Genomic DNA, 57152 nt, shown 5'->3' with positions numbered 1-57152 from the left:
GCCGGTCGCAGTGACCAAGGGGCCACAGCCACTAAGGGCCCGCTAGCTCTATAGCCTCTATAGCGAACCCTGAGGGCAGCTCTGTACAGCGAAGGGCGGCTCTATACGGAACTCCGTATAGAGCCGCCCTTCTGCCGCTCGCCTTAAAGGCTGGGGAAGCCGGGCCGGCCCCGTGAACCATGGGACGCAGATCGCGAACCCTGAAGCGGGCGTCTACCGGGCGTCTGTAGGGACAGCGACTACGGCTTAGTCTTCGCCTTAGCCCGCACCCCGGCCGAAACCGTGTTGGCTGGCCGCGTCATCGTCATCCCATTGCTAGGCGCGGTAGCCGGCGCACCCGAAGGCTTCGACTGCAGCTTTACCGGGACCTTCGTCGTCGGCTTGCGCACCGGCTTGGTGTTCTTCGCCGTGGCCAGCGCCGCGAGCTTCGCGGCCCGCGCGGCCGACTTCTCCCGCGCGTAGTGCTCGTCGCGCTCTTCCTCGGTCATGCCGCCCCACACGCCATAGGGCTCGTGTACGCGCAGCGCGTGCTCGCGGCATGGCTTGCATACCGGGCAGTGCAGGCAGACCTCCTTCGCGGCCTCCTCCCGCGAGGTTCGCGCCTGACCGCGCTCGCCCTCCGGGTGGAAGAACAAGTCGCTGTCGGTCCCGCGGCATGAGCCGCGCAACTGCCAGTCCCAGAAGTCCGCGTTCGGGCCCGGGAGACGGGACACGTCGGCCATGGTGAACCCTTCCTTCCGCCGACCAGCAAAATCGCGAATCCGCAGGTCAGTCGTCTGTTGTCGGACGACCGACGGTGAGTCGCTAGATGGAGTGGTCTTCGGCTGCATCGTGTTGGCCGCAGCCGCGGCGGGTGCATGATCCCGTTGAGAGTGAGTCGGGAAATGCATCGGCGCCGCGGCGGCGGCCCTACCTCGTGGTGAACCAGGTGTCAGTTGTCCAATACCTGATCCGGCGAGCGGTCATACCGATCATGCCCCGAACCGTGCTCGATTGTCACTGAGTTGCCGCAATCGACTACGGAACGTGATCAACAGCACGGCGGTGGACCGCCGGCTGGAACGAGAGGCGCGGCAGGTTGATCGGGCTCCCCGAAGATGACGGCTGGGACCACGACGGGTGGGTGCGGGCCTTGGACGCCGGCCTGCCCCCCGAGAGTGGTGGCGGAGGAGGCCGGGGCGGACGCGGCGGACGGGGCTCAAGGGACTCGAGGGATTCAAAAGACCCCGGCGACAACCGGGACGAGGCCGGCGAGGACTACGCCGACCGCCCCGAAGATCGCCCCTGGACCCCGATCCCACGCCAGGCGAAGGCCGCTGAGCGGGGGCTGATCCCGCCCCAGCGCCGTCTGAAAAAAACATCGCGGAGCGCGTAACGCTTTCGGGTGAAGCTCGTTTTGCATCTCGGAGTGACGATGGCCCGCGTTCCCGCCCGCCGCCCGACCGCCTCTGTCCGAGGCGCCACGCGCAGCGGTCCGCATATGGGTGGGTGGCGAAGCGGCGCGAACCATCGACTACGGGGACCTGTCCGCCATAAGCTCAATAGGTGTCACAACCTCACGAATGTGGAGGCTTGACCAATGACGTCCATCCTAGTCTGCGACGACTCCCCGCTGGCCCGGGAGACGCTGCGACGCGCCGTGGCGACCGTGCCCGGTGTCGACAAGGTCACCACCGCCAACAGTGGCGAGGAAGTGCTGCGCCGGTGGACGGCCGACCGCTCCGACCTGGTCCTGATGGACGTGCGGATGCCGGGCCTCGGCGGCGTGGAGACCGTGCGGCGGCTGCTGTCCAACGACCCCAACGCCCGGGTGATCATGCTCACCATGGCCGAGGACCTGGACGGCGTGGCGCTCGCGGTGGCCACCGGTGCCCGCGGCTACCTGCACAAGGACGCCTCCCGGGCCGAGCTGCGCGCCACCGTCAGCCAGGCGCTGGCCGACCCGACCTGGCGGCTGGCCCCGCGCCGGCTGCGCCCGGCCGAGATCGGCGCCGTCCCGACCCTGACCGCCCGCGAGATCCAGGTGCTGGAGGGCATGAGCCACGGCCGCTCCAACGCCGAGATCGGCCGGGACCTGTTCCTCTCGGAAGACACGGTGAAGACCCATGCGCGCAGGCTGTTCAAGAAGCTCGGCGCCTCCGACCGGGCGCACGCCGTCGCGCTCGGGTTCCGCTGGGGCCTGGTCCGCTGAGGGCGGACCGGCCGGGCCGCACGTCCGCGGTCCCGGCGGGGCCTACGGCGCGCTGTGCGGGTGTGATTCCGAGCACGCTGGAGGCGATCATCCGTTGATCGGTTTGGTCGGGCCGGATTCCTGGGGGAAGATTGCTTATCGGTCCCCCTTGACATTCGGATGGTGACATGTCTGACGCCGGCCTGCCCGCCAAGTTCGCGACTCTCGGCCTGACCTACGATGACGTCCTGCTGGTGCCGGCCTACTCCGAAGTGGTGCCCACCGAGCTGAACACCGGGACCCGGCTGTCGCGCAACATCACCCTGAACGTGCCGCTGATCTCGGCGGCCATGGACACCGTCACCGAGGCCCGCATGGCGATCGCCATGGCCCGCCAGGGCGGGGTCGGCGTCCTGCACCGCAACCTGTCGATCGAGGCCCAGGCCGCGCAGGTGGACCTGGTCAAGCGCTCGGAGTCGGGCATGGTCACCCAGCCGGTGACCGTCGCGCCGGACGCCACCTTGGCCCAGGTGGACGGGCTGTGTGCCAAGTACCGCATCTCCGGCCTGCCGGTGACCGCAGCCGACGGCACCCTGCTGGGCATCATCACGAACCGCGACCTGCGCTTCGAGGTGGACAAGTCGCGCCGGGTGGACGACGTCATGACCCCGATGCCGCTGGTGACCGGCCCTGCCGGGATAAGCGGCGAGGACGCGATGAAGCTCCTGGCGCAGCACAAGATCGAGAAGCTGCCCCTGGTCAACCCGGACGGCAAGCTGTCCGGCCTGATCACCGTCAAGGACTTCGACAAGAGCGAGAAGTACCCGCTGGCCACCAAGGACGAGAACGGCCGGCTGCGGGTCGGCGCGGCGATCGGCTTCCTCGGCGACTCCTTCGAGCGGGCCCAGGCCCTGATCCGGGCCGGCGTGGACTTCCTGGTCATCGACAGCGCGCACGGCCACTCCAAGGTCGAGCTGGACATGATCGCCAAGGTCAAGGCCGAGGCCCCGCACATGGACGTGATCGCCGGCAACGTGGTCACCTCGGCCGGCGGCCGGGCGCTGATCGACGCCGGCGCCGACGCGATCAAGGTCGGCGTGGGCCCGGGCTCCATCTGTACTACGCGCGTAGTGGCCGGGGTCGGCATGCCGCAGGTGACGGCGGTCTACGAGGTCGCCCAGACAGCCCGCGAGCACGGCGTCCCGGTGATCGCCGACGGCGGCCTGCAGTACTCCGGCGACATCGGCAAGGCGATCGCCGCCGGCGCCGACTCGGTGATGCTCGGCTCGCTGCTGGCCGGCTGCGAGGAGTCGCCCGGCGAGCTGCTGTTCATCAACGGCAAGCAGTTCAAGTCCTACCGCGGCATGGGCTCGCTGGGCGCCATGCAGTCCCGCGGCGAGAACAAGTCCTACTCCAAGGACCGCTACTTCCAGGGCGACGTCGAGTCAGACGAGAAGCTGATCGCCGAGGGCATCGAAGGCCAGGTTCCCTACCGCGGCCCGCTGGCCTCCGTCGTGCAGCAGCTGATCGGCGGCCTGCGCCAGTCGATGCTCTATTGCGGCGCGCACACTGTCCCGCAGCTGCAGGACGCGCAGCTGGTCCGGATCACCGCCGCCGGCCTGCGCGAGAGCCACCCGCACGACATCCAGATGACGGTCGAGGCGCCGAACTACTCCAAGCGCTGACCATATAAAGCGCTGACCATCGCTGACCATATAGAGCACCGATAGAGCACCCGACGGCCCGACGCTGTAGCGTCGGGCCGTAAGTACGTCTGCAGAGAGTCGAGGTAGTCCAGGTGACCGAGGTCGAGATCGGCCGGGCCAAGCGTGGCCGCCGTGCCTACGGGTTCGACGACGTGGCGGTCGTCCCGTCGCGCCGCACCCGGGACCCCGAAGAAGTCTCCATCGCCTGGCAGATCGACGCCTACCGGTTCGACACGCCGTTCATGGCCGCGCCGATGGACAGCGTGGTCTCCCCGGCCACCGCGATCCGGATCGGCAAGCTCGGCGGCCTCGGCGTTCTCAACCTGGAGGGTCTGTGGACCCGCTACGAGAACCCTGAGCTGCTTCTGCAGGAGATCGCGGACCTCCCCGCAGACGACTTCACCAAGCGTCTGCAGGAGATCTACAGCGCCCCGGTACAGCCCGAGCTGATCGCCGCGCGCGTCAAGGAGATCCGTGCCGCCGGCGTCACCGTGGCCGGTGCACTGTCTCCGCAACTCACTGCGGAGTTCCAGTCAGTGGCCGTCGCAGCGGGCCTCGACATGTTGGTTATCCGCGGCACCACAGTGTCCGCCGAGCACGTGTCGGCCGGCGCCGAGCCGCTGAACCTGAAGCAGTTCATCTACGAGCTCGACATCCCGGTCGTGGTCGGTGGCTGCGCGACGTACCAGGCGGCCCTGCACCTTATGCGTGCCGGCGCCGCGGGCATCCTGGTCGGCTTCGGCGGCGGCTCGACGCAGACCACCCGCGACGTCCTCGGCATCGAGGTGCCGATGGCCTCCGCGGTCTCCGACGTCGCCGCCGCGCGCCGTGACTACCTGGACGAGTCCGGCGGCCGCTATGTGCACGTCATCGCGGACGGCGCCATGGGCGTCTCCGGCGACATCACCAAGGCGATCGCCTGTGGCGCCGACGCGGTGATGATCGGCTCCCCGCTGGCCCGCGCCGCCGAGGCGCCGGGCCGGGGCTTCCACTGGGGCGCGGAGGCGCACCACGCCTCGGTCCCGCGCGGGCACCGCACCGCGGTCGGCACTGTCGGGACGCTGGAGGAGATCCTCAACGGGCCGTCCTCCTCGCCTGACGGCACCATGAACCTCTCCGGCGCCCTGCGTCGAGCGATGGGGACTTGCGGCTACACCGAGCTCAAGGGCTTCCAGCGCGTCGAGGTCACCATCGCGACCTGAGCGTTCCGCCCTGTGGGGGAGTGCGGAGGGGAACGCCGGGGAGCGCCAAGAATCGCTGTAATCGCTGTAGAGGAGCTTGATCGCAGCGCTTGTGATCGGCTTCACGGGTGATGTGCCTCCCGTGCCCGCGTGCAGTGGCCCCACTTAGGGCAGGCTTGTGGTGTGCGTAGTGTGCAGCTGGGACCGAAGCAACGGGAGGCGGCGCTGTCCGCCATGGCCGAGCGCGAGCTCGACGTCGTGGTCGTGGGCGGTGGCGTCGTGGGAACCGGGACGGCGTTGGACGCCGCGACCCGGGGTCTGAGCGTGGGTTTGTTGGAGGCGCGGGACTGGGCGTCGGGTACGTCCTCCCGCTCCTCCAAACTCATCCACGGCGGCCTTCGCTATCTGGAGATGCTTGATTTCGGCCTGGTCCGCGAGGCGTTGAAGGAACGCGGCTTGCTGCTGGAGCGGCTGGCCCCGCACCTGGTGCGTCCGGTGCCGTTCCTGTATCCGCTGACCGGCCGTGCCTGGGAGCGCGTATACGCGGGTTCCGGGGTGGCTCTGTACGACGGGATGGCTACGTCGTCCGGCCACGGCAGAGGTCTGCCCCTGCATCGCCAGCTGACGCGGCGCGGTGCGCTACGTATTGCGCCCGCGCTGAAGCGCTCCTCGCTAGTGGGTGCCATCCAGTACTACGACGCGCAGGTAGACGACGCGCGCTACGTGACATTCCTTGCGCGTACCGCGGCGAGCTACGGCGCGCACGTTGCGTCCAGGGCACGTGTCACGGGCTTCCTCCGCGAGGGGGAGCGGGTCACCGGCGTTATTGTCACCGACCTGGAGACCGGCAGCACCCAGGAGATCCGCGCCAAGCAGGTAGTGAACGCCACCGGCGTGTGGACCGACGACACACAGGCTTTGGTGGGGGAGCGCGGACGCTTCCATGTGCGCGCCTCTAAGGGGATCCACCTTGTGGTCCCCAAGGACCGCATCCAGTCCTCCAGCGGAATCATCCTCCGCACGGAGAAGTCCGTCCTCTTCATCATCCCGTGGGGCCGCCACTGGATCATCGGCACGACCGACACCGACTGGACCCTCGACAAGGCGCACCCGGCGGCCTCCAAGACCGACATCCAGTACCTGCTGGATCACGTCAACTCCGTCCTTAACGTGCCCCTGTCGCGGGCTGACGTAGAGGGCGTGTACGCGGGACTCCGGCCGCTGCTCGCCGGCGAGTCGGACGAGACGTCGCAGCTGTCGCGGGAGCACATCGTCGCGCACGTCGTACCCGGCCTCGTGGTCGTCGCCGGCGGCAAGTACACGACGTACCGGGTGATGGCGAAGGACGCCGTCGACGCGGCCGTCCACGGGCTCGGCGGAGGCGTACCGGAGTCCCCGACGGAGAACGTCCCGCTGCTCGGTGCCGATGGGTACCAGGCGCTGTGGAACAACCGCACTCGGATCGCTACACGTAGCGGACTACACGTTGCGCGCGTGGAACACCTCCTGCGCCGCTACGGGACCCTGGTCGACGAAGTCTTGGACCTCACCTCGGCGCAGCCGGAACTCGCCGAGCCGCTGCCCGGCGCGGAGGACTACCTCAAGGCGGAAGTCGTCTATGCGGCTCAGGCTGAGGGCGCGCTGCACTTGGACGACGTCCTGGCCCGGCGCCTCCGGGTCTCCATCGAGACCTTCGACCGCGGAGTCGGCGCCGCCGAACCCACGGCGCGCCTTATTGCTCCGGTCCTGGGCTGGACCGAGGAGCAGATCAAGCGCGAGGTGGAGCATTACGTGGCGCGAGTGGCCGCCGAACGGGAATCCCAGGAGCAGCCGGACGACGCCACCGCGGACGCGGCCCGGCTCGGCGCGCCGGACATCGTCCCGGTGATGTAGTCCCTGATGGAGTCCCACATGGAGCCCGGGTGGTTGAGCCACCCGGGAATCCGTTCAAGCTCGCGTGCTTTGATACCGACATGAGCCTCTACGACATCCCGATCAACACCCTCGACGGTAAGCCGGCCTCGCTCAAGGACTACCAGGGCAAGGCCATCCTCCTCGTCAACGTCGCCTCCCGCTGTGGCCTCACGCCTCAGTACGAGGGCCTGGAGCGCCTTCACGAGCGCTACGCCGACCGCGGTTTCACGGTACTCGGCGTCCCCTGCAACCAGTTCATGGGTCAGGAGCCGGGCAGCGCTGAGGAGATCCAGGAGTTCTGCTCAGCGACTTACGGAGTGACCTTCCCCCTGATGGAGAAGATCGAGGTGAACGGGGACGACCGCCACCCCCTTTACACCGAGCTCACCAGGACGACCGACGCCGAGGGCAACAACGGCGACATCCAGTGGAACTTTGAAAAGTTCTTGATCGGCGCCGACGGAACCGTCCTCAAGCGCTTCCGTCCGCGCACCGAACCGGAGGCCTCCGAGGTGGTCGAAGCCATCGAAGCGGCCCTCCCGGCCTAGTGACAGGTAGTGACAGGCGCGGCTGATCACGCCAGGATGGCGCTATGCCGCATTGGACTCCGGAGGAAATGCCGGATCTGACGGGGCGAGTTGCCATGGTCACGGGGGCCAGCAGCGGGATCGGGTTCCGAACAGCGTTGGAACTCGCGCGTCACGGAGCCCGGACCCTGCTCGCCGTTCGTGATCCGGACAAAGGAGAGTTCGCGCGGGAGCGGATCACCGGGGTGATCCCCTCCGCGCGCGGACTCGTCGAGATCGTCACAGTCGACCTGGCGAGCCTGGACTCGATCGAGGACGCCGCCGCCGACCTGGCCGACCGCACGGCGGCCGTGGACATCCTGATCAACAACGCCGGGGTGATGGTGCCGGACGGCCTGACCACCGACGACGGCTTCGAGCTCCAGTTCGGCACCAACCACCTCGGGCACTTCGCACTCACCGGCCGGGTGTTACCCCTTCTGCTGGCCGCAGAGTCCGCCCGGGTGGTCACCGTCTCCAGCCTCACGCACCGCCGCGCCCGGCCGGTCTGGGACTTCGAACCGGCCGAGGCCAACACCAAGGAGTCCTATAGCGAAGCCGACTGGCACCGGCACCGTGTCTCCTCCTATGGGCGCTCCAAGCTCGCCAACCTCTTGTTCGCCCGAGAGCTGGACCGTAAGGCGAAGCGTGCGCGGGTCGCATTAGCGAGTGTCGCTGCGCACCCCGGCTATACGGCCACCGGCTTGTTCACCAAGACCTCCTTCAGCCGGCACAACCGGGTCGTCTCCGGACTGTCCCAGTTCGTCACCAGAGCGACCGGCCAGAGCTCTGCCGCAGGTGCGTGGCCGTCTCTATATGCGGCGACTCATGTAGACCTCTTCGGGGGCGAGTACATCGGACCGCGCGGCCCAGGCGAGATGCGCGGCGCGCCCGCGCGAGCCGTCATGAGCTTGGTAGCGCAGGACGAGTCCGTGGCCGCCGCCTTGTGGGACCAGTCCGTCGCGGCTACCGGTGTGGGGTACGAAGAGCTGTCCCGCTGAGGGCTCCAGAAGATCCGCGAAAAAGTGGGGAACCGGCGTGCGAGTCGCTGCGTCCAACTGCCAGTGACAGTGTCGGCTAGGAGATGGAGCACAATGAAGCCCCTGGTGAAGACCGTGGCGACCACCGCCGTCGTGTTGACGGCGCTGGCCGGGTGCGCCTCCCGCAGCTCGGGAGGCTCCAGCGCATCGAATGCCGGCGCGGGCGGCAACACCGCCTCGTCGTCTACCCCTTCGTCCCCCGCGAGCCCGAGCAGTTCTGCCCCGAGCTCCGGCGGCGCCTCCAACCCCTCCAACCCTTCGGACCCCGGAACGGTGAAGTACGTCTCACCGCAAGGCGTCGTCCTGGAGAAGGACGGTGTCACCCTGGCCACGGAGGTGAACTGGGGCGGGTGCAACGACCAGCCGCAGCTCGTGGTGATGAGTCAGGACGCCTCCAAGGTCGTGGTCGAGCTGAAGACCGTTTCGCACTACCGGGTCGGGATGATGTGCCCGGACAACATGCGCAACGGTGAGGCGACCGTGAAGCTCGCCGCCCCCCTGGCCTCGCGCCAGGTGATCGACGGCGTCAAGAACGTGGCTCTCAGCGTCAGCTGAGGGTCCGGCCCCCCGAGCGTCGGGCCCCTTCCGTAGTGCCTGGGACAACGGAAGGGGCCCGACGCTCGTCTTCACACGTTGTTATCCATGGCTGACACCGGTGGGTTTTTCTGGGAAGCTCATCGCCATGACCGCCGACACCATCGACCCGGGCAACGGCATATCCGAGGACGCGCAGGACGTTTCGGGCGGGGCCGGACCCCAGCAGGCCACCCGCCTCGACAGCATCCACTCCCGGCTCTCCGCCGATCTGGTCGAGCGGCTTGTCGGCAAGGTGGCCATCCACGGGGCGGTGGGCGGCCGGACGCAGTCCTACAGCCCGCTCACCGGCGAACTCATCGCCGACTTCCCCGCCAGCGCCCCGCAGGACGTCCGCGCCGCCTTCGCCAAGGCCCGCGTCGCCCAGCAGGCGTGGGGTCAGACCCACCTGGCGCACCGGACCAAGGTCGCCCGCCGACTGCACGATCTGCTCCTGGAACGCTCCGATCAGCTCCTGGACATGGTCCAGATAGAGACCGGCAAGGCGCGCAAGCACGCTCTGGACGAGGTCCTGTCGGCCGCCGCCGCGACCCGCCACTATGCGTACGCCTCCCGCAGCTATATACGGAGCAAGCGCCGCCGCGGCGTACTGCCGGTCCTGACGAAGGTCACGGAGAACCGCATCCCCAAGGGCGTCGTCGGCATCATCACGCCGTGGAACTACCCGCTGGCGCTCGCGGTCTCCGACGTCATACCGGCGCTTATCGCGGGCAACGCAGTGGTGCACAAGCCGGATACCCAGACTGCGCTCACTGGGCTGCGGTTGCGCGAACTCGCCGTCCAGGCCGGGCTGCCGGAGGACCTGTGGCAGGTGGTCGTCGGCGACGGTCCGGTGGTCGGGCCCGCGGTCGTGGAGAACGCGGACTATGTAGCGTTCACCGGTTCCACTACTACGGGGCGTACTGTCGCGCAGGCTGCGGCGTCCCGGCTGATCGGCTGCTCGCTCGAACTCGGCGGCAAGAACGCCATGCTCGTGCTCGACGATGCGGATATAGAGAAGTCGGTGTCCGGTGCGCTGCGCGGCTGCTTCTCCTCTGCGGGGCAGCTCTGTATCTCTATAGAGCGTATATACGTTCACTACACCAAGTACGACGAGTTCCTGTCGCGCTTCCTTACGGAAGTCCGTGCGATGCGCCTGGGCTCCGGGCTCGACTACACCGCGGACATGGGTTCGCTGACCAACACCAAGCAGCTGGAAAACGTGACGCTGCATGTGGAGGACGCCAAGGCTAAGGGCGCAAAGGTCCTGTCCGGTGGCCGGCGCCGCGCGGAGATAGGGCCGCTCTTCTATGAGCCGACCGTGCTGGGGGACGTTAAGGACACCATGCGTGTCTATGGGGAGGAGACGTTCGGACCTGTGGTGTCCGTGTACTCCTTTAAGAACGAGGGCGAGGCAATAGCGGACGCCAACAACACGCCCTACGGTCTGAACGCCTCTATGTGGACCCGTGACCACAAGCGTGCCCGGGAGATCGCGCGCAAGCTGCATGCCGGCACCGTGAACGTCAACGAGGCGTACGCGGCGGCCTGGGGTTCGGTCGACTCGCCGATGGGCGGCATGGGGCAGTCCGGGGTCGGGCGGCGGCACGGTGCTGAGGGGATCCTGCGGTTCACCGAGGCGCAGACGGCGGCTCGTCAGCGACTGCTGCCGATCGCTCCCTGGTTCGGGATGTCCGAGGAGCGTTGGGGCTCGCTGATGCTGCGTTCGCTGAAGCTGCTCAAGACCTTGAGGATGAAGTAGCCGTTCCGCAAAACGGGTGACGCCGCGACCGTTTGGTTCCGATTGTCGGTGCCGGAGGTTACGGTGGAGGTCCGACGTCACCCAAGGTCACCGACCGCCTCCTCTGTGACGTCGACACAGCTTCACAGCTTCACCGCTTCACAGCTTCGTCGCAACGTCACCGCATCGCACCAGAGGGGATGGTGATCCGCATGACGGAACCCGCCTCGTCCGCGTTCGTCCCCGCGCCCGGCGGCCCGGCGCCTGCCGGGTCGGCCCAGTTCGGCGCCAGCCTGGACGTGATGGCGCAGGCCGCCGCGCACGTCGGCACGGTCAACGAGGAGATCGCCACGCTGCTGGCCACGTTGCTGGCCCAGCTGGAGCCGATCGCCTCGACTTGGAAGGGCGCCGCCTCCGGCGCGTTCCAGAACCTGCACCAGCGCTGGAACGCCGACGCCCGCAAACTCAACGCCGCGCTCGGCGGCATCGCCGAGTCCCTGTCCGGCACCCACCGCCGATACTCGGCGGCTGAGGAGTCGAACACCACGGCCGTCAACCGCGTCGCCGGTCTGATCGGCTGAGGGGAGGAGAGCGATGAGCTACGGAGGCGAACTGCTCGTCCACGCTGAAACGCTGTCCTCGGCGTCGCAGAACGTGGCAGCGGCGCACAACGAGCTGAACAGCAAGCTGCACGACCTGCGGACACTGCTGCAGCCGCTGACCCAGACGTGGAGCGGGCAGGCGGCGGCGGACTACCAGGACCGGCAGCGGCAGTGGGATCAGGCGCAGGCCGATCTGAACGAGGTGCTGCAGCAGATCGGGCGGGTGCTGGAAGTCGCTCAGCAGCAGTATGGGGATGCTGAGCGGGCGAATATCGACGTGTGGACATAGGCGATGGGGCCGGCGCGGCCGGGCCTGGGTGATTGGTGGTTGGTGGTTGCTGGTTGGCCGCCGGTAGTGGCCGACCGCCGTCCTGAACCATCCGGCCCGGATCATGAGACCGGCTGGACCGGGCCGTGGACGTCGTGGCACCATGACCTCATGCTCGCGAACCGCCGATTTTTTTATGGCTATGGACCTGGGTCCCTAGTCATCGTCGGCTGCTGAGCAGAACCAAGCCAACGAGCGCCTCGGACCCCTTCCGGTTCGGGGCGTTCGCCGTTGGTGCGGGGCGCTGGACCGTAGGGAGCCCGGGCCGAGCCCGAGGAGCCTCGCCATCATGACCGCCAGCGCCACCGCCGACTCCACGTCCGCCGAAACCGCACCCGGCTCTGCCTCGCCAGGGGAGCCTGTCGTGCCCGTATCTGTACCCGCGACATCTGTCGCGACCGCCGTATCCGCCGCGACTGCCGTATCTGTCGCATCTGCCGATACCGAGCAGGCGGGTCAGCCCACTCCGACCGGCGTCCTGACCGGCCGCGCCCGTATCGACGACCTGGACGCCCGTATCCTCGCGCTCATCACCGAGCGGGTCGGGACCGCGGTTGACATCCAGTCGGCCCGCATCGCCGAGGGCGGCCGCCGCCTGGACCTCAAGCGCGAGACCGAGATCATCACCCGCTACCGGGAGGCTCTGGGCCGCCCCGGCGTGACCATCGCGATGGCTGTCCTGGAGCTGTGCCGCGGCCGGGTCTGAGTCTTTACCGGCCCTTACCGGGCCGCCGCTGATCACCTGCCGACCGGCGCGTTCCCGAAACCCGGCGAACCTCGAGCCCGAGCCGTAACCGCCGGGTCACTCGGTCGTTGAACCGCTCGAATCACCGGTGCGGATCGCAGCGCCCGGCCGGCGCCCCACGCTCATGCGCCCGGCCGGTGCCGGCGATGTGGGACACCTCGCCGGTGCCAGTGGTGGACCGCAGGGGACAGCGGGCCGGCCACCAGGGAAAAGCGGCGGCTGCCCCGGGGACGCCCGGAGCAGCCGCCGCGGCACCGTCGGCTCAGACGGTGTACTTCTCGACGATCTTGCCCAGCTTCGGCAGCGCCTTCTCGATGTTGTCGACGCCCTTGGGCCGCACCTGCTCGTAAGCCTTGCGCAGCGTGGCCCGGTCGGACTGGGCGGCCCGCTCGTCCGTCACCCCCAGCAGCGCGTTCGACACCTCCGGCCCCCTCCCGGCCAGATAGTCGCCGAACGAACCGCCACCGGCGGAGACGAAGTCCTCGTGGAACGGCTCCAGCCGGGCCACGAAGTCGTCCACCAGGGTGTCCACGGCATCGTGGATGATGCCGGACTTGAACGCGGTGACGACCTTGTAGGCGCCCTTCACCATCAGCCCCGAGTCCTTGACCTGCTCGTCAACGAGCTGCACGCAGTCCTTCACGACCTGCGGGCGATTGGTCGGATTGAGGAGGCTCTCCTGCAGAGTCTGTCCCATTGTTTATGTCCTCGAACGCGGTAGAGGGACGACCGCAACGGACCGGACGCACGCCCGGGGCCCGACGTGCGGCCGAGTAGTGAGCGCTTAGGTTACCGTAACGCGACCGGCCGCCAAGCCCGGTTCCACGACCTCACACTCAGACGTCTGACACCCGCAAAACACATGTGCGGCCCCACCAGAACCCGCACCGGAAAACCCGACAACCACCCCACCACCCACCCAACGCCGCCCCTATCGTGAAACCGTGACCGACCACCACGCCTCACCCGCCCTGACACCGGCCCAAGCCACCGAAATCCTCCACGAGAACTTCGCCCCCTGGATCCAAACCCTCAACCTCGAAGTCGAGGAAACAACCCCCACCACCACAACCCTCCGCCTCCCCTGGAACCCCACCCTCGCCCGCGAAGGCGGCACCCTGTGCGGCCAAGCCCTCATGGCAGCAGCGGACACAGCGACCGTCCTAGCCATCAGCGCAGCCCGCGGCGCCTACTGCCCGATGACCACAGTGCAGCAGAACACGACATTCCAACGGCCGATCAAGGCGACGGACGTCTTGATCACCGCACGAGTCACCAAGCTGGGGCGAACACTGGCGTTCACCGACATCACGATGACGCCCGCACCGCCAGTGAACCGCGGCGAAGCGGAAGCCCGAGGCGCCGCGCAAGCGGAACCGGAGGCGCAACCAACGGAAGCAACCCTGCCCCCACCAGCCGCCCACGCCACAACCGTCTACGCGATCCTCGCCTAACCCGCCAGCCCCACCATGCTCACCGCACCCACCAAAACGGTGGCGCAACCCCCACCGCGAACCTGATATCGTTTCCTACGTCCCGAGCCCCCGTAGCTCAGGGGATAGAGCACCGCCCTCCGGAGGCGGGTGCGTAGGTTCGAATCCTACCGGGGGCACGCTGCAAACCCCCCGAAATGGGGGGTTTGCTGTTTCGCTGACCTGTACGTTCATCTGGTCATAGACCTGGAGGGCGGCGGTGGCTGTCTCGACGACGGCCGCGATAGTCTCGGCGCGCAATGTGACCTGGATGTCGATGGTCCGGTTGGGTCGGTCGTAGCGGATGTCCAGGCAGAACCGGTTGAAGATTTCCTGCTGTGACTCATCCGGGAGATCGGTAACGTCCATGTCGCCGATCGGCACGGCGTCCAACAGTTGCGGCTCCTCTCGACCTTCGCCCAAGTGTTCGATATCGGCGAGTTCTTCAGTGAGGGCCTTGCGCTCGGCCTTGATCTCGCTGACGCGGCGCTGCACGATTCGCAGGAACTCCGCGTCGACCTCTTCGGCGAGTTCGATGCTGCGGACAAGCTTCTCCTGACGCTTTTCCGCATCGACGATCTTCGCTCGGAGGGCGCGGGTGCGGTCGTGGGCCTCGGCGGCGGCCCGAGTGGCAGTGCTGACACGAGCATCGGAGACGAATTTGGTGCGGGCTGCGCCGAACACCCGGGTGCGGAAGAAGTCGTTGATGGTTGGGGTGAGCTTGTCCTCGCGGATGGACAGCGAGCGGGGGTGGCTCTCAGGCGTCGGCCCGCTTTTGGGGATGCAGGAGTAGTAGACGACGCCGTCTTTGAACTGGCCGCACATACGGCGTCCACACTCCATGCAGAAGATGTATGAGCGAAGTGGATAGATCCGGACCGGGCGTCCCAGCGCGGTATGCGCGCCGGCTCCGGTCCGGGACGTGCGCTTGTGCTTCGCGATGGCCTGGGCTTGCAAGAACTTCTCGACGCTGATGATGGCCTCGTGGGTGGGTTCCGGAGACCATACCCACTCCTCGATCGGGTTGAGCTTGCCCTTGTTGCTTTTCGTGGCGCGGCGGTTCCACACCATGTGGCCGGTGTATTTCGGGTTGAAGATGACCTCGCGGATGCTCGAGTAGGTCCAGGCGCCGACGGCGCGCGAAGGGTCCGGCGGGACCGGTGGCGGGTTGAGCACCAGGTCGCGGTTGAGCCGGTCGGCGATGACGGCGAAGGCGAGCCGGTCCACCACACGCATGTCGAAGATTCGCCGCACGACCGGGGCACGCACCGGGTCTGGGACTAGACGGTGCTTAGTGCGGCCCTCTTGGCGGCGGGCAGGTACGGGGTGCGGGATCTTGTCGGCGAGATAACCGTAGGGCGGCTGGCCGATGTTGAACCCTTGCTCGGTGTGCTGCTCGAAGCCGCCCCAGGACTTCTCCAGCATGTCCATGACGTACCACTCAGCTACGCCCTGCTTCACGCGGCGCGTCAGGGTCTGCGTCGCGCTCTTGCCCTTGCGTCCGCCGGTGAGCACGATCGGCTCGTCGGAGGCCAGCAGGCTGATTCCGGCCCGCTCCAGCCGGTGTTCGATCATGGTGCCGTAGTAGGTGCGGCGGGCGACGCGGTCGATCGACTCACAGATCACCGCATCGAACTCCGCTGTGCCGGACTCGGCCGCCTCCAGCAGGTCGGCGATGCCGCCGTCGCGGGGAACGGGGATGGAGAAGCGGGTATGTCCGGAGCCGCGGCCGCGTGCGGCGAGGTCTTTGCGGCCGGACTCGACGTCGTAGTAGTGGGCGACGATGACGGCGTGTTCGGGAAGGACGTTCTCGCAGGACCGGAGCTGCCGGGGGATGGAGATCGTCGGGTCTTGCTGGTCTTCGGTGGACGTACGCGCCAGGAATGCCACTCGCAGCGGCGCGGTCCGGGAAGACCGCGCCGCTGCTCCAGTGGCCCACACCAGCGCGCCAGACTCGGAGGCTGCGGCGTTCACTCCGTAGGGAGTGGCGCCTCCGAAAGCCGCTGGCGTGCTACCCATTGCAGTGCCTCCATGACCGCTTCTGCCTGGCGGCGGTGTAACTCGTCGCCGAGCTCCCCGGTCACGTATTCGATGTTGAACCTGATCTTCAGGTGATCAGCCTGGACCGGTAAACGATCACGATAGCTCGACTTTTGTGGAGATGGTTCGGGTTTGGAAGAGTTTGAGTTGTCGGACATCAGCTGGCCGCGTTGGTCCAGGTCGCGGGCTCGGGGAAGTCCAGGGCACGCCAGATCTCGACGAGCGCCAGGATGTCGAGCTCAACCTGATCCGGGGTCTCGGGCTCGTTCCTCTCGTCGTTCATGCCGCGATCCTTGTAACCCTCTGAGCCACGACTTCGGAGTTCGCCGGCTTGGTCAGGATGTGGACTTCCTCATGACGCGGGAGGTGCGCCGGAACATCGGCGGCGTTCACGAGATCGTCGTCGCGGACTTCGGACAACAGGGCCACATATCGGCCAAGCAGCTCGAACCCGGCATCGATCGCGGACTGCCAGGCCCGGCTCGGCAGGTCGCAGAACTTGCCGCCGCATTGTTTGGGCCGGCTGGTCATTGCCAGGTGGCCGCCGGGCTTGAGCAGCAGGTAGCAGCCTTCGAGGATCTCCCGGAAGCGGATGAAAGACTCGTCCGGGTTGCGGTGGGTGAGACTGCTGCCGTGGCCGCAGCGGACGTGCCTATGCAGCGAATCTTCGTAAGGCGGCGAGGTGAGCACGAGTGCCGCCTTACCTACCGTGTCAGACCCGACAAGGCGGACGATGTCGCGGGCGTCGCCCTGGACGACCACGGCATAGCCGGGCGCGCCCCGGTCGGTGGCGTGCTCGACATTGCGCCTGGCCAGGTCGGCCCAGCGCGGTTCGTACTCCACGCCGAGCGCCATCCGGTCGGCGTGGACCGCCTCGACCAGCGTTGTCCCGATGCCTGCCATCGGGTCGACGACAAGGTCACCGGGCTGGGTGTAGTGGGTGATGGCGTGTTCGGCGATCGCTGGCAGCATCTTGCCGGGGTGGGCCATGTACTCCGGTAGGTAGCGGCCTTTGCGCTGGGCTTTCGAGTCGGCCTGAGCGCACGGCCAGACCGAGACTGACAGCATCTCGCGACGGGGCTCAGGGGCGAATTCTGGGAATGGGGTCGGGGAGACGGCCACGCGGCGCTCCTTCGTCAGCGGTAGCACCCTCGGCTGGGTGCCTGTCTGTTGACAAAGGCAGCTGGCTCACGCTGGGCCGGGGTCTAGCGATGATCTTTGACCCTGCCGAACTCGCTGCAGGGTTTGCATCTACTTCCGTGATCGGTGAGATTGCAGAATCACTGTCGCGAGTACCCCGATCTTGACCCCAGCTCTGGCGGTGGCTGTCGATCGACCTGAGCGTGCAGGCCATCGATGGGTTTGACATCGATCAGATGATTACAGAGTTCGATCAGGCGGTAACAACCCTTACGTGGTCTGCAACGCGCACCTGATGGTGCGAGCCGCCGTTGGCGGCGACCTGCTGCCCTCTGGCGATCATGAGCCTGACGTGTTGTGCGAGGGCGTTCTGGAACCCACGGTCGGTGCCAAGCAAGTTGTGGGTGACTCGGTCGAGTGTCTCTCCGTCAACCCCGGACCACCTTGGACGGCTGTCGACCTCGACTGAAGTGTCGGTCTGCTGGTCTGTAGCGCCTAGCGGTTCGTGGATCAGCGCTTCACCCCCGCCCCACTCCGTCGGCGTAACCTGAATATGACCGCACCTGCGTAGCCGACAGGAAGCCGTGAAGACTGTGATCACCTGGGCAGAGCTGAGCACTGGGGAGCGCCTGAAGTTCCTGCGGGGCGAGGTGACACAGACCGAGCTGGCAGAGATGACTGGCTTGAGCGTGTGGACCATCCGCAATATCGAGCAGGACCGGCCAGGGCGGTCAGCGACCATTGCCACACTCATGAGCCTGGCACGAGCGCTCGGCACGGACGTTGCCGTGCTCACCGGGCAGCGCGCCCCGAACACCCGCGAGCGTGTTGACGACCGGCGGGCGTTGAGCGCCATCGACGACTGCCTGACCTCGCCCGACAACTTCCCGGACATTCCCGGATTCGGTCAGCTATTGCCGTCCGGCGAACCACTTGCTGTTGCTGACCTGCGAGCAAAAGTGGCGTTGGCTTGGTCGGACTACTGGGATGGCAACTACGCCGAGCTGGGGGCGGTCCTCCCTGCCCTCATCGCCGAGGCCAAGATCGCAACGGGCACTTACGGCGGTGAGCGGCAAGAACAATCATTCGCGATCCTCACTGAGCTGTATCAGATCGCCGCTGACGCTGCGGTGCAGCTCGGCAGCCAACGCATCGCCTTCGCGGCACTCAACCGGGCGTTTCCTGCGGCTAGGCAGGCGGGAGATGCGCTCCTCCTTTCCACCCTTGCCGCCACGCTCTCATGGGTCTACCTGCGGAAGGGCCGGGTGGACACCGCGGAGGAGGTGGCCCGGGCCGCGGCCGAGAGCATCGAGCCGAGTTTCGGACGCTCCAAGCGGCCGCAGTTGGCGGTCTGGGGCAACCTGGTGATCAGCGCGGCTGTCGCGGCGTCACGGTCCGGGAAGACGGCCAAGGCTGAGACCGCTCGCGAGTACCTGTCCATGGCTCACGCCGCAGCACACCGGATCGGGCAGGACACGAACTTCTACCAGACGACGTTCGGACCGACGCAGGCCCAAATTCAAGCGGTTGGCGTGGCTGTGGCCACGAGGGATGTTGGACGAGCGCTGGAGCTCGCCAAGCACCTGGAACTACCGGCATCGCTCCCGAAGGCTGCTCGCGCTCGCTACCTGCTCGACGTCGCTCATGCTCAGCTACTTGCTCGACAGGAGAGAGCAGCCACAAACACGCTGGTGAGTATCGACAGCTTTGCGCCGGATTGGATGCGGCACCAGTCGCTGGCGGTACATATCGTCGAGGACTTGTACGTTCACGAACGGCGGTCTAGCACCGTACGTCAGCTGGCGTCCAAAGTCGGTATCAAAGCCCAGTAGGACGCTCCGTCATACTCATCATGTCAGCCTGCTGCTACCGCTAGTACTGCCTGTACCTTCCTGACCTGCGCGTTTCTTCTTACGGTCGTCAGTGGAATCACTACCGACCGTAAGGAGATATGTGGTCATGAGTGACAGTCCGCAGTCGCGGCGTCGTACGTCGCTGTGGCGCTCCTTCATGCCCGACCTCGATCCTGAGCCCGCTGACACCATGGAGGCCCGGCGAGCTCAGGCCGACCAGACGCTGCTACGTCACGCGCCGCAGAGCCCGAACGGGCTGTGCGAATGCTGCCGGGAGCCCTGGCCATGTGAGGCGGCCGGCTTGGCTGCTCTCGTCTTGGAACTCCTGGGGTGAGGCGGTCATGAGTCGAACCGCAGTGGTGATCTACCTCTGGGCGCCGGACGAAGATACGGCAGCGGCAGCCTTTGCCGAACTATCCGCGCGCTGTGAGCGGTATGCCTACCGCTTCTGCTGGGACATCGTGGAGATCATCCGCGACGTGGGTGGAAGCAACGAGTACTTCGACCATCGGGCGCAGGTGAACGCCTGCGGTCGAACAGGGCTTGATCAGGTTCTTACGCTGCTCAAGGAGAAACGGGCCACGATTGTGCTGGTTCCGGATCTGCGGATGGTCGGCAGTACGGCTCTGATCTACACCGTGATCCGTGAGCATCTGGAGGAGCATGGCGGCTTCCTTCAGGTGGTGAGTGGCGCCGCACAAGGCACTGGGCTTTCTTCCATTGGACGGATCCCCAGCGTGACGAGCGAGAATGCGAACGACGCACCTGAGCTCGCCCCGGCTGATGAGGCTGAGCGGACCTTGCCCACGGCCGCCAAGGCCCGCATCCTCGCCCTGGTCGAAACTGCGGATCTCAGTGACGGTTTCGGAGCGTTGCTCCACATGGCCGCGGTCTTGGGCTCCGACTCCAAGACGCTGGTCCCGAAGACGGAGGAAGAGCGTTTTGCCTGGGCCGGGCACATGGACGGACTGCACGCTGCACTGATGTGCCTCGCCCGGCATGAGCAGCAGCAGGCCCCCGAAGTAGCTGCCCAGATCGTGGACTCGCTTATGGGTCAGGCCGAGGCCATCTTGCAGGAGTCCGCCGCTGGAAGGGAGGGCTGAACGCCATGAGCTACTGGGAAATGAGCTTCGATGGCTTGCCTGAACGGCTTTCGGATGTGCGGCAGTACGTCCTCAAGACCTTGGGCGACGTGCCGGGCGTGGATGACGTCGTGCTGGTCAGTTCAGAATTGGCGGCCAACGCCATCCGGCACAGCGTGAGCGGGGCCCCGGGTGGGAGCTTCACGCTGCACTTGGCGGAGTCCAGAGAGGCCTGGCACCTCCGTATTGATGACATGGGCGGCCCGAGCACTCCGAAGCCTGGACACCCAGATGACAACGACGAAGCCGGCCGGGGACTGCCCATGGTGACAGCGCTGGCCCGTGCCTGGGGCGTCGTTGGTGATCGGAACGGTCGAGCCGTGTGGGCTGAGGTGGCATTTCCGGCGGTGGATGCCGCAGCCAAGTCCCGTAAGGGCAACGTTGCGCGCGTCCGCGAGGAGCCTCTATACCGGGACGTGAGTCGTCGGGACGGAATAGGCATGACCGCCGCATCGGGTGGGTCGATGTGTGGGCCGAGATCCACTTCGACGGGGTCCGCCGTAGTCACTGAGTCCAAAAGCCTGAGCGCCGAGGTATGGAAACGCTGATGGCCTTGCACGTTGACGACGAGGCGGACATGTCCCTCGTGCGGATCGTCGGTGGGCTGCGGTCCGCACGCCTGGACGCGGGGCTTTCCCAGAATGCCCTGTCCTCCGGCTTGCCGGTTCGGGGCCGAGCGATCTCCGAGTGGGAGACCGGCCTCTCGGAACCGACCCTGGAACACCTGATGCAGTTGTGTCGTGAACTCGGCAGGTACCTGGTGGTCGTCGGTCCGGACGGCGCGGTGCGGAACGGACTGATAAGGCAGCACGCCCGAGATGCGTGGGGGATCTTCGAGCGGCGGCGGCTGGCAGTTCCGTTGCGGAACCGCCGCTTGGCTTTGGGACTGACGCAGAGGCAGCTCGGCCGGCTTGTCGGCGTCAGCAGGGACTCGATCCAACGGTGGGAACTCGTCCACGTCCCCCCGCGTCCGATTGCGCATATCGTCTGGGCCCAAAAGCTCGGCTGCCGCCTCGAGCTACGTCCCGTCGCGGTGGAGGGCTCTCCGGTCGAGGCAGACGGTCGGGGCCACGCTGAAGGACCCAACGCCGTGGTGCTCTCAAAGAGTTATGGGGGCAGTCCATCCTGAAGAGCCCTGGGCGGGCAGCGGATGTGTCCCAAAGCGCTGGGGAACACAGGGGCGTCAATGCCCGTTCGATGCGGACGGTCGGCGGGTGGTGACCTTAGAACGACCTTGAAGTGCAGGTCACGGCTCCGTGGTAGCCGAAGGCGAGCGGATGCGGACCATCGCTGCCCTGCCGTTCAGGCGCGCTATAAGGCTGGGACGCTGCGGCGAATCTGTTCTGCAGCCAGGTCCTAAAGAAGGAGAGCTCTCGCCAACCAGCCCTCGATTTCGGCGGCACCGGCGTGATCCGGTGGTGTGCCCCCGGTCAGACTTTGTTGACGGCGGTGTGGATCCCGTAGCGCCAGGCTTCCTTGTAACGGAACATCATGCGGGCGCTCATCGCGTTGACGACCTTGTATTCGAGCCCGGTGACTCGGCCGACCCAGAACGGGAACTTCCCGATCACGTAGAACGCAGAGGCCATCGGCATCATGTTCGCTGTGATGTCGACCGAGCTCTCGATGGCGAAGCCGGAGTCGGCGAGTACCTCGTCCAGCACGCCGTGGTAGAGCTCCAGCCACGCCGGCATAGCCGCCTCATCACAGACTCGGCGCATCGCGGCATTCGCCTCGGCGGAGACCTGCTCGTCGGGGGTGCGAGAGTATTCGAACATCACCAGCTTGCCACCGGGCTTCAGTACCCGGCCGAACTCCGCCAGGGCGGCCTTCGGGTTGGCAGAGTGGACGAAGGTCTCCATCGTGTAGAGACCATCGAACGAGTCATCGTCGAACGGCAGGTGGTGGTAGTCGCCGACCTGAAAATGGGTGGTCCGGGCCAGACCGGCCTTGGCCGAAAGGCGGTTCGCTTCAGCGATGTTGAAGTCGAGGATGTCGACGCCCGTGACGTCCAAGCCATGGCGGGCTGCCAGTGCGCGGGCGACATTGCCGATGCCGCAGCCAGCGTCCAGAACCTTCGCTCCGCGCGGAAGTGCGAGCTCGGAGGCAAGACGGTCTTCCATCTGTCGCATCGAGGTGCGAAGCGCCCAGCGGCTCTGTCCGGGTTCGTAGTACCCGAAGTGCTTGGTGCCACCGAGGATGAAGCGGTAGCCGATGCGTGATTCGCCGCGGTCGTAGTAGCGCCAGATCTTCTTGAGGTTGGCGTCTTCGGGAGCCTGGGACAACGGCCTACTCCATTCGGGGTCGATTTCACTGTAACAAGAACCCGACCACCGATCCGACGACAGCGGCGACGTACTGCACGACCAGCGCGGTTCCGTACGGCAGGCCGTCGGAGGCGGCAATTGCGGCATAGACCGACAGCATCGAAGACAACTGATCGTCGCTCTCGACCAGATCTGGCAGAGTCGCGGACTGATTCTCGGCCAGGAGAAGGCCGCGGTTGGCAGCCAGCGCGTCCAAAACGCGGATCCGGTAGCGACGGACGATGGCATAGAGCGAAAGCTGGGTGGCGACCCCCACCCACAGGCTCAAGACGAGTAGCCACAGGTAGAGATAGGGGAGGAACGCTCCGAACAGCGGGTGGTCCAGTGCTCCCGGCAGTGTGACCGCAAAAGCGGCCAAGGCCAGGAACACCGCCGGAAACGCGTACCCCTCCGACAGGGTCCGGATTCCGGAGGTGTGCGCTGGGTCGTTCCAGCGCAACCGTAGTTCCCGCGAGCTGCGCAGCCTGATGATCAGAACAGGTGGGACCACCAGCCAGTAGGACACGTTCACCAGCAACATCAGCGCCCAGGTGCTGTTCAGGAGCACCATTATTCCTGTGAGAGTGCCTAGCCACTTGGAATCGGAGGCGATGAATCCGATCCAGGGGATGGCGGCGGCCAGGATTGACGGTGGTGCCTGCCAGCGGTGTCGGACTGCCTCGGAGATCACCGCGACCAGGCTGTCTCGATTGGAACATGGATCCAGCAGCTCATCGAGGGTGTTGGCCTTCAACAGCGCGAACTTCCAAGACAGCACTGCCGCGGCGAACATCCCGCCGTTGATCGTTCCGATGAGAAGCAGTAGCCAGGCGTGGTCGGCATGGAACGAGTCGGTACCGCTTGTACCTAGCAGAAGAATCGAAATGATCGCCGGACCGTAGGACGGGCCGAGCCAACGTATCCAGGTCTGCCAGTGCCGGATCGCGACCTCGCTGACAGGGTGCCGGCCCCGTGGCAGCCAGACCGTGTAGACCTCTCGAAACCCCAGCTCCCAGGCCGTGGTGAACCCGCGCCAGGATGGTGTTGGCGGCGACGACGATGGTGTGCGTGTTCCTGGGATCTGGCTGGTCACGACTTCCCCCGGGCAGCTGAAACATCAAACCGGGCGGCTCGGCCTTCGGCCATGACGCTCGGTGTCGATCACAATCGCGCCGCGTAGAACGTATTGAAGTTTTGGTAGGTAAGTCAATGTTCTGCGTCGCTTCACGCCTATTCGGGAAGTTCCCATGTTTTGGGAAGTCGACCTGTGGGTGGGCTGTGTTGTTCCGGGGTACGCGGCAAGCGTCGCTGAGGGTGTCAGAGCCCTTTCGGTTTCGAGGGGCGAAGGCCTTAGAGCGACCTTGAAGGCCAGGTCATGGCACCTGCGACGCTAAGACTTCAAGCCATCGCTGCCATGTCCTTCTGCCGCGAGACACGCTGCATGAGAGCCCTGACTAAGGGGCGGTTCAGCCTTGGCTAAGGGCCAGCTCGGCTGACGGCGAGGAAGCACTAAGAACCCCCGACGACCTCGAAAGCAACACATCCACCCCGTTGCTTCCGGGAGTCCACCATGAGTACCAATACCTTTACGACCTATACCGCGACCCGCTCTTCCTCACCGACATCCTCGCCCTTCTACGCGGCCGAGTGCGCGTTCAATCGGCTGACCACTGGCCCCAACCCGCTCACCCTCGACGGCATGCAGCTTGGCGAGCCGTTCCCTGCCCAGCGCCTCATGCTGGATGCCGTCCGCGAGATCGTGCTGAAGCGGAGCAACCAGATCGCGCCGCGCGACGCGGTGTGGGTCGAACTCGTCCGCAACGTGCGTACCTACGGCGGAGACTGGACGATCGCGGCGGTCGGGATGGCGCTGCCCGCGCTGAAGTGGCTCGGTGGCGCGTACGCGATGAAATACGACGGCCACCCCGCGGACCTGGATGGGGAGATCCTGACCGGATTTCTGGAGCACCTGGTCGAGGTCGACATCGACCGGCCCGGCATCATGACCCGGCTGCGCTTTGCCGCCCTGCGCGCGGCACGGCGCGCGGTCGATCAGGAGATCGATTACACCCGGTCGGTTGCGGTGGCTGAGTCGATGGAGCCGTACCTGCCCTGGGGCCATGAAGACCTGCTCCTCGCCAAGGCACATCGCGAGGGGATTATCAGCGCTGCCGACGTGGACCTCATCGGCATGACCCGCCTGGAAGGGGTCGATCTGGCCGAGGCTGCCGAGATGCTCGGCGTCAGTCGGAACGCGGTCAAGATCCGCCGTCAGCGGGCTGAAGCGCGCCTGGTCGCGTGGCTGCAGGGGCGGCGCGTGCCATCGATGTCGGACATGGCGCAATCGCGGGCCCGTGCCTGAGCGGGGTCAAAACATCTCATCCGGAGTTCTCTAGACCCTGCTCAAGCGCAGCCCTCGGCCTTTGTGAGTGAGAAGAACCCCACACCACGTTCAGGAGGCCACCTTGAAAGCCGACTCCGCCCATCGCTGTCGGGCTGTGCTGTTGCTCGCGGCTTCGGCCGCCGCGTTGCTGTTCGTCTGCACCAAGGCAGACGCAGCGACGTTCCCGGTGCAGCCGCAAGTCCTGGCCGTGGCCACGATCGGGCAGGTCATCAGCAATGTGCGGACCTGGCTCGTCGGACTGCTTGCCAGTTTGGCGACCGTGTTCCTGACCATCGGCGGGGCCCGCTACCTGATGGCGGGCGGCGACCCGGCCGAGGTTGAGAAGGGCAAGACCGCAATGAAGTCTGCGGCCTTCGGCTACGCCCTGGCCGTGCTGGCCCCGGTGGTCGTCACGGTCCTGCAGCACCTCGTCGGAGCTGGCAGCTGACCTGCGCCGCTCGCCTGCATCCCCATCCAGTCCAAGGAGCTATGTCAGTGAACCGTTCGATCCGTCGCGCCCTGACTGCGGTCGCCGCAATGGCCAGCCTGGCCTTCACAGGTCTCACCGCCTCCGCCTGTGCGGCCCAGCCCACCGTGCACAAGACGAATGTCATCACGATTCCCACGCCGGACCAGATCTCCAGCGCCTACCACACCGATCAGTGCCCCTGGCTGCAACTCATGCTGACGAGCAGCGCCGCAGCGGCACCGAAGGCGTCGGTCGCCGAAGGTCGCGCCGTAAGAGGCCCCGTGGCTGCGGTCTACCGTGTGCTGATCTCGTCGCCCCTCTGCACCGAATACCCGATGGTCGGCAACTGACGTGAAGCCGATCGCGAGTCGCACCGGCCGGGCGGTCAGAGCGCTGACGGCCGCTACGGCCGGCGCGGCCGCAATCGTAGTGATCGTCGCGTGTCCGGCCAAGGCCGATCCAGGTCCGGCCCCGGCGCCGCCGGTGATCGTCACGACACCGGGCTCAACTCCGAGCCCGGTGACACCCGGCATCTACGGCCCGCTGGTCGGCGGCGGAACCATGGCTCCGCCGCCGCAGCCGACGGGCACCGACGTGCCGGCGAGTTCCGATCCCGGCTTCTTCGACATCCCCGGCCAGATCGAGAAAGCGATCAACACCTGGTTCGGGAATCTCGTGAAATCCGCTCTCGGACCTGTGCTCAAGCTCGTGAGCTCGGTGCTGCTGTCCTCGCCCGACGTGAGTGACGGCCGGATCGCCGAGGTGTGGACCGGAACGTTGGTCACCGCCAACACGCTCTACATCTTGTTCGTCCTGGTCGGTGGCGTCATCGTGATGGGTCACGAAACAGTGCAGTCGCGCTACAGCCTCAAGCAGATCGCACCACGCCTGGTCATCGGAGTCATCGCCTCGAACGCCTCGCTGTGGGCGATCGAACAGAGCGTCTCGCTCGGGAACGCGTTGTCGTCCGCCATCTTGGACCGGCCAGTATCGGCCGAGGGGATCGGCGCGCAGTTGACGTCGATGATCGTTGACAAGATCTTCTTGTCCGATGGCGTCGGGACGCTGTTCATGATTTTGCTCGGCGGCGCGGTGACGGTCCTCGGGTTGGTACTGCTGATTGCCTACCTGATCCGCGCGGCGATTCTGATCGTGCTGACGGCTGGTGCGCCACTGGCGTTCGCCTGCCACGCCCTGCCCCAGACTGAGGGCCTGGCGAAGCTGTGGTGGCGCGGTGTGTTCGCGTGCCTGGCCACGCAGTTCGGGCAGGCACTGGTCCTGATCACCTGCCTGCAGGTCCTCTTCGATCCCCACGCCGAGCTCATCATCGGCGTCCCGTCGGGCGGTGGGCTCATCGACCTCCTGCTGTGTCTCTGTTTGTTCTTCATCCTCATCAAGATCCCGATTTGGGCGACGCGGATCGCGCTGGGGCGGCAGCCCTTCGGCGGGACGATGGCCAGCGGACTGCTGCGGAACTTCCTTTACTACAAGGCGTTCACGGCGATGCGGGGCCGGTCCGGGCGCCGCCAGTCGCCGCCTCATCGACCACCGGGTGCCGCGTGGACGAACCGCTCGCGGCCGGGCCCTCCTGCTCCGGGAGGCGGTCCGGCTCCCATCGCCGGCCCCCGGCCAAGCGGAGGAGGCCCGGGCGGCGGGCCGCAAGGGCGGCCGGCAGCAGCCGCGACGCGGATCCGGCCGTCATCTCCACCTTCACCGACGCCACCGGGCCGCGCACCGATGAAGCCGCCTCCAACGTCAGCCGCACCCCCGCCTGGCAGGACCGCCAGGCCAGGTGCCCCGCATCGCGCGGTCGTAGCCGCGCCGCCATTTCGCGGCCAGCAGTACGGGCTGTTCCCACCGGTAGCCAGGCCGGTAAGACAGTCGGCCGAACCGTCCGTTGCCACGTTGACGTCACTGCGCTCGGGCTCCGGAGCCCGGGAGGCGTTGTTCCCGGAGCCGAGACCGCAACGGATGCAGGCGCCGCGAGCGGCCGCTCCCGTCCGCGCGGCGAGCGGTTCTGCTTCCACGCCCGCGCCGTTGGTCCCGGTGTTCCTGTCCGCGGCTGAGTACATCGACCCAGCGAAGAAGCGCGGACCGAGAGCACCGAAGGCGGCACCGCCCCACCTGCCGCGACCAGCAAGTGTTTCGGCGACGCGCTGGCCCGCGCCCCACCCGACAGTCCTGCCAGAACCTGTCGACTTTGGAAAGGACACAGACCCCTCATGACCGATGACGACCTGCACGGATACCGGACCGTCCGCATCCCCGGAAACATCGAGAAGGAGGACCAGATCATCGGATCGCTGACTATGCGCCAGGCGGCCGTCATCGGCGGCACCGCTGCCGTCCTCTGGTGCTTGTGGATGGTGGTTCGGGCCTGGGTTCCCACCTTATTGTTCCTCGCACCGGCCATGCTGGTGCTGTTCGCGGCGGGGCTGTCGGTGAGTGTGAACCGGGATGGCGTCAGCGTTGACCGGCTGTTGCTGGCCGGTCTGAAACAGGCCGTCTGCTCGCGTCGTCAGGTGCTGGCTCCCGAAGGCGTTCAGCAGCCGCCAGCCTTCATCACCGCCAAGACGCGCGGCGGAACGAAGCCGCCTGTGCCAATGGATCTCCGGGTGCGTGCGGTGACGGAATCCGGAACCATCCGGCTCGGCCCCGATGGCGTGAGTTCCCTTGCCGAAGCCTCGACGGTGAACTTCGCGCTCCGCACGCACTCCGAGCAAGAGGTGCTGATCGGCGGATTCGCGCGTTGGCTCAACACCCTGACCGGGCCGGTTCAGATCGTCTCCCGCACCACGCCGGCCGACCTCGGCCGCCAGGTGGAGCTGCTGCGCGAGCGGGCCGGGGGCTTGCCGCATCCGCTGCTGGAGCGGGCTGCCCTCGACCACGCGGACTTCCTGGCCGGTCTCGCAGCCCGACGCACGCTCATGGACCACAAAGTCCTGATCGCGACGCACGAATTGGATACGAAGGCCGAGCAGCGACTGCTGCGCCGAGCTCATGACACTGCCGCCGTACTCGCCGGATGCGAGTTGAACGTCACCGTCCTCGACCCAACCACCGCAACTGACGTGCTCGGCGCGGCGCTTGACCCCGACCGATCCACTACTGGGACGGGAGCAGCCCGATGAACAGCCTGGCTCAAACCGCGCTCGGCGTGCTGCCGCTTCGCGCACGCAAGCCCGGCATCCGCGAGAACGGCGTCGACATCGGGCTGAGCCCGACCAGCCTGGAAATCGGCACGAAGCGGCTCAGAATCGGCGAGACCTGCGCCGCCACCTTTGCCGTCACCGGGTATCCGGCCGAGGTCGCCGCCGGATGGCTGGAGCCGCTGCTGGCATTCCCCGCGCGGATCGACGTCTCAGTTCACATCGATCCAGTGCCTGCACCGGTTGCTGCTGACCGGCTCCGCAAGCAGCGTGCCCGTCTGGAATCCGGCCGGCGCGCGAGTGCCGAGAAGGGACGGCTGGACGATCCAGAGACCGAGGCCGCGGCCGAAGACGCCCGTGAGCTGGCCTATCGCGTGGCGTGCGGCGAGGGGAAGCTCTTCGCGGTCGGCATCTATCTATCGGTCTACGCCGATACCGATCAGGAACTCACGGATACGTGTGCGGCGGTGAAGTCGGTCGCCGACGGCATGCTGCTCCGTTTGGTCCCGGCGACCTTTCGCACGGTTCAAGGTTGGTGCTCCACCCTCCCGCTCGGCCTGGACGTGCTGAAGCTTCGCCGTACCTTTGACACCGACGCGTTGGCGACAGTTTTTCCGTTTACTTCGGCCGACCTGCCGTTGTCGCATAGCGGCGTCTCGGCCGGAAGCGCTCCGGGGCCAGTGCTGTACGGCGTGAACGCGTCGGGCTCGGGGCTGGTCGTGTGGGACCGGTGGGCCTGCGACAACCACAACTCCGTGGTCTTGGCTCGCTCGGGGGCGGGCAAGTCGTATTTCACCAAGCTCGACATCCTGCGCTCGCTGTATCAGGGGGTGCAGGTGCTCGTTGTCGATCCGGAGCAGGAGTACACGCGCCTGGCTGAGGCAGTCGGTGGAACTGTCGTGGAACTCGGCGCGCCGGCTGTCAGAGTCAACCCGCTGGATCTGCCGAAGAGCGCTTCCGGCAGCTCGGACGCGGTACGGCGTCGTGCGCTGTTCGTCCACTCGGTCGTCTCGGTGTTGCTCGGCGCCGAGCTGACCGGCGGCCAGCGCGCGTCACTGGACGCGGCGATCCTTGCTGCCTACGCCCAAGCCGGGATCACCGACGATCCTCGGACCCATGTACGCCGCGCCCCGACGCTGAAAGACGTCGTCGAACTGCTAGCGAACACCGAGAACGCGGAAGCGACTTCACTGGCCGAACGCCTCACCCCGCACACCACCGGCTCCTTCTCCGGCCTGTTCGACGGCCCGACGACCACGGCCACCGAGGGTCACCTCGTGGTGTTTGCCCTGCGGCAGCTCCCGGACGAACTGAAGGCGATCGGCACGTTGCTGACCCTGGACGCCATCTGGCGGCAGGTTTCCGACCCGGATCGCCGACAGCGCCGACTTGTGGTGGTCGACGAGGCCTGGCTTCTGATGAAGGAGCCAGCCGGGGCGCGGTTCCTGTTCCGCATGGCCAAGGCGGCCCGCAAACAGTGGGCTGGCCTCGCCGTCATCACCCAGGACGCCGCCGACCTGCTCGGCACCGATCTGGGGCGGGCCGTCGTCGCCAACGCCGCAACCCAGATCCTGCTGCGCCAGGCGCCGCAGGCGATCGACCAGGTGGCCGACGCGTTCCGTCTTTCCGCAGGCGAAAGGACCTATTTGCTGACCGCTACGCGGGGACAGGGCCTCATCGTTGCGGGCACGGCCAGAGCAGCCCTCACGGCCATTTCGTCCGATCAAGAGCATGTCCTTGCGACCTCGGATCCCGCTGAGCTCGAAGCACTCTCATCGCCGAACCCGAACGCCCACGATGAGGAGGAGTCGCCGTGGTAGTCCTCGCCGCTGATCCGTCGGCACCGTCGGACCCACCCATCTGGACCGATGTCCACCCCACGTCCCTGTCGCGGTTCCTCATGAACCCCGGCTCATACTTCGCATCGATGCTTGATGGCATCGGCACGTTCTTCGAGCAGTGGTGGCCGCTGATCGGAGCGGGTGCGGCATGGTTGGCGTGCGCGTTCGTCGGTCTTCGCGTCATGCTGCGCTCGCGCCATCGCCGTCTGATGGCTGACAGCGCCCGCAAGGTCGAGATCCTCGTGCCACCGCACGTAGAACCCGGATCCGGCGCGGCGTTCTGGGCACATCTGCACGCAATGCTGCGCCCCGCCTGGAGGCGGTTCATCGATGGGCAGCCGCACTTGGTCTTCGAGTACACATGGACCGCCGACGCGCTGACGCTCGGCGTCTGGGTGCCCGGTGTCGTACCGCCTGGCATGGTCGAGCGGGCGGTAACGGCCGCATGGCCCGCGGCACAGACCACCGTCGTCACCCCGGCCCCGGCTCCGATTCCACTCACCGGTACGGCAACCGGTGGACGGCTGCGGTTGGCCAAGCCGGAGATCCTGCCGTTGCGGTCGGACTTCGACGCTGACCCGTTGCGTCCGCTGCTGGAGGCGGCCAGCGGCTTGACCGGACGCGAGTCGGCCGCGGTGCAGGTGCTGGCGAGGCCTGCGACCGGCCGGCGGGTCCGGATCTACCGCCGGAAACTGCTGAAGCTGAAGCACGAGGCGTCCGGGGCTTCGGTGCGGGTGCCTGGCCGCACCGTTGTCTTCGACGCGTTCTCACCAGGTAAGCCGATTGCGCGGGCGGTCTCGCGCCAAGACCCGGTGGCTTCGGCAGCGTTGCGTGCGGCGGTCGGGAAGGCGACGGGCTCGCTGTGGGAGACGGAGATCCGCTATGCCGTGGCCGTCTTGGCTCCCCAACTGCGGACACGCACCGAACGCAACGCTGCCGAGCCGCGGCTGCGGGGAGTGGCGCACTCAGTTGCCTCGGCGTTTGGGATCCATGCCGAACGGAACTGGTGGCGACGTAAGCCGCTCTTCAGGCCCGCCCCGACCCTGGCTTCAAGGTTCTGGAAGGGTGGAGATCTGCTGACGGTCGCCGAGTTGGCTGCGGTGGCGCACCTGCCGATGGACACCGCCGCAGTCGGGGTGGTGCGTGCCGGGGCCCGGGTCGTCGCCCCGCCGGCGCGGATCGCTTCCTCCGGTGACCCAAACCAGCTCAAGGTTCTCGGCGATGCGGACGCCGGTCCGGCACGCCGCGTCGCGCTGCAGGTCGCAGACGGCCGTCAGCATACGCACATCATGGGCTCGACGGGTTCAGGCAAGTCGACGCTGATGGCCCGCATGATCCTGGACGACGTTTTGGCCAAGCGCGGCGTCGTCGTGGTCGATCCGAAGGGCGACCTCATCGCGGACCTACTGGACCGGCTGCCGGAGTCGGCCGCTGAGCGGACTGTGTTGATCGACCCCACCGCCGACGGTCTGAAGCCATCGTTGAACATCCTCGCCTCTGGAGAGCCGAACCTGGTCGTCGACAACCTCGTTGGCATCTTTAGCCGGATCTTCGCCTCCAGTTGGGGGCCGCGTACTGACGACGTCTTCCGCGCTGCGTGCCTGACGCTGTTGTCGGTCAAGCGGGACGAGCAGCCGACGCTAGCCGACGTGCCCGCGCTGCTGACGGACCCGGTTGTGAGGGAGCGCTACGTACGGGCCCTGCCGCGGGACACCAAGAACGGCAGGGTGTTGAAGGTGTTCTGGAAGGGGTTCAACGACCTTCCGGCCTCGGCGCAGGGCCTCACCGCGGCGCCGCTTCTTAACAAACTGCGAGCCTTCCTGCTGCGCGACTTCGTGTCCGGCATCGTCGCTACACCAGAGTCGACGGTGGACATGCGCAAGGTGCTCAACGGCGGGATCTGTCTGGCCCGGCTGCCGAAAGGCGTGCTTGGCGAGGACGCCGCGCGGCTGCTCGGCTCGTTCGTCGTCGCCGCGACATGGCAGGCGGCAGCGACGCGAGCCCGGAGCGAGGAAGGGAAGCGGATCGATGCCAGCCTGTATCTGGATGAAAGTCACAATTTCCTCAACTTGCCCTATCCGCTGGAGGACATGCTGGCCGAGGCACGCGGTTACCGACTGTCCCTGGTGCTCGCGCACCAGAACCTTGGCCAGCTCACGGGCGAGCTGAGCGAGGGGATCTCCGCGAACACCCGCAACAAGGTGTTCTTCACCTGCTCGCCGGAAGACGGCCGGGCCCTGGAGCGGCACGTTTCTCCTGCACTGACCGAGCACGACCTGTCGCATCTCGGCGGCTACCAGGCCGCGGTGCGTCTCCTCGCCGACGGGGCATTGGCACCGGCGTTCACGATGCGGACCAGAGCGTTGGCGCCGGCCGTTCCCGGCAGAGCCGATGCGATCCGTCGGCGATTCCAAGCCGACCTGGTCGCCAGGACTCGAACAAGCGATGGGCTGCGTGATGCCGCGTGAGTCGAGCAGCTGCTACCGCCGCGGATACAAAGATCAGCATCGCTGATCGCCTTACACCACGCGACGCCGAGATGCTGCGGCTCTTGGCCGAACACAGGATGTTGACGAGCAAGCAGATCGCCCGCATCCTGTTTCCCAGGGAACGCACCGCACGCGAGCGCATTGCCGCCATGCGGTCGTTCGACCTCATCGAGACCTTCCGTCCGCCGTGCAGCTCGGGGACCTCGCCGCTGCACTGCACGCTGACGGCGAAGGCCCTTCGGCTGGTGGTCGGCGACGACGAGTCAGCCGCTAGCCGACATCGCGTGGCGCGAGCAGGGACGCTTGGAGCCGTTGCGATGGCGCTACGCGCAGACTTGGCCCACCTTCGCGGAACCAACGAAGTCTTTTCCCAGTTGGTCGGGCATGCCCGCAAGAACCCGGGATGCGAGCTGGAGGCTTGGCGTTCGGAATGGTCCTGCGCGCGGCTGTTCGGTGGCCAGGTGCGGCCGGACGGCTTCGGTCGCTGGCGTGATGGTGAGGCGTGGTGCGACTTCTTCCTGGAGTACGACACGGGCACCGAGACTCAGGAACGGCTGCTGGCTAAGCTTGTCGGCTACGCGGATCTTGCGTTCGCAGCGGACGTCACCTGCCCGGTGCTGTTCTGGCTCCCGAGCGTCGTACGGGAGGAGAACCTGCAGCGCCACCTCGCCGACCGACGAAGCGAGGTACCGGTGGCCACCGCTCACGGCGATCCGACGAAGACCGACCCAGCCGGCCCGATCTGGCTTCTCGCAGGGGCTGACAAGGAGCGGCTGCCGCTCGCGGCGCTCGGGGCGGCGTCGGTTCGTGAGAGGGGAGGACGTCAGCACGCCCATGCCTTCTGACATAACCGACCGCTTGACGAGGAGGAACGTCCGTGAGCATGCCGAGTCGCATCGCCGCAGCATGTGCGGCGTTCTTCCTTGTCCTCGTCGTCCTGGTCGCAGCTGCGGCCTCCGCTGTCACCGCAGTCGCCACCCGGCCATTCGCGGCGCTGTGGCACGCAGTGGTCGGCGACTCGCAGCACCTTGAGCACGAGTTCGGTGCGCGTCAGTATGTTGCGCTGGTCGCCTCGGCCGAAGCTCACGCGCCAACGCGGGCGGCTGCCGAAGCAGTGGCGTTCGCCGCCCGGCGGATCGGAATGCCGTATATCTGGGGCGGCGCCGGGCCTGTGGGATATGACTGCTCGGGATTGACTCAAGCGGCGTATGCTGCCGCGGGAATTGACATTCCGAGAACAGCGACGGAACAATTGAGGAGCGGTCCCGTGAAATTACTTTCACGGCTTCGTCCGGGAGATTTGGTCTTCTACGGAAACCCGGCGTTCGCGCACCACGTCGCGATCTACCTGGGTGCTCTCGGCGGTGCCGGTGTCGTGCTGGATGCACCGCGGCCCGGCGAGGTCATCCGGCTTGACCCGCTTGCCGCTGGCGATCTCCTGGCGGCGACGTCGCCGGCGGGATGACGCCCGCCGACATGCCCGCCACTTCGGGGGCCGCTATGGGGGCCGATATCCCCGTCCGTGGCCAGCGAGTGCGCATCGCGCGTAGCAGCAGGCCGGGGACTATTTAAGGTCGCGCGCCGCGTCCCGACGATCGTGCATCCCACGATCTATCGTCGTCCCGCGTCGCGGCGGGCGTGGCCCATGTCGTTCCTCTCGGCCGGCTTCTGCCCGTCCCTTTCCTTCAACTCTCCTTCGTCCTTTCACGCTAACCGCACTGGCGATGTCGGCGTCATGCCCAGCTGACGGACGGTGGGCGATCGGTCAGCGTGTGGTGGCCCCGGGCCGGAATCACACATTTCTAAGCGCGATCTGATTGTCGACTCGCGGGCGCGGAAAAGGTACTGAAATCGATAGGCCGAATGGGTGGTAAATGGCTCTTTCTGGCTGGACTCGAGTTATTTCATCGAGAGATAATGGGTACGTAAGGAAGTGAGGCGCAAAAATGCGAAAGCATTAATCGCCTTCAAGTCCCGGCAGGCACGGCAGCCACCGCACCCGCCGGGGAGTAGGACCACAACCCATCCGCCCGACCCTTCACGATCAAGAGGAGCCGTCATGGAACCCGACGTCATTCTCCCGGAACTCCGGGAACTCGCGCGCAACGCCACGCGGGCCACGCGGGCCGCGCGATCCCCTATCGCTTGCTCGGACCCGGAATGCGCGCACCGCGAGCGCGCGGCCGCCCTCGCGGCCCGGTTCACGGCGCTCGATGCCGACCTGACCAACGGCGGCCTCATCCCCATGGCATGGGCCGGTGGCCCAGACTTCCCCGAACCGCGCGTCTCCGACAACGCCCTGTAGGCGTGCCTGGCGCACCTGACAGCGGTGCGCTCCTGATCTGGTCGCCGGGCCGTAACCCCATTCGCACAGACCGGCCCGGCGACCGCCCTTGAAACCCGATTCCAAGCCTTCTGGGGCGGAGCCACGCCCAAAACAGGCCGCCCGCCACCGCGCAACCCCATCAAAGAGGAGCCACCATGTCCGAGTCCGTGATCGACCCAACCAACGCCAGGACCTTCGCCCGCGACCGTGCCGAGGGGATCACCGGGATGGACTTCGAGTCCCTGTCTGTGTTCGCCGATGGCGGCGACCCCTGCGACCCGTTCCGCCTGATGGCCGGAGAGATCGTCGACGCGATCGGCTGGGCCGACGAGGCAGAGGCCGCCTACGACCGGTTCCTGATGTTCGCCTCGGCGGCGATCGACACTGCGCGCCGGTTCCTGACCGACTACGGATCCCCGGACGACCCGGCCAATCTGTACGGCGAGATGAACAACGTCGCCACGGCGGCCGATGAACTGAACGCCTCCCGGTCCGCGCTGGACGCGGCCTTGGTCGGCTTCCAGATCGCCGCCCACACCATTGGCCTGGATTACGGCGACCTCGGCAGCCATGGCGAAGCCGCCGCTTGAGGCAACAACGGGTGCCGGGCCTTCGCCCACCCGGCACCTGCCCTGGTCTCGCGCTCTCCCCGATCCCCGTCAGCACCTACTTTCCGGAGGAATCCCCATGCCAACCACCACGTCCAAGGCTCCGAGAGCCCGACACCACCCTGCGGCGGGGGCGTCGTCATGACGACCGTCCCCACATGCGCCAGTGGAGCAGGCGAGCCCGGCATGGTCCTGGACCTGCTGGCCGGCGACGGATGGTCCTGCGACGCCTACGGCAGCAACGTGACTATCCAGTCGGCTGATCACCGCCTCAAGGTCCAGTTCCGCCCCGAACGCGCACCCACCGTCCCACGCCAACCCCTCTGGCTCGTCGACTACTGGCCCGCCGACGGTGACAGCGGACATTTTTGGCGGGCCACCTTCACCGACGACACACCGGCTGAACTCATCGCAGCCTTCTGTGTGCTACTCGGCGACGACGTCGAACTCGCCGACTGACTCGCCTGACGCCACCCCTCACAGACCGCCGGGCGGGTGCTACGGCTCCTGCAGCCGCCCGGCCCTATACAACAAGGACCTGGAAACAATGACCTCTTATGCCCCACCACCGACCGGCGGTACTGCCGCCGATCTACTCGCCTGGTGGCAGCAGCGCGCCCGCACCGACCGGGTTGCGACTAGCTACTACACAGCCTGTGACATGGCTCTTTCCGAGCTGGGTTCCGAATCCCAGCTTCGCGAAATTAGCGCCCTCACGCTGTACGTGGACGATCTCGCACGCAGGGCGGCGGATGGTTGTTGGCTCGGCCTGTCCGAGTCGGCGCGCCACCACCAGACGTTGCGTCTGCGGCGTGCGCTCAGCCTCTTCAGCGCCGCCCTCCGGATGTACGGCGGCGCGCCTGCGGCAACCTCCCGTCTTCTCCCTAAACCGGCCGCGGGCACCCTAACGCCAGCCGTGCTGGACGGCGGCGGGGAAGATAGCTCGCTGGTTGCCGCACCGGAACCTATTGCCCACCTGGTCTCTGACGAGTGGGTGCTATCGGCCGCTACCGCAGTGCTCGACGCTGCCAGCTCCGTCGCCGCGTCTACTTCGCTTGAGAACCTGGCCGCGCTGAGTGCAGCCATCTCTGCGCTTGAGACCGCCCTCGCCGAAGCTGGCGTTGCGCCCGAGCGCATTCCCGCCACGGCAGCGGCCCTTACCGCATACATCCATCGCCGTACTCCCCGCCGCTGAACGTCTGCCGGTCCGCGGCAGCGGACCGGCTGTCACCCGGGACCAGCAGGACGACCCCGAGACGGTCGTCCTGGTGATCGTGACCGTCCCACCAACCGGACCGGGACAATGCAGCAATGGAAAGGAACCAAGCCGATGAGTTGCGTCCCGGACCGGGACGGACACGTTGCCGTCCCGGTTAGTCGCTACGTCGCAGTCGCCGTCCTCAGCGCGGCGGTTGCCGGAATCGTCGTGGTCGGCTTCCTCGGCTCCTACGGCCCGCTGCGTGACGCCTTCCTCTCAATCCATCAGAGCCAGTCCGCCGCAGCCCGCGATCCGCTGGCCGTCGATGGCCTAATCGCAGTGGCAGTCGCGTCGGCGATCTGGCTCCGCCATGAAGCGCCGGCCCGCCGCTATGCGTTGACCGTCGCCGGCGTGACGACCGGCGCCTCACTGCTCCTGAACTTCCTGCATGGCCAGGGTGTTATCCAGCCAGGCGGCCTGGTCCGCCAGCCGCTGCACCCGGTGCTCGTCTTTACCATCGCGTCGCTGCCCGTCGCGGCAATCGGCTTCGGCTCGCACCTGCTTGTCGCCTGCCTGCGGCAGTTCGGACCGGTCCGGGTACAGGACCCAGTCCCGGCTGATGGCCACGTTCTGACAAACGATCCGTACCAGGACGGCCTGAGCGAGCAGGACGACCGTACCCTCCGGCCGACGACGGCCTCTCACGCTCCGAAGGCCAAGCCCGGCCGTCGTCCTCGCCCGGAGCGGGACGTCCTGCCACCTGTGACGCTGCGTCCCGGTCCGGACCAGGACCTGGTCGTTCGGGGGCGGGTGGCGCTGGCAGCCCTCGTCGCGGACGGTGTCACGCCCTCTCGGGACGCTTTGCGCGCTCGAATGGGTGTCGGCAACGGTAAGGCGAGCGCGGTGTGGTCCGTCCTGCAGGACGAGCGGGCGAACCGTCCTAGCGATCGCACTGTCGTGGAAAAGGACTGAGGTCGCTATCAGGACGACGGATAGCTGATCGCGCGATTTGGCTCGTGGGGGTGCAGGTCAGTGGACCAGGCTGCGCACGAGCATCCACGCTCGATTTCACGACGAAGTCCAGCAATACGGCCCCATCGAGTCGACATGGACCCCGTACAGGTGACAGGAGCTTGACAAGCTAGGCCCTTACAGGGGTGAACTTCATAGATCGGGGAAGTTCCGAGAGTGATCAGAGCTTTGACTCCCGATGTCGACGAAGTCGATAATCGACGCGCGGTGGGCCGTGATCTGCGGGGCTGAGTTCGCCGTATCCGACAAGGGGGGAGAGTCGGTGGACTCAGTTTTAATCGCGCGGGTGCGTAGCTCGGCGAATCCATCGGATGCCTGTCCGCTGCGGTCTGTGCGGCAAGTGCATGCGGCGCTGGGGTATCTAGCGTACGCAGACGCGGTGGACGACTCCCATGAGGCCTCGACCCAGTGACTGAGCTGTTTGGTGGCGCCATATGCGCATGACCTTGACGATCGTCGATCCGCTCCAGGCAGCGAAGGCAGACGTCGTGCTGTCCGCTGATGACCAGACTCCTATAGCCCAGATTGCCACGCTCCTGGGGAGATTGATCGGCAGTCCTGGACCGGATGCGCCGGCCTTGTTCGTCGGCGGAGAGTTGGTCGGTACGCACCACACGCTCGCCTCGTCACCACTCCTGGAAGGGGCGGTGGTCTCGCTCCGCGACCCGTCCGGAGGTTTGCCGTACGAGCCGAGCGGGGCCTTCGAGATACGCGTGGTGGGCGGGCCCGCGGCGGGTCCGGTTCATCGCCTGGTCCCCGGCAGTGTCGATGCGGGCCGAGCATCAGGGATGCAGATTCGCCTGGATGATCCAGCGGTCCCGGACTGTGCGCTTCGGGTCAGCCTCGACGTCAACGGCGTGGTGCGCCTCGCTCCGTTCGAGGGAACCACGGCCGCCCTGGATCAGGTGCCGTTGCAGACACAGGCCGTGTGGCCTGTGGGGTCGCAGGTCGCTGTCGGGTCGACGCTGCTCGAACTGGGGCCGTACACGCCGCCGGATGCGGCGTTGATCGTGGCGGAGGACGGCACCGCGCTTGAGTTCAACCGGCCGCCGCGGTTGCTGCCGCCGGAGCGGCAGACCCGCTTCCGGCTTCCGGCGCCGGTCAGCGAGGAGCACAAGCGGCCGTTCCCGATCGTGATGCTGGTCGCTCCGCTGCTGATGTCGGTGGTCATGGCGGTCATGCTGAAGCGGCCGGAGTATCTGATGATGGCGGCGATGTCGCCCGTGATGATGATGGGCAACTTCTGGCAGGACAAGAAGTCCGGCAAGAAGACCTTCGCCCAGCAAGCCGCCGAGTACGAGGAGAAGAAGGCCCGGATCGAGCAGGAAGCCCGGAGCGCTCTGACTGCGGAGCGGCGGGCCCGGCTGCATGCTTGCCCGGACGCGGCGATGATTCTGGACATCGCTACCGGCCCGCGGATGCGGTTGTGGGAGCGGCGCCGCGAGGACGAGGACCACTTGCTGCTGCGGGTCGGCACCCTGGACCAGCCCAGCGAGGTCGTTCTGGACGACCCCGAGCAAGACGAGCACCGGCGCCAGGTGGCGTGGGCCCTACCCGACGCGCCCGTGACGGTCCCGCTGCGTGAGCGTGGTGTGATCGGGCTTGCCGGGGCTGGGGACACCCCTCGGGCGATCGCGCGGTGGCTGCTTGCCCAGACAGCGACCTTGACCAGCCCCACGGACGTCCAGATATATCTGCTGACCGATCGTGAAGCACAGCCGGCGTGGGACTGGCTGCGTTGGCTGCCGCACGTTCGCGCCGGAGAAGGCACTCAAGCCAGTGCTTTGGTAGGTGTCGACGCCACGACCGTTGCGCAGCGCATCGCGGAGCTCAACGCCGTAGTCACCGCCCGGACGAAGGCCGTGGCCTCCGACCAACGCCGGGATGCGCGGTTCGAGGAACCCGACATCATCGTGGTCCTCGATGGCTCGCGGCGGCTGCGCGCCATGCCGGGAATGGTCCAGATCCTGGTGCAAGGACCTGCGGTCGGTGTCTACGCCATATGTCTTGACGCCGAGCAGCGGTTCTTGCCTGGCGAGTGCCAGGCAGTTGCCGTCGTGGGCCCGGACGGTCTGCGGGTCCAGCAGGTCGGCGAGGAGGTTCTGCTCGGTGTACGGCCGGATGCGGTGTCGCCGGTGTGGTGCCAACGTTTGGCGCGCGGTTTGTCAGCCGTCCGTGTGGTCGCCGAGTCCAAGGATGAGACCGGAATTCCGACATCGAGCCGTCTGCTGGACGTGTTGGGCTTGGAGCCGCCGACCAGTCAGGCGATCGCTGCCCGGTGGACGATGGGCGGTGAGACGACGATGGCGATGTTGGGCGAGTCGTTCGACGGGCCGTTCGGGATCGACATCCGTCGGGATGGTCCGCATGGTCTGATCGCCGGTACTACTGGTGCCGGTAAGTCTGAGTTGTTGCAGTCGATCGTGGCGTCGTTGGCGGTGGCGAACAAGCCGACGGCGATGACGTTCGTGTTGGTGGACTACAAGGGCGGTTCGGCGTTCAAGGACTGTGTGCAGTTGCCGCACACGGTGGGTATGGTCACGGACCTGGACAACCACCTGGTGGAGCGGGCGCTGGAGTCGTTGGGCGCGGAGCTGAAGCGCCGGGAGCACATCCTGGCCGAGGCTGATGCTAAGGATATTGAGGCTTACGGGGACATCCGGAAGAAGGCTGCGTCGATCGAGGGGCGCAACCAGCTGGATCCGATGCCGCGGTTGCTGATCGTGATCGACGAGTTCGCGTCGATGGTGCGGGAGTTGCCGGACTTCGTCACGGGTCTGGTGAACATTGCTCAGCGTGGTCGGTCTCTGGGTATTCACTTGCTGCTGGCCACGCAGCGTCCGTCGGGTGTGGTGTCGCCGGAGATCCGGGCCAACACCAACCTTCGGATCGCGCTGCGGGTGACCGATGGGGCCGAGTCGACGGACGTCATCGACGACCCCTCGGCCGGGTTCATCTCCAAGTCGACGCCTGGTCGTGCCTATGTGCGGCTGGGTGCCAACTCGCTGGTGCCGTTCCAGTCTGGTCGTGTCGGTGGCCGCCGCCCCGGCGCGGCCGTCACGAAGGTGCCCGCTCCTTGGGGAACCCATCTGTCGTGGTCTGCACTGGCTGTCCAGCCTCCGCGCGAGCCTGAGCCTCCGAAGGTCGAGGACGACGCTGAGGTCACGGACTTGAAGGTGTTGGTCGACGCGATTCGCGAGGCGAACACGGCGATGCAGATTCCGCCGCAGCACTCGCCGTGGTTGCCGGCGTTGCAGGACTCGGTGTTGCTTTCGGATGTGCCGCCGGTGCGTCGCCATGGCGGTCACGACTTGGCGCCGGTGCCGTGGGGTATCGATGACTTGCCGTCGTTGCAGGCGCGGCGGGCGGCGGTGCTGGACTTCGGTTCGCTGGGGCACATGCTCATCGCCGGTGCGCCTCGGTCGGGGCGCTCGCAGGTGCTGCGGACGATGGCCGGTGCGATCGCGTTGACGCAGTCGACCGCTGATGTGCACATCTACGGGATCGACTGTGGTTCCGGTGCGCTGCTGCCGCTGACGGCGTTGCCGCACTGTGGTGCGGTGGTGCAGCGTCAGCAGTCCGAGCGGGCGACGCGGTTGATCTCCCGGTTGAACCAGGAGATCGCCAACCGCCAGGAGCGATTTGCAGGGCAAGGATTCTCCGGCATCGTGGAGCAGCGTTCGTCGGTGCTGCCAGAGGAGCGGATGCCGCACATCATCGTGTTGTTGGACCGTTGGGACGGCTTCCTGGGTTCGCTGGGCGAGATCGACGGCGGCACGCTGACTGATGAGATCCAGCGGATCATGCGCGAGGGCCAGGGGGTCGGCGTGCACATGGTCATCACCGGCGACCGCCAAGTGCTCGGCGGACGTATCTCGTCTTTGACCGAGGACAAGTTGTCCTTTCGGCTCCCGGACAAGCAGGACTTCAGCCTGATCAATTTGCGGCCGCGCAAGCTTCCAGACGAGATGGCACCCGGCCGTGCGTTCCGGGCCGAATCGGGCCTGGAGACCCAGGTCGCCTTGCTCACGCAGGACCCGTCAGGTCAGGCACAGGCCGCCGAACTAGCAGCGATCGCCGAGCAGGCCAAGGCCCGCGACGCGCAGATCCCGCGCTCGCGCCGCCCGTTCCGGGTCGACGTGCTGCCGAACCGGATCTCCCTGGCCGAGGCCTGGGAGCTGCGGGACGAGAGCTCGACTGCCCGCCCAGGTTTCGCCCTGGTCGGCGTCGGTGGTGACGAACTGGTGGCCGCCGGCCCTGATCTCTTCGATGGTGTCCCGTCTTTCACCATCGCCGGCCCGCCCAAATCTGGCCGCAGCACCACACTGGTCTCAATGGCGCGCTCGCTCATCGCCCAGGGTGCGTCAACCGTGCTCGTCGCGCCCCGGAAGTCCCCGTTGCGGGACATGCGTGGTCAGCCGGGTGTCCTGGCGGTGCTCGAGGAACCCGACCTGAGCGCCGAGGATCTGGAAAAGGTGGTGGGGGAAGCACCAGGGCCAATCGTGGTACTCGTCGACGATGGCGAAGTGCTGAAGGATGCCTCTGCGGGACGGGTGTTCAGCGACATCATTGCCAACGTCGCGGAGGCCAGCCGCGCCCTGGTCGTCGCCGGCGACGCCGAGGAGCTCGGTGTCGGATTCAGCGGTTGGCACACCGAACTACGCAAGGCGCGGCGAGGCGCACTGCTTTCGCCGCAAGGTCCCACCGACGGGAACCTGATAGGAGCACGAGTACCGCGAGGTGCCATCGGCGCTCAGATCCAGCCTGGCCGGGCGTTGCTCCACCTCGGTGACGGCGCTTTGCGCACGGTCCAGGTACCGATGTCCTGACGATGCATAAGCCGGCGGGGCGGCCCGCGACGAATAGCCCATGACTAAGAGCTCTGATTCATTTTATGCCTCAGGGAACCGGCCTATCGTGCTGGTCAGGGAGCATGCGATGACCGGGGGGCTGCGCGTTGCGATGAACACTCCTCCGTTCGGTCGCATCTACATGTTCCGAATCGGAGGGGGATACGGCACGAGGCGAAAGTGGACCGCCACTACTCGGCGAAGCAGGCTCGTTGCCGCATTGGCCGGGACGGCCGCGCTAGCGGGCACGATGTCGACCACGGCCAGTCTGGCGCACGCGGCACAGACTCCATGTCTTGGAGGGAACCCGGGCAATGGCCACTGCTCCATACGCACCACCTACGGCTCCGGCAACTCCTATGGCGCCCCGCCCATCTGGACAAACGCGGTAGGAACAGACCTCCGTGTCCCGTGTATCAAGATCAGCAACGTGAACACGGACACTCTCACTTACGAGATGTGAATGTCGACCCAGAACAACGTCGTCGGCTGGGGCGCCTACTGGGTCGAGGAGGGTGTTGTCGCCGGCCACTTGTATGACGCCAACGCCACCGGTTGGTACTGGTTCTGGGCCGACAGTCAGCCAACTACCACGAACACATCATCTCCGGAGGCACCGCCGACAACACGAACGTCAGCCTCTACTGGGTGGGCAACGGCAACTGGGTTGTCTACCGCGGCGGTGTGCGTATCAGCACTTCGCTGGGCGTCGGCGACTACGCCGGAGGCGCGGCGACTGGAGCTGAACTGGCCTCAGGCGGAGCCGTGGCCCTTAGCGGGTATTCGGACAACTTCGAGTACGCGGACCCGAGTGGGAATCGGCACGGCGTTACCCCAAACTGGGACGACAGTTACGGCGGCCCGCTCTACGGGCGGTACTCCCCGGCATTGTTGCTAACGCCCCTGTGGAGTTCGCATGCACCGGGCACGGTCGGCACCAGCCACGCCGATAACGCTTCTGGCTTATCCGGGCCGGCTGCGGAGCGTCACTTTCCGCGGCCGGCCCGGTTGGTGGTTCTGGCTATGAGGTGATGGGAGCGACGGAGTAATCGGTCATCACGGCCGCACCACCCGGCATGGGGCTCAGATCCCCGCTGTCCAGCGCAAGCAGGATCTTACTGGCACCGAACGGTGCGTGGCTGGTGGCGGTGTCGATGAGCTTCTCCCCGTTCACCCAGATCGTGAAGTGGGCCGAGGAGCCACGCATATCGACCTCGGCTTGCAGGTGACAGTCCGTATCGGGCTTGAAGGCGGTGATGTTCGACCGCATGATGTCGCTGACCGTAGGGTAGTTAGAGTCCGTATACGTGATCAAGGATAGATCCACCGCTCCGTCCGTGGTCACCGCGATTCTGAACTCATCCGGCCTAGGTGTTCCCAATTGGATTTGCGTAGTGGGGTCGGAGATTTCGAACCCTGCTTGGTGGTCGCCGGACGAGCGAGGCGCCTGCAGTCGGACGGTGGCACTGAGTAGGTAATTCTTCACTGTGACCTGGTCCGACGCCTGGTCGCCCCAATTGCTGTCATTTCCGGTGCCCGTGAGGTTGATCGGGCCGAGCGTGGAGTCGAGCGCACTTCCCGTGGCTACTGGGGCCACTGGTACCGACGGTTCGCCACCGTGACTCTTTGCACTGCCGCACCCGGCGAGCAGGCCCACCGACAGCAGGCCTGCCGCCATTCGCAGCCCTCCCGATGACCCGGACAATTCGAACCCTCTCGATCTCGGTGTTCCCCCACTGCTTTTCCCGAGAAGAGAAGGGCGATGGGCCGTGCGAAGGATTCAGTATGATCCGCGCCCCGCACGCCTGTGACCGGAAAAGTGACCACAGCCCGGCTAGCTAGGAGTATAGGTCCGTAACGCCGACCCCACCAGCGGTTCGTGATCTTTGACGTGGGGTGATCTCGGTATTGGCCCTCCCCCGGCCGCGGGTCAGCAGGTGCGCCAGCTCGACCATCCTCTTTCGCGTGCCGATCACGACTCCGGAATCTTCTGCGACTGCGAGGCAGCTGGATGACTGGCTTTTCCACAGCTACACGCCGTAGCGGCAGCAAGGATCAGTACGCCGCTGAGGCGTGCAACCTGAGGTGTTGACAGCCGGATCAATAGACTGCTCCGCCTCCGAGCAAGATGTTCACCGGGTTGTCCAATGAGTCGGATGCGGCAGCGTCGTGCTCGCCTGATTGAAGTACTTTCCATGGGGGCAGATCTGGAAGTACGCCGCCACTATCGTAGGTGCGTTTTGAAGCAACCCACGTCCGGCATAAGCTAGCGTCACCGTACGGTGCAAGACCCCTTTCGAATTACGACTTCACGTTGCAGCCGGTTCCGGCGGTGAACATGGCCAGGTGCTGATTGTCGTTGGGGTCGAATTGCATGCCGACTCCAACGCCGCTCTTCGTGCCATGCACCACGATTAGATTGGGATCTTTGCGAACTGTGACGCCCGAGTAGCCGTTGCTCTTCAGGTAGCTCCCCAGCGCGTCGGCCATCCGGTCGGCATCGCCGGTGGATACGCCGTGGATGTTGACCCCGGTCCCCGCATAGTCGCCGTGGTCTCCGCCCGCGCCATTGTCACAGGGTTCGATGCTGGCGGATGTCGCCCAGGTGTCTGGGACCCGTCCGGTGGCCTTGACGGCATCGTTGACGGCTTGAACAGCTTCCTGCTGGGCCTGGCTACGACTGATCGTCGCCGTGGCCTTATGCCAGGTGAAGATGAGCGCACCGGCAATCGCGACGAGTACGATCACGAGGATGATCAGGTTGCGTCGCCGGAAGCGGCTGATCCGTGACGCACCCTGGGCTGATGATGCCGTCACGAGCCAGAGACCTTTCCGTAGTCGCCGACGATGATGTTGGTCATGTTCGACAAGCTCGAGCCGTCGCTGAGGCTTTCAGGGCTACGTTGCACAGGATCGAAGTACTCGCCGTGGGCATCCATGCCGCCGGTGCCAGTGTCGCCGGGCGCCACGTGGAAGACGTTAGCCCCGAACTGTGAGGCAGCCGGGTTCTGGCCGAACCATCCACCGTGCGTGTTGGTTCCCAGCAGGTCTTCGATGAAATGATCGACGCTCTTTCCAGGGTCGACGAAGACGAAGTTGTTGCTCTGCGACTGAACGACGTCGGAAAGTACTGGCACCGGGTCGTTTGCCGCTGCGCCTGCCCACACGTGGCCGGGCGCAATGTGCAGGTCCGAGGCATGATCGACACCGACGCCGGGGCTGCCGGCGAAAATGATGTCGTCGACCGGGATGCCGCCGGGTTGAGCAGCGGCGGTACCCACCACCAAGGATCCATAGCTGTGTCCGAGCGCGGTGTAGTGAACCGGACCGTTAACGGTGCTGGTGACGTGCAGACCGTCCAGGAATCGGGTGAGGTCGGGCGCGGCTGCCTTAGCGTCTCCGTCCCCTGCGACGTCGAGCGCGTGCGTGATGTCGGAACTAGCTCCTGGGCTGAGGCCCGGGATGACCGGCGCGTTGTACCCGAGCCAGAAGACTGACGCGACTGACGCGCTCGGGTGATCTTGCAGCGCTTGCAGGTACAGGTTCTCGGTGTGCGGGATGTCGTTGTCGATCATGTGGTCGCTCATGGTCGTGCCCAGACCGGGCACGTAGGTCACCACGTTCTGGGCGGTGTCCGGGTTGCCTGCGGTCATTATCAGATGGCCGTTGCCGGCGGTATCGAAGTGCAACAGGAGAAGCGGTGGCATCGGCGCCGTGAACGAGGTGGGATTCTGGCCCTTGGCGGTGTGATTGTCAGTCCGCCATGCTTGACCAGTAGCATTCAACTGATTGCGCAAGTGGACCAGTACAGCAAGCGTAGCCGGATCTGACCCGTTGGCTTGCAGGCGTGTGATTTCGAAGTCCAGTAGGGCACGGTTCGCCTTGTCCCGATCCACACAGGGGATGCCGTCCAGGGATCCGATGATGTCTGGATGCTCACTCAGCAACTTGTCACGTTCAGCCTGGGATAGCGACGTCCACCACGAGGCGATCTCACTCGGGTCGGCTCCGGGTAGCGGGAGTTCGGCGACATCGAGGTCGACCACGGCTTGCGGAGCGAGGACGAGGTCGGCGGCGTTGCCCCCGAAGGCCGCGAACCGTTCGTTGAAGTCGCCGGAGCTTTGGCCGCTGGCACCGAGTTGTGCGGTGATGCCGTGTGCGCTGTCGGTTGCGCTCTCGATGGCGTTCATCCAGATACGTTTTGCGTCGCGAAGCTCGCTGAGCAGGTTTACCAAGTCCCCGCGTCGGCTTCCGATCGCCAGCCAGCTCTGCGCGATCTTGTCGTAGTTCGCCTTGTAGGCGTCGTGGCCCAAGGTGCTGCTGCCGGCGTAGTCGTCCAGACGCGTCTCAAGCTCGGGCCTGTAGGGAATCGTCACCAGGGTCCGGACTGCGTCTTGGGACAACCCGGTGTCCACCTCCATCTCCTCTGCATCGTAGAGCGAGGCTGTGGCGAGCAGATCGATCTGACTCTGGATATCGGCAATCTTGCCGCTGAAGGTCGCGAATGCGTCCCCGACCTCCCGATATGCCTTCGCGGCACCGTCGAGCATGCCGGGGAAGGGCCCGGCCGCTGCGCGGAAGGCCTCTCCGGATTTACCCATCCACGTGGTGATCGCTGGGTCGTTGATCAGGCTCACGGCCCCGCGCCATGACTGATCGGCGTCATTGGCGAAGGAGTGGTAGCGATACGCCATAGTTTGCAGACCCGAGCTGTCTTGGGGGACAGGATCGGCGTCCAGCCCAAGCGGCCACCACTCGGTCGGGCGGCCGGAACTCCCGGCGCCTGGAGCTACTCGGCTCATGTGGTGCCCCTCAGAGTCCGTACACGTGGTGACCGCTGATGCGATCTCCATCGGGATCAGTGGCCTGACGGGCCAAAGTGCCATCGGTCTGCTGGAAGCGTGCGACTGAATCGCGACACATGCTTGACAGCACCGAGATGAAGGAGTCGATTGAGGTTGCGGCCTTCGTCCAGGCCGCAGTGAATTCGGCCATCAGATCCGTCAGCTGACCCTCATCGCCGAGGCCGATCGGGGGATCGAGCGTTAGTGCTGATCCATCCCACTGCCCCCGGATTCGGTCTGCTTGGTCTGCGAAGGTCGATAGGCCGTTGAAGTCGAGCTGGAGCTCGGTTGGTGATGTCATGGATCCCCCCTGAGCTATGACACCTTGCGTCCGAGACGACGCCGTTTGACGATATGAACTGTGGCGGTTTGATGTCAACGGACGACGCAAGCGACTACCCTGCGTGATCGGCACCCGAGCTGCATCGGGTTACCGTCAGATGAGAACTTCCGGCAGCGTCGCAGGGGGCTATGAAACTGGCGGCGGTCCTTATCGGGATCCTGATGCTACCCACTGACCAGGTGATAGAGGGCCATCAGCATCAAGGTTCTTATCTGTCTCCGAGTACTCCCCGCGGGCTTGTGGTTCTCGCCTCCTTGTCGACGTGCTGCTGGTCCTGGCAGGATAACGGCCTAGCTACGCGCGGCTACTGGCAGTGTCCGTGATACCGAGCTACGGGGGGATTGTGGCTGACCTGCAGGTCGAGTCGGCATCGTTGCAGAGAGCGTCGGCATTGCTGGGGAGTGCGGCAAGTCCGATGGAGAAGCCTGAGACGGCCTTCAAACTCGCACGTGGCCAGCTGAACGCCCTGGGCGCGCTGGGCTCGTTGATGCATGCGCAGGGCCAAGTCGGCAAGGCCATGGACGATCTGGCGGCTGCGTCTGCGGCACTGCGGGCCGAATGGGGCTCGGAATCCGACATCCTGTCGGCACTCGCGCAGGCGTTCGCCGATCTGGACACTGCGTTGGCCGGCGATGCCCCGACGGTGCATTCCGTTGGCGGCCGGGCGCTGGCGGACTAGCGCGATGGGGCTTCTCGACGACGTCGGTGGCGTTCTCGACGATCTGAACCCGCTGCATCTGATCGACGCGTTGAACAACGCGATCGGCCACAGCACAGCTGACATCCTGCAGTTCTTGGGGATCACCGACCCTGCGGTCGATCCGGATGGGATCCGGCGGGTTGCCGCGGTGTGGAAGAACCTCGCGGACGCGATTGGCGCTGCGGGGTTCGCGGCGAACCAAAGCACGGCAGACATGACGCTGAAAGGCCAGGTAGATATCGCCTTCGGCGATCGTGCGGGCCAAGTCCAGTCTGTTGCCTCGCAGGTCGAGGGCGCGCTGTATAAGGGGCATGACGGGCTGGTCAAGCTCGCTGATCAGGCGCACGATTTGATATCGCAGGTCGGCGTGCTGGCGGCTCAGATCGCCGAGTTCGAGGTCGCGGGGCTGGCGCTGTCGTTGCTGACCGGCCCGCTGTCGGATGCCGCCGCAGCGCTGGCCTCCGGGACCCGGGCCCGGCAAATCGTCGAGGTATTCGCCGAGCTTGAGGCGATGGTGGTACGCGCTGGCAAGATGATCGAGGACCTGTGCGCTGAGATCGCTGGTCTGGGCCGCATTCTGAAGGCTCTGGAGTCGGTGGGCAAGGTCGCCTTTAGCGGCGCGAAGAACGCGGCCGCCTTCGACCTCATGTTCAACCCGGGTCACCTCGTCAACCCTGACAAGCTCACGGGTGACCTGGCCCTCGGCGCAGGAGGAGAGGTCGGTTTCACGGCACTTGGGCGCGGTCTTGGCGCGCTGCGGGGTGCCCTGGGAGAGCTGGGGTTGGATGGCGCGGCGGGGGACACGGCAGACCTCTTCGGCCCGGAGGTCGACCAAGTCCTTACCGATCTCGACCACGATCCCGCGACTGCTGGCCTGGCGTCCGGGCCTGGAGGGCCGAACCAGGTCGACCCGGCCGCCTTGAAGGCCTTCGCGGATTCGTACTACGCCTACGACGCCGACCTGAAGTCGGTCCAGGACTTCATCAGCCTCAACCCGGACTTCGCGCACGCCGATCCGGAACTGCTTACCGCAGTCAAGGGATACACCGGCAACGCGTTCTACCGCGCGATGAACGACGCGCTCCGGAGCGAAGACCCAGCGCGGACGGCTCCCTGGGCGAATCACGTGGAGGTGATCAACGCGGGGCTAGATCAACTCCCGCCCTACGAGGGCTCTGTGTTCCGCGGTATAAGGGTCTTCGATGATGCCGAGGCGGCGACGATCGCCGCGAAGTACGAACCGGGCCAGGTCATCACCGAGAACGCTTTCATGAGCACCGGCGTCGGGCACGGTTTCTCGGGCAAGGTGCAGCTGGAAGTCGAGTCCTTGACGGGACGCGACATCAAGCCGATCTCGCACGTTCCCGGCGAGGGTGAGATCCTTTTCAAGGCTGGCACGAAGTTCGAAGTTGTCAGCAGGGCCCAGGATGCCTCGGGGACTTGGCACATTCAGCTCAAGGAGACGTCGTGACAGAATATGTCCCCTCCCCGGAAGACCAGCGATTGATCGACGAGCTGACGAAGAACGCCGAGGAAGCTGGCGACGTCTCGCCGGAGCAGCGGACGCGGCGGATCCGAGACGACGAGTTCGCACCCGGGATGAACGCCCAGTTCCAGCTGCAGTCGCCAGGGCCGTCTACGCCCGCGCCGGCTCCAGCCGAGGTGGCGCGGCGAGCAGCGGTGCGCGCGGATCGAGCGGCGGGAGCCCTGATCGGGGCGGCCTGCGGTGACGCGCTGGGAGTGCCCTACGAGTTCGGGCGGCTCGGTGAGGCCGAGCGACCGGTGATGCGCGGCGGCGGTCTGGGCCCGTACGAGCCGGGCGAATACTCGGACGACACGCAGATGCAAGTGGTGATCGCCAAGGTCGCGGCCTCGGGACTGGCGTTGGACGAGGACCCGGCGCAACGGGCGATTGCCGAAGGGTTCATCGGCTGGCTGGCCGGCGGTGCCAGCGATGTCGGCGCGCAGACGCGGCAGGTGCTGTCCCAGGCAAGCGCGGCCGGAGGCGATCCGCTGACGGCAGTTCGGGCAGCCTCGGCGGCTATCCATGAGCGTACCGGGCGCTCGGCCGGCAACGGTTCGCTGATGCGCACTGGAGTAGTGGGACTGGCGTTTCTCGACGGTGCCGACGGCAGATTCCGATGCCGGGACGCCGCCCGTGGGATCAGTGGTCTGACGCATTTTGACGCGCTTGCCGGAGACGCCTGCGTGCTGTGGAGCGAAGGCGTGCGTGAAGCAGTCCGCCACCACACGCCAGGGATGTGGCGGTTCTACGGCGTCCGCAACGCGGTGCAAATGCTGCCCCCGGAGCGCCGGGACCAGTGGACCGCGTGGCTGGACGAGGCCCAGGCGAAGCCGCCGCACGCATTCCAGCCCAACGGCTACGTGGTCCGGGCATTTCAGGCCGCGTGGTCGGCGATCTACCACACGGTGATCCCGAAGGACCGGCCCCAGGACCACTTCCGCCTCGCCTTGGAGGCGGCAGTGCACGCCGGGAACGACACCGACACTGTCGCGGCCATTGCTGGCGCGCTGCTCGGCGCGGCTTGGGGTCGCTCGGCGATCCCAGCCGAATGGCAGCGCGTAGTCCATGGCTGGCCCGGTTTGGATGTCGACGGGCTAGCCGAATTGACCGCCCGTATCACCTCGGCGTCGGTGCGCTCGGCCTGACCCGCAGCCTGCTAACTCGGAGTGATACGGGGTCGACCGATCGGGCAGGCCGCAACCTGGTCAGCCTTCCTGCAGCCAGTCCACCAGCGACTCGGCAACGGCCCTCAGCCTTTCCCGAGTCACGCCTTCCTCGTAGGTCTCCTCAGGGTCGCCGTCTGCTGTGAGGTCCATCGACGACCAATTCATTTCGGCGGAATCCCATACCGTCAGCATCGTGACACGGGTTCCCAGCTGTAGCGACACTCCGAACGATCTCTTCGGCCGGTCAGCCGGTGACTCGAAAATCTCGACGTCGGCGCCTAACGTCCGGATCTCTGTTCCGTGGTCCTCAAGCCACTCTCTCAGCAGCGCGGGAAGATCGATCACGTTTTCACTGTCCCATCCCAGATCAGATTCTCAAAGCTGGGCATCTCAGGTGGCGGCAGGCCTCGCTTCGCGTTCAACTTCGCATAGATCGGGTGCTTGGGACCTGGAATCTGGGCCCAGCCAGGCTCCCCTGCGGGCTTGAGAGACGACGTGGGCACATCGAACTCTACGTATCTGGTGCCCGGTGCAGCTTGGCGGTAGTACGCGGCCGGGTCGGCAGGGCTGGCGACGTAGGTGGAGGTGCCTTCGCTGCCGGCCTGCACCTTTCCGGTATCGATCATCGATTGGTGCTCTTCGGGTGACATCCACCTGCCGACCTGCGTCATGTCCTCGGAGGGCCCGTCGGCTACGTCGCCTTCACCATCCTCCCCGCAAGCGAGCCCGAGAGGGTCGATCCAGGTTAGGGGGTTCGGCACGTAGGCGTGGTCGTTGGGCGCGGGGTCAAGGCCCAGCGGGTCCGGGGTCAAGTAGGCGGCGGTGTCGGGGTTGTAGTAGCGGTACAGGTTGTAGTGCAGGCCGGTCTCGTCGTCGTGGTACTGACCGGGGAAGCGACGGGGGCAGTGGAGGCCGGCGTCTACGCTGAACTCAGTGGTGTGTCCCCAGATCGTGGTCGAGCTGTGCCAGGCGATGTCCCCGTCGGGCGTGACCAACTCGGCTGGCGTGCCGACGAGGTCCGTGATGATGGCGTGGAAGGCTTCGTCGTAGGCGTCCTGTTCGGCGTCGGCGTCGGCGGCCAGAGCGCGACGCCGCTGGGCGGCAGGGCGGAAGGTGCCCGGATCATAGTCCCAGGTCAGCGTGGTAATAGCCCCGTTCGCCCCGGTCGAGTGCTCTTCGACCAGGCGGGGGCCGTCCCAACTGAACAGGGTTCGTTCGACGGCACCTCCGTAGTCACCGATACGGTGTTTGGCCGTGCGGCGGCCCATGGGGCCGTAGGAGTATCGCCAGGTGCCAGCATCGGGAGTATCGGCCTCGATATGCCGACTCCACATCGTGCGCGAGGTCCCCGAACTGCTTGGCCAAGGCCTGCACCGACTCGACCACACCCGGAGTCGGATCCCCATCCAGCCCCAGAATGTCCCAACCCGTTGGACGTGCCATCCCCCTGAGCCTCCCCCGGCGTCAGCATGTTGTTCGTCGGTGTACCAGACGCGCGGCTGCTCCACGCCGAACGGGAGAGGAGCTTACAGGGGCGTTCGAGACTGTGGTAACCCTGTTCAGCGGCATCAACTACACACAGTTGTCAAGCCGTGCCGACGTAGGGACATCCATGACAATTTCCGATCGGGCGTCAGTGAGGAACTCGCTGTGACGAAGGTCATGCCCGTTTCGCCACGTTGATGGATCTGAACATGAGCAACCCGGGCGACGCCAGCTCATTGGCCTGGGCTAATGGTGCGACCATTGCAGCGCTCACCACCTCCCTGACGCGGGAACCGCCCGGCGGTAGCCAGGCCGTCACAGAATCCTGATTCTGCGAGCCAGGTGTGCACTGTCCGGCCTGGTCGCTGATTCCTGCCGATGTCTCCGTGCCCTGATACAGTCTAGGCAGGTAGATCGGGCAAATCTGTGACAGCTCCTTGAGAACCACTGGCCGGGCGCCGTGAGCTCGGGGTGTCAACGGCGCATCACCAGCTCAACCAGGCGTGTCTAGCCAGTGCAAGCTCATGTGCCGAAGAACCTGTAACTGACCGTGAAAGGGCCTTGACGCGGGGTCTTGATCTGCGAAAAGTTGGAGCCACACCGAGTGGGCTGCCCCGTCACACCCGCGTTCGGTAGCGGGCGGGGCTGACGGGAGGAGCCTCGATGATCTCGAATCGGCGTTCAACAGCGGCCGTTGTCGCTGCGCTCATGGCGGTCCTGACGATGGCTACAGCCTGTGGGGGATCGAAAGGAGCGCCAGTTGCAGTCGCCGCTACCAGTGACGTACCCAGCAGCATCACTCCCAGCAGCGCCACCCCTTCTGCGACCACAACATCAGCCAATGACTCCGCGGACCGGACCGAGGTCCTTGTCGACTACAACAAGATGATCGCCGTGTGGGTCGGGATGCTCGACTCCGGCTTCCTTGACTTCTCGATATCGCTCTACACCAACAGCACTGTGGCGTACAAGATCCGCGGTGAGCTCAACCAGGCGAACACAGGCGGGTTGATTTACAAAGGCAGCCCCAAGTCTTCGCCGACGATCGCTTCCATAAACCTCACCGCGAACCCGCCGACGGCGACCGTCCATGATTGCTTCGACTCCCGGGGTTGGACCCCGTTCCTGAAGTCGGACCCGAGTAAGTCGGCTCTCGCCCCTGGTCAGACGATTGTCCCGCATCCGCTGACCGCCACCTTGAACAAAGTCGCTGTGAAGCCGCAGTCGCCATCCACTGGCGGGTGGGTTGTCACTGACTACTCGATAGACACGGACCATACGTGCTAGCCCGGGTTCGCGGTCTACTGACTGCCGTGGCGCTGGCCTTTGGAGCTGCTGTTGTCGTTGCTCCGGCCGCGCATGCCGGCGTCCAGTGCACCAAGCCTTATCAGGCTGACCCGAGCAGCCAGTACTGCACGCTCTACGTTGGCACGCCCGGTGGGTCGGGAACCGGTGGTAGCTCCGGCGTGTCAAGCAACGACTGCGGCAATGTCCCCAACGACGAGCCCTACACCTTGACCGGCTATACCTTCATTCCTTGCTACGACCCGACCTTTGGCTGGTGGGACGCAGCAGATTTGTGCTGGGTGACTGTGGCCACGCCGCAGCCGGTCGCAGGATACCGAGCTCCCGCCGAAAACCAGGATCCAGCCTGGAACAGCAAGTTGTGGGACAACATATGGAACAGCCAACGCGGGATAGCCTGGACGCCGGACTGGGCCGCGTTGATCGTTCCCTCCCCGTTTAAGGAAGGCCAGGGGCAGGTCCTAGACGGGCACTGCTACGTCGGAGCTGCCAATGGCGGTTTCGCCAACGCGCCTATCTGGCAACGATCCATCACCACGCCGCCACCGCTAGCCGCCATGCTCGACGAGGCCAAGAAGAAGCTCAACCTGACAAGCGCCAATATCACGATGGCGCCGACACCTAACGGCACCGGCCTTGTAGGCCTCCCCGTGTGGCTTTCAACTGCCGACACCGACCAGACCTGGAATCCCAAGCCAGTAACCGTCACCGCCGGAGGCGTCACTCTCACGGCGGTGGCCAACGGGGTCAATGTCACCTGGGACATGGGTGACGGTCATACCGTCGTCTGCCCCAACCACGGAACGGACTACACCCCAGGTTCCGGTAACACTCCATCACCGACGTGCGGCTACACCTACATCAATTCCTCTGGCGGGCAACCCGATGGCCAGTACAAGATCACCGCAAAAACGTTGTGGCACATCGCGTGGAACACCAACACCGGGGCCAACGGAGTGGTGACGCCAGCGCCAACAACAACCACAACCGCGACCGTTCGCATCGCCGAACTGCAGGTCGTCGGAAGCTCAGGAGGCTGACCTAACGATGGCTGGACCAAGCACCCGCGACCATCTGTCGGCCACGGGCCCGTTTGCTGCTGACTCCTATGCGGTTCCGCGTGCCGTTCCGCTGCGACGTCGCCGGCCCGCTGTCATCGCCGCTGGGTTCGCGTTGCTGGCTGCAGGCACTGTTGGCGGTGCCGCGCTGTACATGTCCACCGGGCATCGCGTGGCCGTGCTCGCGGTTGCGAAGCCGGTCGCGGCCGGCCAGGTCATCACCACCGACGACTTGGCGGTGGCAGATATATCGACGGATCCCATGCTCACGCCGATCTCGTCCGGTTCCAGGCAGAACGTTGTCGGCAGACGTGCCGCCGTCGCCCTCGAACCCGGGACGCTTCTGGTGACAGCCGATCTGAACGACACTCCGTTGGTCGCCGCAGACGCCCAGACCGTCGGCCTGGACCTGAAGCCGGGGCAGATGCCGGGTGAGAAGCTGGCCACGGGCCAGAAGGTCACCATCGTGTTCACCCCGGACCCCGCGGCTGGGGCGAGTCAGAGCAACGCCCAGCCGACCACGATCGGCGCGACGGTCACCCGTGTCGGATCGCCCGACAACCAGGGCGCCGTTGTCGTTGATGTCGCCGTACCCGGTGCTCAAGCCGCTACCTTGGCGGCGCAGGCTGCCACCGGCCATCTTGCCCTGGTGCTCGGATCCGGTGGGGGCTCCGGCTCATGACCACCATCGCCGTGGCGACCATGCCCGGCTCGCGCGGGGCCACAGTTGCCGCCCTTGCGTTGCTTTATGCGTGGCCGCTGGCACCCGGCTTCGGGGTGCTGCTGGTAGACGCTGATCCAGACGTCGGACCCATTCGCGCCGGCCACGGCCAGACTCGAATAGGCCCGGATCGCTCAATGGCCAACCTGGCTGTGCCGGCCAGAGAGGGAAACCTGGGGCAGGCGATCACCAACCAGCTGATCAACTTGGGGGAGGACGACCAGCATCTTCGTCTTATCCTGCTCGGATTCACCGACGCCAAGCAGGCGACGGGGTTCGGCTACGCCTGGGACACCCTCGCTGAGTCGCTGGTTCGCCCCGCGATCGGCAACATCGCCTTCGACGTGCTGATCGATCTCGGCCGCAACGGCACCACCGGCCGGCAGATCACGCTCGCCCGCCGCGCCGATGTGGTCCTCGCCGTCGTGGAGCCCACCTTGGCCGGTGTCGTCGTCGCGGAGACGCATATCAAGACACTGGTCAATGAGCTCAACGCGCATGGAGCAGGACCGGAGATCGGGCTCTTGGTGGTCGAACCGGGTCCGTTGGCGCCCAACCGCTACTCGCCCAATGAAGTCGGGCGAGTCCTGAATCTGCAGGTCGCTGGCGTGCTGCCGCATGATCCGCGGACCGCAGCGTGGCTCAGTCACGGTGGCAATCGACCGAAGCACCTGGATCGTGCCGAGCTCATAAGCGCGGCCCGGGGCTCGGTCAATCACATCCAGGCTATGGCTGCTGCCCGGTCAATGCGCTTGAGCCCGGCTGGACCGCGGAGCGTCACACATGGTTAACGGACACGTGTTTCCGGGCCCCGGAAGCGGACATGCCATTGCCGCGCCGCCGGCCTTCCCAGACCCTGTAACCAGAGTTCCTGAGCCTGCCCCGGTTCAGCTCGTGATCGACCACGAACAGGTGCGTTCTCTTCACCAGTCACTGGCCGATCAACTTTCCAATGACCCTGAATTCACCCGGCTCTCGCCGGAGGATCGCGAGCAGCGTGGCCGTGCTGTCATCAACTCGTTGGTCTACAACTGGTCGGTGAGGCACGCGCAGGCCACTGGACGTCAGCTCAGCGACGCTGAAGAGCGTGCCTATTCCGACGCAGTGTTCAACAGGGCGTTCCGTCATGGTCGTCTGGAAC

At 66.1% G+C, this 57152-nt stretch carries 54 protein-coding genes, 1 tRNA gene and 2 pseudogenes (1 of these 57 only partly in view); 42 read left to right on the top strand and 15 right to left on the bottom strand.

Going from position 1 to position 57152, the window contains the following annotated elements; all coding sequences use genetic code 11:
- Positions 1-460 precede the first annotated feature (460 nt).
- Positions 461-722: pseudogene (locus tag KGQ19_RS52520) on the bottom strand (WhiB family transcriptional regulator); the annotation flags it as partial.
- Between the two features lie 857 nt (positions 723-1579).
- On the opposite strand from KGQ19_RS52520, the gene KGQ19_RS00950 reads away from it, so the two are divergent.
- The 11 genes from KGQ19_RS00950 to KGQ19_RS00900 all read left to right on the top strand — a co-directional run bounded on the left by KGQ19_RS00950 (position 1580) and on the right by KGQ19_RS00900 (position 12527).
- Positions 1580-2191 carry a response regulator transcription factor gene (locus KGQ19_RS00950; protein ID WP_012785233.1) on the top strand — a complete coding sequence of 204 codons (612 nt, stop codon included), beginning with the start codon at positions 1580-1582 and terminating at the stop codon, positions 2189-2191.
- 167 nt (positions 2192-2358) lie between these two features.
- Complete coding sequence (gene guaB, locus KGQ19_RS00945) at positions 2359-3855, top strand: IMP dehydrogenase (protein ID WP_212007086.1); 1497 nt, start codon at positions 2359-2361, stop codon at positions 3853-3855.
- Positions 3856-3968: 113 nt separating this feature from the next.
- The gene (locus KGQ19_RS00940) at positions 3969-5078 is read left to right on the top strand and encodes a GuaB3 family IMP dehydrogenase-related protein (protein ID WP_212007085.1); all 1110 of its coding nucleotides are present in this window, start codon (positions 3969-3971) and stop codon (positions 5076-5078) included.
- A 162-nt stretch (positions 5079-5240) separates the two neighbouring features.
- Positions 5241-6950, top strand: coding sequence for a glycerol-3-phosphate dehydrogenase/oxidase (locus KGQ19_RS00935; protein WP_212007084.1), 1710 nt, complete (start codon positions 5241-5243; stop codon positions 6948-6950).
- 80 nt (positions 6951-7030) lie between these two features.
- Positions 7031-7519 carry a glutathione peroxidase gene (locus KGQ19_RS00930; RefSeq protein WP_212007083.1) on the top strand — a complete coding sequence of 163 codons (489 nt, stop codon included), beginning with the start codon at positions 7031-7033 and terminating at the stop codon, positions 7517-7519.
- Positions 7520-7563: 44 nt separating this feature from the next.
- Complete coding sequence (locus KGQ19_RS00925; protein WP_212007082.1) at positions 7564-8538, top strand: oxidoreductase; 975 nt, start codon at positions 7564-7566, stop codon at positions 8536-8538.
- 93 nt (positions 8539-8631) lie between these two features.
- A complete protein-coding gene (locus KGQ19_RS00920; RefSeq protein ID WP_212007081.1) occupies positions 8632-9132 on the top strand; it encodes a hypothetical protein in 501 nt (166 codons plus the stop codon).
- Positions 9133-9259: 127 nt separating this feature from the next.
- Entirely contained in the window at positions 9260-10912 is a 1653-nt protein-coding gene (locus tag KGQ19_RS00915; protein ID WP_212007080.1) for a succinic semialdehyde dehydrogenase, read from the top strand.
- 191 nt (positions 10913-11103) lie between these two features.
- Positions 11104-11472, top strand: coding sequence for a WXG100 family type VII secretion target (locus tag KGQ19_RS00910; RefSeq protein WP_212007079.1), 369 nt, complete (start codon positions 11104-11106; stop codon positions 11470-11472).
- Between the two features lie 13 nt (positions 11473-11485).
- The gene (locus tag KGQ19_RS00905; RefSeq protein ID WP_194897623.1) at positions 11486-11782 is read left to right on the top strand and encodes a WXG100 family type VII secretion target; all 297 of its coding nucleotides are present in this window, start codon (positions 11486-11488) and stop codon (positions 11780-11782) included.
- 403 nt (positions 11783-12185) lie between these two features.
- Positions 12186-12527 carry a chorismate mutase gene (locus tag KGQ19_RS00900; RefSeq protein WP_212007078.1) on the top strand — a complete coding sequence of 114 codons (342 nt, stop codon included), beginning with the start codon at positions 12186-12188 and terminating at the stop codon, positions 12525-12527.
- A gap of 301 nt (positions 12528-12828) precedes the next feature.
- Here the strand turns inward: KGQ19_RS00900 and KGQ19_RS00895 are convergent, their stop codons facing one another.
- On the bottom strand, positions 12829-13263 hold the full coding sequence (locus KGQ19_RS00895; protein ID WP_212007077.1) for a DUF6918 family protein: 435 nt from the start codon (positions 13261-13263) through the stop codon (positions 12829-12831).
- Positions 13264-13537: 274 nt separating this feature from the next.
- Here KGQ19_RS00895 and KGQ19_RS00890 point away from each other — a divergent pair, with 274 nt between their 5' ends.
- The 3 genes from KGQ19_RS00890 (at position 13538) to KGQ19_RS00880 (ending at position 14896) form a co-directional block, all read left to right on the top strand.
- Positions 13538-14020 carry a PaaI family thioesterase gene (locus KGQ19_RS00890; protein WP_230418027.1) on the top strand — a complete coding sequence of 161 codons (483 nt, stop codon included), beginning with the start codon at positions 13538-13540 and terminating at the stop codon, positions 14018-14020.
- Between the two features lie 86 nt (positions 14021-14106).
- A tRNA-Arg gene (locus KGQ19_RS00885) sits at positions 14107-14178 on the top strand.
- A 283-nt stretch (positions 14179-14461) separates the two neighbouring features.
- Positions 14462-14896 carry a hypothetical protein gene (locus KGQ19_RS00880; RefSeq protein ID WP_212007075.1) on the top strand — a complete coding sequence of 145 codons (435 nt, stop codon included), beginning with the start codon at positions 14462-14464 and terminating at the stop codon, positions 14894-14896.
- An 87-nt stretch (positions 14897-14983) separates the two neighbouring features.
- On the opposite strand, the pseudogene KGQ19_RS52515 reads toward KGQ19_RS00880, so the two are convergent.
- The 4 genes and pseudogenes from KGQ19_RS52515 to KGQ19_RS00865 all read right to left on the bottom strand — a co-directional run.
- Positions 14984-16057, bottom strand: a pseudogene (locus KGQ19_RS52515) (recombinase family protein); the annotation flags it as partial.
- Positions 16009-16236, bottom strand: a complete 228-nt coding sequence (locus tag KGQ19_RS00870; protein WP_212007074.1) for a hypothetical protein — start codon at positions 16234-16236, stop codon at positions 16009-16011. The gene KGQ19_RS00870 and the pseudogene KGQ19_RS52515, both read right to left, overlap by 49 nt.
- On the bottom strand, positions 16236-16361 hold the full coding sequence (locus KGQ19_RS50815) for a hypothetical protein (RefSeq protein ID WP_268907652.1): 126 nt from the start codon (positions 16359-16361) through the stop codon (positions 16236-16238). The genes KGQ19_RS00870 and KGQ19_RS50815 overlap by 1 nt, the downstream gene beginning before the upstream one ends.
- Entirely contained in the window at positions 16358-17200 is an 843-nt protein-coding gene (locus KGQ19_RS00865) for a TRM11 family SAM-dependent methyltransferase (protein WP_307856304.1), read from the bottom strand. Before KGQ19_RS00865 ends, KGQ19_RS50815 begins: the two co-directional genes overlap by 4 nt.
- A gap of 602 nt (positions 17201-17802) precedes the next feature.
- Between KGQ19_RS00865 and KGQ19_RS00860 the strand changes: the two genes are divergently transcribed.
- The 5 genes from KGQ19_RS00860 (at position 17803) to KGQ19_RS00840 (ending at position 21342) form a co-directional block, all read left to right on the top strand.
- Positions 17803-19050: a helix-turn-helix domain-containing protein gene (locus tag KGQ19_RS00860; RefSeq protein ID WP_212007073.1), complete on the top strand. Its 1248-nt coding sequence runs from the start codon at positions 17803-17805 to the stop codon at positions 19048-19050.
- 127 nt (positions 19051-19177) lie between these two features.
- The gene (locus tag KGQ19_RS00855) at positions 19178-19405 is read left to right on the top strand and encodes a hypothetical protein (protein WP_212007072.1); all 228 of its coding nucleotides are present in this window, start codon (positions 19178-19180) and stop codon (positions 19403-19405) included.
- A gap of 7 nt (positions 19406-19412) precedes the next feature.
- On the top strand, positions 19413-20174 hold the full coding sequence (locus tag KGQ19_RS00850; RefSeq protein ID WP_212007071.1) for a recombinase family protein: 762 nt from the start codon (positions 19413-19415) through the stop codon (positions 20172-20174).
- A 5-nt stretch (positions 20175-20179) separates the two neighbouring features.
- A complete protein-coding gene (locus KGQ19_RS00845) occupies positions 20180-20761 on the top strand; it encodes an ATP-binding protein (protein WP_212007070.1) in 582 nt (193 codons plus the stop codon).
- Entirely contained in the window at positions 20749-21342 is a 594-nt protein-coding gene (locus KGQ19_RS00840; protein WP_230418005.1) for a helix-turn-helix domain-containing protein, read from the top strand. Before KGQ19_RS00845 ends, KGQ19_RS00840 begins: the two co-directional genes overlap by 13 nt.
- A 301-nt stretch (positions 21343-21643) precedes the next feature.
- On the opposite strand, the gene KGQ19_RS00835 is transcribed toward KGQ19_RS00840, so the two are convergent.
- A complete protein-coding gene (locus KGQ19_RS00835; RefSeq protein WP_212007069.1) occupies positions 21644-22498 on the bottom strand; it encodes a class I SAM-dependent methyltransferase in 855 nt (284 codons plus the stop codon).
- 25 nt (positions 22499-22523) lie between these two features.
- Positions 22524-23612 carry a hypothetical protein gene (locus tag KGQ19_RS00830; RefSeq protein WP_212007068.1) on the bottom strand — a complete coding sequence of 363 codons (1089 nt, stop codon included), beginning with the start codon at positions 23610-23612 and terminating at the stop codon, positions 22524-22526.
- Between the two features lie 477 nt (positions 23613-24089).
- On the opposite strand from KGQ19_RS00830, the gene KGQ19_RS00825 reads away from it, so the two are divergent.
- The 14 genes from KGQ19_RS00825 to KGQ19_RS00760 all read left to right on the top strand — a co-directional run bounded on the left by KGQ19_RS00825 (position 24090) and on the right by KGQ19_RS00760 (position 37954).
- Positions 24090-24881, top strand: a complete 792-nt coding sequence (locus KGQ19_RS00825; protein ID WP_212007067.1) for a sigma factor-like helix-turn-helix DNA-binding protein — start codon at positions 24090-24092, stop codon at positions 24879-24881.
- 166 nt (positions 24882-25047) lie between these two features.
- On the top strand, positions 25048-25350 hold the full coding sequence (locus KGQ19_RS00820) for a pilin (RefSeq protein ID WP_368862038.1): 303 nt from the start codon (positions 25048-25050) through the stop codon (positions 25348-25350).
- Between the two features lie 47 nt (positions 25351-25397).
- On the top strand, positions 25398-25721 hold the full coding sequence (locus KGQ19_RS00815) for a hypothetical protein (RefSeq protein ID WP_212007066.1): 324 nt from the start codon (positions 25398-25400) through the stop codon (positions 25719-25721).
- A 1-nt stretch (position 25722) separates the two neighbouring features.
- Positions 25723-27597, top strand: a complete 1875-nt coding sequence (locus KGQ19_RS00810; RefSeq protein WP_212007065.1) for a TrbL/VirB6 family protein — start codon at positions 25723-25725, stop codon at positions 27595-27597.
- Entirely contained in the window at positions 27594-28502 is a 909-nt protein-coding gene (locus KGQ19_RS00805; RefSeq protein WP_212007064.1) for a PrgI family protein, read from the top strand. Before KGQ19_RS00810 ends, KGQ19_RS00805 begins: the two co-directional genes overlap by 4 nt.
- Positions 28499-30340: a VirB4 family type IV secretion system protein gene (locus KGQ19_RS00800; RefSeq protein WP_212007063.1), complete on the top strand. Its 1842-nt coding sequence runs from the start codon at positions 28499-28501 to the stop codon at positions 30338-30340. Before KGQ19_RS00805 ends, KGQ19_RS00800 begins: the two co-directional genes overlap by 4 nt.
- 107 nt (positions 30341-30447) lie before the next feature.
- Positions 30448-32829, top strand: coding sequence for a type IV secretory system conjugative DNA transfer family protein (locus KGQ19_RS00795; RefSeq protein WP_212007062.1), 2382 nt, complete (start codon positions 30448-30450; stop codon positions 32827-32829).
- An 83-nt stretch (positions 32830-32912) separates the two neighbouring features.
- Positions 32913-33695 (top strand): replication-relaxation family protein, encoded by a 783-nt coding sequence (locus KGQ19_RS00790; RefSeq protein WP_212007061.1) that lies wholly within the window; start codon positions 32913-32915, stop codon positions 33693-33695.
- Positions 33696-33733: 38 nt separating this feature from the next.
- Positions 33734-34315 (top strand): C40 family peptidase, encoded by a 582-nt coding sequence (locus KGQ19_RS00785; RefSeq protein WP_230418025.1) that lies wholly within the window; start codon positions 33734-33736, stop codon positions 34313-34315.
- A gap of 594 nt (positions 34316-34909) precedes the next feature.
- Positions 34910-35155 carry a hypothetical protein gene (locus KGQ19_RS00780; RefSeq protein ID WP_212007059.1) on the top strand — a complete coding sequence of 82 codons (246 nt, stop codon included), beginning with the start codon at positions 34910-34912 and terminating at the stop codon, positions 35153-35155.
- Between the two features lie 176 nt (positions 35156-35331).
- Entirely contained in the window at positions 35332-35766 is a 435-nt protein-coding gene (locus tag KGQ19_RS00775; RefSeq protein ID WP_212007058.1) for a hypothetical protein, read from the top strand.
- A 159-nt stretch (positions 35767-35925) separates the two neighbouring features.
- Entirely contained in the window at positions 35926-36243 is a 318-nt protein-coding gene (locus KGQ19_RS00770) for an SPDY domain-containing protein (RefSeq protein ID WP_212007057.1), read from the top strand.
- Positions 36244-36331: 88 nt separating this feature from the next.
- Positions 36332-36979: a hypothetical protein gene (locus tag KGQ19_RS00765; protein ID WP_212007056.1), complete on the top strand. Its 648-nt coding sequence runs from the start codon at positions 36332-36334 to the stop codon at positions 36977-36979.
- Positions 36980-37114: 135 nt separating this feature from the next.
- Complete coding sequence (locus KGQ19_RS00760) at positions 37115-37954, top strand: DUF2637 domain-containing protein (protein WP_212007055.1); 840 nt, start codon at positions 37115-37117, stop codon at positions 37952-37954.
- Between the two features lie 961 nt (positions 37955-38915).
- On the opposite strand, the gene KGQ19_RS49145 is transcribed toward KGQ19_RS00760, so the two are convergent.
- On the bottom strand, positions 38916-39185 hold the full coding sequence (locus KGQ19_RS49145; protein WP_230418003.1) for a hypothetical protein: 270 nt from the start codon (positions 39183-39185) through the stop codon (positions 38916-38918).
- A gap of 286 nt (positions 39186-39471) precedes the next feature.
- On the opposite strand from KGQ19_RS49145, the gene KGQ19_RS00755 reads away from it, so the two are divergent.
- Entirely contained in the window at positions 39472-42843 is a 3372-nt protein-coding gene (locus tag KGQ19_RS00755) for an FtsK/SpoIIIE domain-containing protein (protein ID WP_230418002.1), read from the top strand.
- A 1042-nt stretch (positions 42844-43885) separates the two neighbouring features.
- Here KGQ19_RS00755 and KGQ19_RS00750 read toward each other — a convergent pair.
- The 4 genes from KGQ19_RS00750 to KGQ19_RS00735 all read right to left on the bottom strand — a co-directional run bounded on the left by KGQ19_RS00750 (position 43886) and on the right by KGQ19_RS00735 (position 48009).
- Positions 43886-44542, bottom strand: a complete 657-nt coding sequence (locus KGQ19_RS00750; protein WP_212007054.1) for a hypothetical protein — start codon at positions 44540-44542, stop codon at positions 43886-43888.
- Between the two features lie 623 nt (positions 44543-45165).
- A complete protein-coding gene (locus tag KGQ19_RS00745; protein WP_212007053.1) occupies positions 45166-45681 on the bottom strand; it encodes a hypothetical protein in 516 nt (171 codons plus the stop codon).
- The gene (locus tag KGQ19_RS00740; protein ID WP_212007052.1) at positions 45678-47501 is read right to left on the bottom strand and encodes an alpha/beta hydrolase; all 1824 of its coding nucleotides are present in this window, start codon (positions 47499-47501) and stop codon (positions 45678-45680) included. The genes KGQ19_RS00745 and KGQ19_RS00740 overlap by 4 nt, the downstream gene beginning before the upstream one ends.
- Positions 47502-47676: 175 nt before the next feature.
- A complete protein-coding gene (locus tag KGQ19_RS00735; protein WP_212007051.1) occupies positions 47677-48009 on the bottom strand; it encodes a hypothetical protein in 333 nt (110 codons plus the stop codon).
- 457 nt (positions 48010-48466) lie between these two features.
- Between KGQ19_RS00735 and KGQ19_RS00730 the strand changes: the two genes are divergently transcribed.
- Genes KGQ19_RS00730 through KGQ19_RS00720 form a run of 3 tightly spaced genes read left to right on the top strand, consistent with a single transcriptional unit; the run spans position 48467 to position 51421 of the window.
- On the top strand, positions 48467-48730 hold the full coding sequence (locus KGQ19_RS00730; protein WP_212007050.1) for a hypothetical protein: 264 nt from the start codon (positions 48467-48469) through the stop codon (positions 48728-48730).
- Positions 48731-48734: 4 nt separating this feature from the next.
- Entirely contained in the window at positions 48735-50222 is a 1488-nt protein-coding gene (locus KGQ19_RS00725; RefSeq protein ID WP_212007049.1) for an ADP-ribosyltransferase domain-containing protein, read from the top strand.
- Positions 50223-50254: 32 nt separating this feature from the next.
- Positions 50255-51421: an ADP-ribosylglycohydrolase family protein gene (locus KGQ19_RS00720; protein WP_212007048.1), complete on the top strand. Its 1167-nt coding sequence runs from the start codon at positions 50255-50257 to the stop codon at positions 51419-51421.
- 60 nt (positions 51422-51481) lie between these two features.
- On the opposite strand, the gene KGQ19_RS00715 is transcribed toward KGQ19_RS00720, so the two are convergent.
- Together KGQ19_RS00715 and KGQ19_RS00710 are read right to left on the bottom strand one after the other, a co-directional pair.
- On the bottom strand, positions 51482-51787 hold the full coding sequence (locus KGQ19_RS00715) for an immunity protein TriTu family protein (protein ID WP_212007047.1): 306 nt from the start codon (positions 51785-51787) through the stop codon (positions 51482-51484).
- Positions 51784-52710 carry an RHS repeat-associated core domain-containing protein gene (locus tag KGQ19_RS00710; protein ID WP_230418001.1) on the bottom strand — a complete coding sequence of 309 codons (927 nt, stop codon included), beginning with the start codon at positions 52708-52710 and terminating at the stop codon, positions 51784-51786. The genes KGQ19_RS00715 and KGQ19_RS00710 overlap by 4 nt, the downstream gene beginning before the upstream one ends.
- Positions 52711-53590: 880 nt before the next feature.
- Here KGQ19_RS00710 and KGQ19_RS00705 point away from each other — a divergent pair.
- The 5 genes from KGQ19_RS00705 to KGQ19_RS00685 form a co-directional block, all read left to right on the top strand.
- On the top strand, positions 53591-54214 hold the full coding sequence (locus tag KGQ19_RS00705) for a hypothetical protein (protein ID WP_212007045.1): 624 nt from the start codon (positions 53591-53593) through the stop codon (positions 54212-54214).
- A gap of 26 nt (positions 54215-54240) precedes the next feature.
- Entirely contained in the window at positions 54241-55272 is a 1032-nt protein-coding gene (locus KGQ19_RS00700) for a hypothetical protein (protein ID WP_212007044.1), read from the top strand.
- A gap of 172 nt (positions 55273-55444) precedes the next feature.
- Positions 55445-55972 (top strand): SAF domain-containing protein, encoded by a 528-nt coding sequence (locus tag KGQ19_RS00695; protein ID WP_212007043.1) that lies wholly within the window; start codon positions 55445-55447, stop codon positions 55970-55972.
- The gene (locus KGQ19_RS00690) at positions 55969-56802 is read left to right on the top strand and encodes a hypothetical protein (protein ID WP_212007042.1); all 834 of its coding nucleotides are present in this window, start codon (positions 55969-55971) and stop codon (positions 56800-56802) included. Before KGQ19_RS00695 ends, KGQ19_RS00690 begins: the two co-directional genes overlap by 4 nt.
- A gap of 103 nt (positions 56803-56905) precedes the next feature.
- On the top strand, positions 56906-57152 hold the 5' end (the start) of the coding sequence (locus KGQ19_RS00685) for a TadA family conjugal transfer-associated ATPase (protein WP_212007041.1). The gene runs 1112 nt beyond the window's last position; the window shows 247 of its 1359 coding nt (coding positions 1-247); its start codon is at positions 56906-56908; its stop codon lies beyond the right edge, outside the window.

The sequence above is a fragment of the Catenulispora pinistramenti genome (assembly GCF_018274385.1).
GTDB lineage: Bacteria > Actinomycetota > Actinomycetes > Streptomycetales > Catenulisporaceae > Catenulispora > Catenulispora pinistramenti.
Note: the sequence above shows the minus strand (reverse complement) of the source record. Positions and strands in the feature narration are given on the sequence as shown.

Excerpts from the sequence above, each read along its gene's own strand:
- KGQ19_RS00950 (WP_012785233.1), top strand. The coding sequence starts at position 1,580 with ATGACGTCCATCCTAGTCTGCGACGACTCCCCGCTGGCCCGGGAGACG.
- guaB (WP_212007086.1), top strand. The coding sequence starts at position 2,359 with ATGTCTGACGCCGGCCTGCCCGCCAAGTTCGCGACTCTCGGCCTGACC.
- KGQ19_RS00930 (WP_212007083.1), top strand. The coding sequence starts at position 7,031 with ATGAGCCTCTACGACATCCCGATCAACACCCTCGACGGTAAGCCGGCC.
- KGQ19_RS00925 (WP_212007082.1), top strand. The coding sequence starts at position 7,564 with ATGCCGCATTGGACTCCGGAGGAAATGCCGGATCTGACGGGGCGAGTT.
- KGQ19_RS00920 (WP_212007081.1), top strand. The coding sequence starts at position 8,632 with ATGAAGCCCCTGGTGAAGACCGTGGCGACCACCGCCGTCGTGTTGACG.
- KGQ19_RS00915 (WP_212007080.1), top strand. The coding sequence starts at position 9,260 with ATGACCGCCGACACCATCGACCCGGGCAACGGCATATCCGAGGACGCG.
- KGQ19_RS00910 (WP_212007079.1), top strand. The coding sequence starts at position 11,104 with ATGACGGAACCCGCCTCGTCCGCGTTCGTCCCCGCGCCCGGCGGCCCG.
- KGQ19_RS00905 (WP_194897623.1), top strand. The coding sequence starts at position 11,486 with ATGAGCTACGGAGGCGAACTGCTCGTCCACGCTGAAACGCTGTCCTCG.
- KGQ19_RS00895 (WP_212007077.1), bottom strand. The coding sequence starts at position 13,263 with ATGGGACAGACTCTGCAGGAGAGCCTCCTCAATCCGACCAATCGCCCG.
- KGQ19_RS00870 (WP_212007074.1), bottom strand. The coding sequence starts at position 16,236 with ATGTCCGACAACTCAAACTCTTCCAAACCCGAACCATCTCCACAAAAG.
- KGQ19_RS50815 (WP_268907652.1), bottom strand. The coding sequence starts at position 16,361 with ATGAACGACGAGAGGAACGAGCCCGAGACCCCGGATCAGGTTGAGCTC.
- KGQ19_RS00855 (WP_212007072.1), top strand. The coding sequence starts at position 19,178 with ATGAGTGACAGTCCGCAGTCGCGGCGTCGTACGTCGCTGTGGCGCTCC.
- KGQ19_RS00850 (WP_212007071.1), top strand. The coding sequence starts at position 19,413 with ATGAGTCGAACCGCAGTGGTGATCTACCTCTGGGCGCCGGACGAAGAT.
- KGQ19_RS00845 (WP_212007070.1), top strand. The coding sequence starts at position 20,180 with ATGAGCTACTGGGAAATGAGCTTCGATGGCTTGCCTGAACGGCTTTCG.
- KGQ19_RS00840 (WP_230418005.1), top strand. The coding sequence starts at position 20,749 with ATGGAAACGCTGATGGCCTTGCACGTTGACGACGAGGCGGACATGTCC.
- KGQ19_RS00825 (WP_212007067.1), top strand. The coding sequence starts at position 24,090 with ATGAGTACCAATACCTTTACGACCTATACCGCGACCCGCTCTTCCTCA.
- KGQ19_RS00805 (WP_212007064.1), top strand. The coding sequence starts at position 27,594 with ATGACCGATGACGACCTGCACGGATACCGGACCGTCCGCATCCCCGGA.
- KGQ19_RS00800 (WP_212007063.1), top strand. The coding sequence starts at position 28,499 with ATGAACAGCCTGGCTCAAACCGCGCTCGGCGTGCTGCCGCTTCGCGCA.
- KGQ19_RS00795 (WP_212007062.1), top strand. The coding sequence starts at position 30,448 with ATGCTTGATGGCATCGGCACGTTCTTCGAGCAGTGGTGGCCGCTGATC.
- KGQ19_RS00785 (WP_230418025.1), top strand. The coding sequence starts at position 33,734 with ATGCCGAGTCGCATCGCCGCAGCATGTGCGGCGTTCTTCCTTGTCCTC.
- KGQ19_RS00780 (WP_212007059.1), top strand. The coding sequence starts at position 34,910 with ATGGAACCCGACGTCATTCTCCCGGAACTCCGGGAACTCGCGCGCAAC.
- KGQ19_RS00775 (WP_212007058.1), top strand. The coding sequence starts at position 35,332 with ATGTCCGAGTCCGTGATCGACCCAACCAACGCCAGGACCTTCGCCCGC.
- KGQ19_RS00770 (WP_212007057.1), top strand. The coding sequence starts at position 35,926 with ATGACGACCGTCCCCACATGCGCCAGTGGAGCAGGCGAGCCCGGCATG.
- KGQ19_RS00765 (WP_212007056.1), top strand. The coding sequence starts at position 36,332 with ATGACCTCTTATGCCCCACCACCGACCGGCGGTACTGCCGCCGATCTA.
- KGQ19_RS00760 (WP_212007055.1), top strand. The coding sequence starts at position 37,115 with ATGAGTTGCGTCCCGGACCGGGACGGACACGTTGCCGTCCCGGTTAGT.
- KGQ19_RS49145 (WP_230418003.1), bottom strand. The coding sequence starts at position 39,185 with ATGACCACCGACATCAGCAGCGGAGCGACCAGCATCACGATCGGGAAC.
- KGQ19_RS00750 (WP_212007054.1), bottom strand. The coding sequence starts at position 44,542 with ATGGCGGCAGGCCTGCTGTCGGTGGGCCTGCTCGCCGGGTGCGGCAGT.
- KGQ19_RS00735 (WP_212007051.1), bottom strand. The coding sequence starts at position 48,009 with ATGACATCACCAACCGAGCTCCAGCTCGACTTCAACGGCCTATCGACC.
- KGQ19_RS00730 (WP_212007050.1), top strand. The coding sequence starts at position 48,467 with ATGGAGAAGCCTGAGACGGCCTTCAAACTCGCACGTGGCCAGCTGAAC.
- KGQ19_RS00725 (WP_212007049.1), top strand. The coding sequence starts at position 48,735 with ATGGGGCTTCTCGACGACGTCGGTGGCGTTCTCGACGATCTGAACCCG.
- KGQ19_RS00710 (WP_230418001.1), bottom strand. The coding sequence starts at position 52,710 with ATGGGCCGCCGCACGGCCAAACACCGTATCGGTGACTACGGAGGTGCC.
- KGQ19_RS00705 (WP_212007045.1), top strand. The coding sequence starts at position 53,591 with ATGATCTCGAATCGGCGTTCAACAGCGGCCGTTGTCGCTGCGCTCATG.
- KGQ19_RS00695 (WP_212007043.1), top strand. The coding sequence starts at position 55,445 with ATGTCCACCGGGCATCGCGTGGCCGTGCTCGCGGTTGCGAAGCCGGTC.
- KGQ19_RS00690 (WP_212007042.1), top strand. The coding sequence starts at position 55,969 with ATGACCACCATCGCCGTGGCGACCATGCCCGGCTCGCGCGGGGCCACA.